This window comes from Tardibacter chloracetimidivorans, assembly GCF_001890385.1.
Lineage (GTDB): Bacteria > Pseudomonadota > Alphaproteobacteria > Sphingomonadales > Sphingomonadaceae > Tardibacter > Tardibacter chloracetimidivorans.
Genome location: NZ_CP018221.1, coordinates 222,332 through 278,214, shown reverse-complemented (window position 1 = coordinate 278,214; position 55,883 = coordinate 222,332). Strand labels below are relative to the sequence as shown.

Sequence of the window (55,883 nt, the reverse complement as noted above, 5' to 3'; positions counted from 1 at the left end):
GCTCTGTGATTGGCTCTCCGGCCAGGGAACAAGCGCCGTCGCCACGCGCGAACCGGGCGGCACGCCGGGAGCGGAAGCCATTCGCGGCCTGCTTTTGGGGGGAAGCGAAGACCGCTGGAGCGTCACCACCGAGGCGCTGCTGGTCGCCGCCGCCCGTTCCGACCATGTGGAGCGCCTGATCCGTCCCGCGCTTGCGGCGGGCAAATGGGTGATCTGCGACCGCTTTCTCGACTCCACGCTTGCCTATCAGGGTGGGGAAGGCGGGCTTTCCGACGACGTTCTCCTCAATCTGCACGATATCGCCTCGGGCGGGCTGCGGCCCGACCTGACGCTGGTCCTGACGCTGGACGCGGAGGAATCCGCACGGCGCGCGGCTGCGCGGGACGGCGGCCGGCCTGACCGGTTCGGCGCACGCGATGCGGCCTTCCACCGCAGGATCGACGCGGCCTTTCAGGCTCGGCTGAAGGCGGAACCCGTCCGGTGCCGGCAAGTCGACGCGTCAGGATCGGCGGAGGAGGTGACCGGGCGCATCCGCGCGCTGGTAGCCCCGCTGCTGCAATGAGCCTGATCGGCCACCAGGAGCAGGCAGAGCCCTTTCTGGAAGCATGGCGGAGCGGCCGCATGCCCCACGCCTGGCTTCTCGCCGGGCCTCAAGGGCTAGGAAAACGCCGCTTCGCCGATGCGGCCGCGCGCCATGTGCTTGCCAGCGCGGCCGGCCCCGCCGTGGACGAAAGCCGGCTGGATGTGCCGGACAGCCACCCGACCGCCCATCTGATCGAGGCGGGCAGCCATATGGACATGCGCGTGCTGGAGCGGGAGGTGAGGGAGCGCACCGGCGACCGCGCCGCCGGAATCTCGATCGATCAGGTGCGCGCATTGCAGCCGCTGCTGCAATCCACCCCGGCGCTTTCGCCCTGGCGGGCGATCATAGTCGATTCGATAGACGATCTCGCGCGGGCCGCCGCCAATGCGCTGCTCAAGAGCCTGGAGGAACCGCCGCCCGCGACGATCTTCCTGCTTGTCAGCCATGCGCCGGGCCGGTTGCTGCCGACAATCCGCTCACGCTGCCGGATGATGCGTTTTCAGCCGCTGCCCGACGATCAGATCCGGCAGGTGATCGCCATGGAGCGGCCGGATATTTCCGAAACCGAACTGGCGGCCCTGCTTCGGATCGCGGAGGGGGTGCCGGGAAAGGCGCTGCGCTATGCCGGGCTCGACATTGCCGGACTGGCTGGAGCAATTGCCACGATCGAGGGAAAGGGGCAGGCCGCCGCGGCGGCGCAAACGGCATTGTCCCGTTCGCTGTCGTTGAAGGCCGCGCAACCGCGCTATGAAGCCTTTCTGGAGCTGGTGCCCGCACATATCGCGCAAAGGGCGCGGACATTGACCGGACAGCCGCTTGCGCGCGCCCTGTCGCTGTGGGAGAAGGCGCGCGACCTGGCCGCGAGCGCGGTTCCGCTCTCGCTAGACCCCCAGAGTGTCGTCTTCGAGCTGGCCGGGCTGCTCGCGGCTCTCGACAAATCATCGGAACCAGAAGCCGCCCGTTATGGCTGATCCCTTTTTCATCACCACCGCAATCAGCTATCCCAATGGCAGGCCGCATATCGGCCATGCCTATGAAGCGATAGCGACCGACGCGATCGCCCGATTCCATCGGCAGCAGGGCCGCGACGTGTTCTTCATGACGGGCACCGACGAGCATGGCATGAAAATGGCGCAAGCGGCCCGGTCGCGCGGCGTGGAGCCGCGTGCGCTTGCAGATGAAATGTCGTCCTATTTCAAGGAAATGGATGACGCTCTCAACATATCATATGACCGGTTCATTCGCACCACCGAGCCTGCCCATCATGCTGCCAGCCAGGCGCTGTGGGAGGCGATGAAGGCGAATGGGGATATCTATCTCGGCCGCTATGAGGGGTGGTATTCGGTCCGCGACGAGGCTTTTTACGACGAGAAGGAACTGACAGAGGGAGAGGGGGGTGCAAAGCTCTCCCCCCAAGGCACGCCGGTGGAATGGACCGTGGAGGAAAGCTGGTTCTTCCGCCTTTCCGCCTATGCCGACCGGCTACTGGCGCATTATGAGGCGCACCCGGAGTTCATCCAACCCGACGGCCGTCGCAATGAAGTGATGAGCTTCGTCAGAGGAGGACTGTCGGACCTGTCGATCTCGCGCACGAGCTTTGACTGGGGCGTCGCCGTTCCCGGCAGCCCAGGCCATGTCATGTACGTCTGGGTCGATGCGCTGACGAACTATCTGACGGGCGTCGGCTATCCGGACACGAATTCAGAGAGTTACCGGAAATTCTGGCCTGCCGATCTCCACATCATCGGCAAGGACATCGTGCGCTTCCATGCCGTTTACTGGCCCGCCTTTCTAATGTCGGCGGGGCTGCCGCTGCCCGGGAAGGTGTTCGGCCACGGCTTTCTCCTCAACAGGGGAGAAAAAATGTCGAAATCGGTCGGCAATGTCGCGGACCCGCTTGAACTGGCGGCAGCGTTCGGCGTCGATCAGTTGCGCTATTTCCTGCTTAGGGAAGTCTCCTTCGGACAGGATGGGAGCTATAGCGACGAAGCCATTGTAACACGGACCAATGCCGAACTGGCGAACAGCTTCGGTAACCTTGCCCAGCGTGTCCTTTCTCTGCTCGTCAAGAACTGCGGTGGCGAACTGCCCTATGGCGGAGAGCAGACCGAGGATGATCGGGCGCTGCTGGCCCGTGTCTCGGATGCCTGCCGCGTGGAAGTGCCGCGCGAGTTCGAGGCGCTGGCATTCTCGCACGGCATCGAGGCGTGGCTTCGCGCCGTGTTCGCCTGCAATCAATATGTCGATGCGCAGGCGCCCTGGGCGTTGAAAAAGACCGATCCCGAGCGGATGAGGGTAGTGCTCGCCACGCTCTTTACCTGCATCCGTGACCTTGCGATCACGATCTCGCCGGTGATCCCCGCGTCGGCGGCCAGACTGCTCGACCAGCTTGGCGTGCCCGATGCGGAACGGAACACAAACGCGCTTTCCGACATAGGGTGGTATGAGCGCCTGGCGAAATCGGGATTCACATTATCGCCGCCCCAACCGGTTTTCCCGCGGCTGGAACTGCCCGAAAGCGCAGGCTGATGCTGGTCGATAGCCATTGCCATCTGAACTATAAGGGGCTGGTGGAAGATCAGCAGGGAGTGCTGGACCGCGCACGTGAGGCGGGCGTGACGGCGATGCTCAACATTTCCACGCGCGAGCGGGAATGGGGCGAGGTGATCGCCGTCGCCGATCGCGAACCCGATGTGTGGGCGAGCGTCGGCATCCACCCGCACGAGGCCGACGCCCACGCCGATATGGACACGGCGCGGTTGGTCGATGCGGCCGATCATCCGCGCGTCGTTGCGATCGGCGAGACCGGCCTCGATTATTACTATGACCACAGCGACCGCGTGCGTCAGCAGATGAGCTTTCGGGCGCATATCGCCGCAGCGCGCGAGACCGGGCTTCCGCTGATCGTCCACACGCGCGATGCGGAGGAGGATACCGCCCTCATCCTCGCCGAAGAAATGAGGAAGGGCGCGTTCACCGGCGTGATCCATTGCTTCACCGCCAGCCAGGATTTCGCCCACAAGGCTTTGGAACTCAGTCTTTTTATCTCCATATCTGGGATCGTGACGTTCAAGAACGCGCGCGACCTTCAGGATACGGCGTCGCGCCTGCCCGGCGAGCGGCTTCTGATAGAAACCGATGCGCCCTTCCTCGCCCCGGTTCCCAAGCGCGGCAAGCCCTGTGAACCGGCATTTGTCACGCATACCGCCCGCTTTCTCGCCGAATTGCGCGGGGAAGGGGTGGAGGCGCTTTGCCAGAGCACGGCAGAGAACTTCTACCGGCTGTTCGGGAAGGCGCAGCCTCCGGAGCCGATAGGCTGATGAAGGTGCGGCTGCTTGGCTGCGGCACGTCGTCGGGTGTGCCACGGATCGGCAACGACTGGGGCGTATGTGACCCGCTGAACCCCAGGAACCGCCGGACCAGGGCGTCGATAATGGCGGAGGCCGACGGATACCGGATCCTCGTCGACACCGGTCCGGACTTGCGGGAGCAGCTGCTTGCAGCCGACATCGGGCGGATCGACGCAGTCATCTACACCCATGACCATGCCGATCATTGTCACGGCATCGACGACTTGCGGCAGCTTTTTCATGTGCGCGGACGTCCGGTAGACGTCTATGCGCGCCAACCGACCCTGGCGTCGCTGGCACAAAGGTTCGCCTATGCCTTTGAAGGCAAGGACGGCTATCCGCCTTCGGTCAAGGGACACCTGCTGCCCGACGAACTCGCGCTGGGGCCGTTCAGGGTCAGGGTGGTGGATCAGCCGCACGGTCCCATCACCTCGGCCGGTATCCGGTTCGACTGCCAATCGCGCTCGGCATGTTATTCAACTGATTTCAATGAATTGACGGACGAGTCTGCGTCACTGTTCAAAGAGTGTGGCGTGTGGATCGTCGATGCGTTGCGGCGCAAACCGCATCCGACGCATCCGCATCTCGCCCAGACGCTTGAATGGGTGGGCAAGGTCAGGCCGGTTCGCGCCGTGCTGACGCATATGGACCAGTCGATGGACTATGAGACGCTGGCGGGCGAACTGCCGCCGAATGTCGTGCCGGGATACGACGGCATGGTCGTGGTGTTGAAATGAACAGCGATCAGGCGTTCGGGCTGGTCTATGGCGTGTTGCTGCTGGTGTTGGTCGGCAGTGCACTGGTGGTGCGCCGCATGAATTATGGCCCGATGATCCGCATGGCGATCACCTGGGCTTTGATATTCGCCGCAGCCATCTTTGTAGCCGCCACATTGGGGCTTTCCCACTGAGGGGGCCTTGCTACGCGCTTTGTCGGTTATCATTTAACATAATATATATTATCAGACTAAAGGGTTTACCAACAGAGATGCCCCCTTTCTGGCCGAACGCTTGCCAATCAGGGGCTCCTGGCCCAATGGCGTCCGCATGAGCAAGCCACCAAGCGCGATCATTCGCGCCCGCCATTCAGAGCCGCAGCGCATCGCAAAGCTGCTTGCGCGCGCCGGCATTGCCTCGCGCCGCGAGGTCGAACGGATGATCGCAGACCGCCGGATCGCGATCGACGGCAAGCCGGTGGAAACACCGGCCACGCTTCTCAATTCGCTGAAAGGCGTAACGGTCGACGACAAGCCGGTGAAGCCGCCTGCGCCCGCGCGACTGTTCATCTTCCACAAGCCGCCGGGCGTATTGACCGCCGCCAATGATCCCAAGGGCCGGCCGACGATATACAACCGCCTGCCGGACGGACTGCCGCGCCTCATGCCCGTCGGCCGGCTCGACATGAACACCGAAGGCCTGCTGCTGCTGACCACCGACGGCGAGCTGAAACGCGCGCTGGAGCTTCCGTCATCAGGGGTCGAGCGCGTCTATCGCGCCCGTGTCTTTGGCGAGGTGAGCCAGGCGCAGCTTGAGGAACTGATCCACGGTATCGAGATCGAAGGCATCCGCTATGGCTCGATCGACGCGAACATGGAGCGCCGGACCGGGCGAAACGCCTGGGTCGAGATGAAGCTGACCGAAGGCAAGAACCGCGAGGTCCGCCGGGTGCTGGAGTTCTTGGGGCTGGAGGTTTCCCGCCTCATCAGGGTTGCCTATGGCCCGTTCGAACTGGCCGACCTGCCCCAGGGCAAGATCTGGGAAGTCCCGCGCGAAGAGGTCATCCGCTTGCGCGCGACATTGAAGGCATGAGGCAGGCGTGAGGATCATCAGCGGCAAGTGGCGCGGACGGCCGCTGGCTCCACTCTCGGGTGATGCAACCCGCCCTACCGCCGACCGGGTGCGCGAGGCGCTGTTCTCCATGCTCGCAAGCAGGCTCGGGAGCTTCGAGGAGCTTCGCGTGGCGGACCTGTTCGCGGGCACCGGCGCGCTTGGGCTGGAAGCGCTCTCGCGCGGCGCGGCGCATTGCACCTTCGTTGAAAGCGATCCGCTGGCCCTGAAGGCGCTGCGATCGAACATAGAGAAACTGGCCGCCGCTGCCGCCGCCCAGATCCTCGCCCAGCCTGTCGAGGCCATGATGACGGCGCGGGAGTCGTGCCACCTTCTCCTGCTGGACCCGCCCTATCGCAGCGGGCTGGGGCAGAAGGCCCTCACCCGCCTGGTCGCCAAGGGCTGGATCGCCGACGGCGCATGGGTGTCGCTTGAAACCGCGCGCGACGAAAACGTCGATGTGGCGGGCTTCGCCGTCGATGCGGTGCGCGACCATGGCAAGGCAAGGCTCCACCTGCTGCGCTACACTGCCGAAGCCAGGGCTTGAGTCTCCTCTCCCCGTTCCCTAACTGTTCACAGGTGAATCAGCCCCTTCCCCTCTCCTCGCAAAGCGATCCCTATCTGAAGGGCCTCAACGCGCCGCAGCGGCAGGCGGTGCTCACCACCGAAGGCCCGGTGCTGATGCTGGCGGGCGCGGGCACGGGCAAGACGGCCGCCCTCACCGCCCGGCTGGCGCATCTCATCGCGTCGCGCCGCGCATGGCCGTCTGAAGTCCTTGCGGTCACCTTCACCAACAAGGCGGCGCGCGAAATGCGGCACCGGGTGGAACGGATGATCGGCGACGCCGTGGAAGGCATGCCGTGGCTCGGCACGTTCCACTCCGTCGCGGCGCGAATGCTCCGCAGCCATGCCGAGTTGGTCGGGCTGAAGCCCAATTTCTCGATCCTCGACACCGACGACCAGCTTCGTCTCCTGAAGCAGATCATCAACGCCGCCAATATCGACGAGAAGCGCTGGCCCGCGCGGTTGCTGGCGGGTCTGATCGACAAGTGGAAGAACCGCGGCTGGACGCCCGCCGATCTTTCGCTCGATGAAAGCCATGCCTATGCCGATGGCCGTGGGCAGGAAATGTACAGGGCCTATCAGGACCGGCTCAAGACGCTGAACGCAGCCGACTTCGGCGATCTCCTGCTCCACATGCTCGTCATTTTCCGCACACATCGGGAGGTGCTGGAGGGGTATCAGGCGCGCTTCAAATATCTGATGGTGGACGAATATCAGGACACCAACACCAGCCAATATCTTTGGCTGAGGCTGCTTGCGCAAACGCGCAAGAACATCTGCGTCGTGGGCGACGACGACCAGTCCATCTATTCATGGCGTGGCGCAGAAGTGGCCAACATCCTGCGGTTTGAAAAGGATTTTCCGGGCGCAACCGTAATCCGGCTGGAGCAGAACTACCGCTCGACGCCGCACATTCTCGGTGCGGCCAGCGGCATGATTGCGAACAATGGCGGCCGGCTCGGCAAGACCCTGTGGACCGAGCGAGAGGCCGGCGAAAAAGTCCGCGTCATGGGCGTGTGGGACGGTCCGGAAGAGGCCCGCTTCGTCGGCGAACGGATCGAGGCGCATATCGCCGGCGGCGGCCGGGCGGAGGATTGCGCGATCCTGGTCCGCGCCCAGTTCCAGACCCGCGAGTTCGAGGACCGCTTCATTTCCATCGGCCTGCCCTACCGGATCGTGGGCGGTTTCCGCTTCTATGAGCGGGCCGAAATCCGCGATGCGCTGGCCTATCTGCGGGTCGTCGCCCAGCCGGACGATGATCTCGCGTTCGAGCGCATCATCAACACGCCGAAGCGTGGGCTTGGCGACAAGGCGGTGCAAAAGGTCCATGCGCTTGCCCGCGCCACCGGCACGGGGCTGCTGACGGCCGCCGCACGGATCGTCGACAGCGACGAACTGACGCCGCAGGCGCGGCGTTCGCTTGGCAATCTGGTCGCGGATCTCGCGCGCTGGAGGTCGAACGCGGACACCCTTCCCCACCCCGACCTCGCCCGGCTGCTGCTGGAGGAGTCGGGATATGTCGCCATGCTTCAGGCCGATCGTTCGGCGGAAGCCACGGGGCGTCTGGAAAATCTGAACGAATTCGCCCGCGCGATGGAAGAGTTCGAGAATCTTTCCGCCTTTCTCGATCATGTGGCGCTGGTGATGGACAATGACGCCGACGACAGCGCGTCGAAGGTGACGATCCTCACCATCCATGCGGCCAAAGGGCTTGAGTTCGACACCGTGTTCCTCGCGGGATGGGAGGAAGGCGTCTTTCCCTCGCAGCGCTCGCTCGACGAAGGCGGGAACGCCAGCCTGGAGGAGGAGCGCCGCCTCGCCTATGTCGCGATCACGCGGGCGCGGCGTCAGGCGTGGATCATGCACGCAGCAAACCGCCGGATATACGGCCAATGGACATCGTCTATTCCCTCGCGCTTCATTGCGGAGCTTCCGGCGGAGCATGTCGAGGTCGAAACCAGCATGTCGGGCGGCGCTTCGCTATGGCGCTCGCAGTTTTCCGAGCAGCCGGACCCCTTCGCCCATGCAGGTCGCGGCGCGGGGCGCGGGCCGGGTTGGCAACGGGCGAGCGGCGGCGGCTTCAACCGCGCATCCGGAACCCGGATCATCGAGGCAAAGGCGAGCGCCGTCAGCCTTGGATCGAAGGGGCGCGACGATGTCGCGGTGGGCGACCGCGTTTTCCACGCCAAATTCGGTTACGGCCATATCGCACTGATAGAAGGCAATAAACTGGAGATCGATTTCGACCATAGCGGCCGCAAGCGGGTGCTCGACAGCTTCATCGAAAAGGCCTGACGGTCATTCGGCCGCCGGCCGGTCCCAGTCCTTGCCCGCACTGCCCGGCCAATGATCCGCCTCCACTCCCGATGCGCGATGCAGCCGGGATGCAAGACTGTTCACCTCTACCCTGTCGGTTGAAATGCGCAGGTCGCGCCAGGGAACCGCAAACAGCTTCTCGCCCACCCCGCCTACCCCGCCCACGCTGACGGTGGCATAGGCCATCCGGCCGCTGTCGCAGGCGATCATCGCATCCACCACCGAACCGATACGCTCCCCTTCCCTGTCGACCGCGTCCAGCCCGGCGAGGGCTGCGGCCGAGACCATCGGCGTTTCCGCTTCCTCTGACGCCGCTTCGGCCCCCTCCTCGTAGCGCGCCGTCCGCCCCAGCCAGCGCCATATGCCCAGAAGATTGATGGCCAGCAGGATCAGGTTCTGGATCAGCAGATTATCCTGAGCGGTCATCCAGCCATAGGCGGACCATGCGATCGACCCGATCGCGAACACGATAAAGCCATAGCCGGTCAACCGCGCCCCGCCGTTGAGCGCGACCATCACGGCCGCTATCGACGTCGTCACCGGAGCGATCCACTGGACGGCCTGTTCCATCGCTTTCTCCCTGCTGGTCTTCTCCTTCAGGACAGAACGCTGTACCTGCACGGGAGTTACATGGGACATGATCGCGAGGACGCCGGCCAATGATCGATCGCTACACTGCGGCCACGCGCAGCGGCGTCGCCCGCAAGATGCTCGGCTGACCCTCCTCCGCCGTGCGGCAATATGATGTGATCGTGCTCGGCGCGGGCGCCGCCGGGCTGATGTGCGCGCTGACCGCCGGCCAGCGTGGCCGGAATGTCCTTCTACTCGACCATGCCGACCGGGTGGGGGCGAAGATCCTGATTTCGGGCGGCGGCAGATGCAATTTCACCAATCTCAACTCGTCGCCGGACTGCTTCCTGTCGAGCAATCCGCACTTCGCGAAGTCGGCGCTCAGCCGCTACACCCAGCATGATTTTCTGAAGATGGTCGAGCGCCACGGGATCGCCTGGCATGAAAAGACGCTCGGACAGCTATTCTGCGACAATTCGGCGCGCGACATCCTGCGCATGCTGCTGGACGAGTGCGCGGCAGGCGGTGTCGACGTCCGCCCCAGTCATCATATCTCGGGCGTCGACCATGACGACGGCTTTGTCGTCCACACCCATGGCGGCGATTTTTCCGCCCCCGCGCTCGTGGTTGCGACAGGCGGCCCCTCCATCCCCAAAATGGGCGCGACCGGCCTTGCCTATGATATCGCGCGCCGGTTCGGCCTGCGTGTCGTCGAGCCGCGCCCGGCCCTCGTCCCGCTTACCTTCGGTCCGGATATGGCGCCGTTCACCGCACTGGCGGGCGTAGCGACGGAGGTGGTCGCTTCCACGGGCAAGCAGCGGTTCCGCGAGGCCGCCCTCTTCACGCATCGGGGCATCTCCGGCCCGGCGATCCTCCAGATTTCATCCTATTGGCGGCCGGGCGAGGCCATTTCGCTGGATTTCGCGCCCGACATCGACGTTCTTCACCGGCTGAAGTCGGCCAAGCATATCCGCCCGAAGGCGGAGGCGCGAAGTGTGCTCGCCGAATTTCTGCCGAACCGGCTGGCGCAGGCCCTTGCGGCGGCGGCTGAACTTTCAGGCCAGCTTGCCAACATGCCCGACCGGCAGCTTGCGGCGGCGGCCGAGCGGATCAAGCAATGGCGCTTCACGCCCACCGGAACGGAAGGCTATGCAAAGGCGGAAGTGACCGCAGGCGGCATCGATACCGCGGGGCTTTCCTCCCGGACGATGGAAGCGCGCATGGTCAAAGGCCTCTATTTTATAGGCGAGGCGGTGGATGTCACCGGCTGGCTCGGCGGCTATAACTTCCAATGGGCTTGGTCCAGCGGGTGGAGCGCGGGCGACGCAATCAGCCAAGCGACCTTGTGATTGGGGAACCAAGCCTATAGGCGGCATGTCATACCGTCACTCCCCCTTCCCGAAAGCTTATCGATCATGTCCTTTGCCAGTCTCCCCGTTGCGATCGCCCAGGCGCTTGCCGATCGCGGTTATGCGGAGCCGACACCCGTTCAGGCGGAGGTGCTGAAAGCCGAAGCGGACGACCGCGACCTGCTGGTTTCCGCGCAGACGGGCTCTGGCAAGACCGTCGCCTATGGCCTTGCGCTGGCCCGCACATTGCTTGGCGAGGCGGAGCGGCTGCCGCCCGCCCGGGAGCCGCTGGCGCTGATCATCGCGCCCACGCGCGAACTTGCGCTCCAGGTGCAGCGCGAACTTGACTGGCTGTATGCAAAGGCCGGCGCGCGGGTCGTCTCCTGCGTCGGCGGCATGGACATGCGGCGCGAACAGCGCACCCTTGGCCAGGGCGCGCATATCGTCGTCGGGACACCGGGCCGTCTGCGCGACCATCTCGAGCGTGGAAGCCTTGTGCCCACCCATTTGCGCGCCGTCGTCCTGGACGAGGCCGACGAGATGCTGGACCTTGGGTTTCGGGACGATCTGGAAGAGATTCTCGACGCCACCCCGGCGGAGCGGCGCACGCTGCTGTTCTCGGCCACCCTCCCGAAGCCGATCGTCACGCTTGCCAAAAGGTTCCAGAAGGATGCGCTGCGGATCGCCACCATCGGCAGCGACCAGCCGCATGGCGATATCGAATACCGCGCAATCCGCATCGCGCCCGGCGACCTAGAGCATGCCATCGTCAACGTTCTGCGCTTTTTCGAGGCGGGCGGCGCGATGATATTCTGCGCCACCCGCGAGGGCGTTCGGCGGCTGCACGCCAGCCTGGTCGAGCGCGGCTTCGCGGCCGTCGCGCTGTCGGGTGAATTGAGCCAGAGCGAGCGCAACCATGCCCTTCAGGCGCTTCGCGACCGGCGCGCGCGGGTCTGCGTTGCGACCGATGTCGCCGCGCGCGGCATCGACCTGCCCGACCTCGGTCTCGTCATCCACGCCGAACTGCCCCACGACGCCGAAACGCTCCAGCACCGTTCCGGCCGGACAGGCCGCGCCGGCAGAAAGGGCATCTGCATCCTGCTGGTCCCCTACCCCAAGCGCCGCCGCGCCGAAGGAATGCTTCGCGCCGCCCGGGTGAACGCCCAGTGGGTTGCGCCGCCTTCGATCGATGAGATCCGCGCCCGCGACCAGGAGCGGCTGCTTGAATCGGTATCGCAGACAGGAGATGCCGCGGAAGAGGATCTGGTGGTGGCCCGCCAGCTTCTGGAGCAGCGGAGCGCCGAGGAAATCGCCGCAGCGCTCATCCGCGTCCACCGCCAGCGGCTGCCCGCTCCCGAAGAGTTGTTCGACAGCGGACCGGATACGGGCGGCGGCCAGGCGGGACGCAACGTCCGCGACAGCGGGCCGCGCGCAGGATTTGAGGACACGGTCTGGTTCCGGATGAACATCGGGCGCAACAACAACGCCGACCCGCGCTGGCTCCTGCCGCTGCTCTGCCGCCGAGGCCATATCACCAAGCATGAGGTGGGCGCGATTCGCATCTTCGACCGCGAAACCCGGTTTGAGATTCCCAGCGCGATCGCGGGCAAGTTCGTGGCGGCGCTGAAGCGCACGGGCGAGTCCGACGATGGCGTGGCGATCGAGCCCTTGCCGCAGGGCGCGGGACTGCCGCCCCGGCAGCATCGCCCCAAGCCAGGCCCCGACCGCTTCCGTCCGACCGGCAGACCCGGCGGCAAGCCCGGCGGACGACCTGCCGCCCGGCGGTGATGCGCGCATGGCCGTGACGGTGCCCGAAATACTGGTCGATGCAGATGCCTGCCCGGTGAAGGACGAGGTCTATCGCGTCGCCGGGCGATACGAGCTGAACGTCCGCATCGTCGCCAACAGCTTCATGATGGTGCCGCAATCGCCGCTGATCGAGCGGGTGATCGTCGGCAGCGGATTCGATGCGGCCGACGACTGGATCGCCGAACATGCGTCGCCCTGCGCCATTGTGGTCACGTCGGACATATTGCTCGCCGAGCGCTGCGTGAAATCCGGCGCAACGGTTCTCGCGCCCAATGGACGGCCGTTCGACATGGCCTCCATCGGGCAGGCGGTGGCGCAACGTGCCTTGATGGCCGACCTTCGCGCGATGGGCGAAGTCAGCGGCGGACCACGGCCCTTTTCAAAGGCGGCCCGCTCGTGCTTTCTCTCCGCGCTTGACCAGGCGGTGCATCAGATCAGACGACGCCCCCCCGCCTGAACGCCTTCAAAGCTCGGTCGGCGGTACGACAGGCGCGTCCTGTACGACTTCCAGCGGCGCATCCTCAGCCCCCGCGGCCACGACAGGCGAAGACGGCCGGGCAGCCTGTTCCGCCTTCATCGCCGATGCCGCGGCCTGCATGGCGACCGCGGCTGCGGCCAGCGCGTCGGCTGCCGACTGCGGCGTCGGCGCAGCAGCTACTTCCTGCTTCACCGGCGCGGCTGCCGGAGCGGCAGGCACCGCTGGAGTGGCCGGCATCGCAGGCGCAGCCATGTTGACCGGACAGCTTTCTCCAACGCCCAAGGGCGTTTCGGAAAAGCTGCGCGCCAGCGTCGACAGTTCCTCATCGGTCGATCCGGCGGCGAGAGTCATCAGCGTGCCCGCCATGTCACAGAAATTGACCGACTGGGCGCGCGCCGAGTGACTATTGGCCAGACCGGTGGTGAAGCGATCATAGGCGCTCTGGCCGCCATCGATCCCGCTTTCGCGCATGAACCGTGCTTTCAGCACATTATTGTGTCCGGTCAGCAGCGGCCGCTTCTTGTTGACGAATGCATTATACTGGCTCTCCAGGGTTCCACCGGCGCTGCCGCATTTGAGCGCGCTCATCATCAGCATCGTTTGCAGGTCGCGCACGCGCGCCGCTTCGATTTCATAGCTGTGCCAGCAGGTTGGTTGAGCTTGTGCTTCCAGTGCGGTTGCAAGCATAAGCATACCGGTAGCGGCGCCTGCCGCCCAAGGTGTTCTCGACATGTGAACCTCGCCTAAACGCAAAGCCCCCTGCACCGCACGAGGTTAACATTTTTTTGGCCGAAGATCAGAATTTTTTCTTGACTGTTGCTCTTCAACAACATTGTTCATCAAATTGAAATCGCGAGATATTTTTAGCGCGATCCGGCTGGGGCAAAACGACTCGGGCCCATCGGGATAGCCGCTGATCTTCCGCCGGGTAATCGGATCGGATTTTCGGCGGTCAGGGGCGGTCGATGCGCCCGGCGTCGATGACCGGAGCCGCATCAATCCCATCGGCGTTCAAAAGGCCGGTGAGCCGCTCCAGCATGGCCACGATCATTGCCTGTTCCCAATCGGGAAGGTTGTCGAACCTGCTCTGGAACCGGTCCTGCATCATGTCCGGCGCTGAAGAAAGCGCGGCCCTGCCCTCCGCCGTGATCGAAACCCAGACCTGGCGACGATCCCGCTCGCGGCGGCTGCGCGCGACGAAGCCACGCTGTTCCAGCCGGTCGACGAGATTGGTCACTGTCGCCTGGCTGAACTGAACGGCTGATGCAATCGCGCCTGCGGTGGTCTCCCCATGACGGGAAACCTCCTGCAGGACGACAAGCTGCGACGGCGTAAGTCCGGTCGCGGAGGCAAGCTGCCGTTCGGTCATTTCAGCGGCGCGGAGCAGCCTTCTGATTGCGCGCAGCGCGGACTCGGTGCGGGGTTCGAACATCCTTCCGCGCTAGCGCGAAGCCGAGCGCGTAACAACCGCAATTTACTTCGGTATTTAAAGGAAAATCCGACCAAGTTCGCCCGGCTAGACGCCTCAATTTTCCCGATACGCCTTGAAAATTGGCCGATTTCCTCTTATATGGCTGTCCGGCGGCTGACATGCCGCAGTCCAATATGTTTAAAACACCAAAGTATAAACGGGGAATAACCTTGAAGGACAATGGCAACACGGACGCAAGTGTCGTCCGCCGGTCGGCTTTCGCTATCGCCGACCGGCTGCCGGATTTCTCATTCCGGAATCCTGTGGCGGAAGACGCGCAGGCGATTCATGATCTGATCGCCGCCTGCCCTCCGCTGGATACCAACTCTCTCTACTGCAACCTTCTGCAGTGCACGCATTTCGCCGAAACCTGCGTGCTTGCCGAGCGCGATGGCGAGATCAGCGGCTGGATATCGGGCTATCGCCTTGTCCACGACCCGGAAGCCATGTTCGTGTGGCAGGTCGCCGTTCATGAGCGCGCCCGCGGCCAGGGGCTTGGCGTCGCCATGCTCAACGCGCTGTTCCAGTTTCCCGCCGTGTTCGACGCCGTCCGGCTGGTGACGACCGTCACCCCTTCCAATCGCGGCTCGCGAAAGATGTTCGCGAACTTTGCCCGGCAGCAGGGGTTGGACCTCGAAATTCGTCCCTGTTTCGACCGCGAAAGGCACCTTGGCGGTGCGCATGAAAGCGAGGAGCTGATTTCCATCGGCCCGCTCGACACCGCCAGCCTCACATTCTGATCACCATCCGCAAGGAGAGACCATGACACTTTCGCCGGCCCCGACCGCGGGCACCTCCGACATTTCGGTCTATGACAGGCTTGAATCCCGCGTGCGCAGCTATTCCCGCGCCATGCCGCGCCAGTTCGTGCGCGCCGAAGGGCCGTGGATGCATGACGCGGAGGGCGGACGCTATCTCGACTTCCTCTCAGGCTGCTCCACGCTGAATTACGGTCACAATCACCCGGTCCTGAAACAGGCCCTGATGGACTATATCGCCGGAGACGGCGTGACCCACAGCCTCGACCTTCATACCGAAGCCAAGGCGGCTTTCCTTGAAGAGTTGGACAAGACGATCCTTGCGCCGCGCGGGCTGCGCTACAAGGCGATGTTCACCGGGCCGACCGGCACCAACGCCGTCGAGGCGGCGCTGAAGCTTGCGCGCAAGGTGACCGGTCGCCAGCATGTGATTGCCTTTACCAACGGATTTCACGGAATGACGCTGGGGGCGCTCGCCTGCACGGGCAATGCCGGCAAGCGCGGTGGCGCGGGCGTGCCGCTCAGCCATGTCAGCCATGAACCGTTCGACGGCTATTACGGCCCGGACGTGAACACCGCCGACCTGCTGGAGCAGCGGCTCAACGACCCATCCAGCGGGATCGACGCGCCCGCCGCCATCGTCGTCGAAACCGTCCAGGGCGAAGGCGGGCTGAACGTGGCCTCGCCGGAATGGCTGCGGGAGATCGCCCGCATCGCCAAGGAACAGGGCGCGCTTCTCATCATCGACGACATTCAGGCGGGTTGCGGGCGCACCGGCGGCTTCTTCAGCTTCGAGGAAGCGGGCATCAAGCCCGACATCGTGACGCTGGCCAAATCGCTGTCTGGCATGGGCCTGCCCTTTGCGCTGACGCTGTTCCGTCCCGATCTCGACAAGTGGGAGCCGGGTGAACACAACGGCACCTTCCGCGGCAACTGCCACGCCTTCGTTACCGCGACGGCCGCCATCCGGCATTTCTGGAAAACGGACGATTTCGCCAATGACGTGAAGCGCCGGGCGGAGCTGCTCGGTCGGCGGCTGAAGGCGATCGCGGCGACCGATCCCGATCGCATGTCGGTCAAGGGCCGGGGCATGATGCAGGGCATCGATGTGGGCTCGGGCGAGCTTGCCTCGGTGATCACCAGCGCGGCCTTCGAAAAGGGCCTCATCATCGAAACCAGCGGGCCGCATGACGAGGTTGTGAAGGTCCTCGCCCCGCTGACCATCGACGACGATGTGTTTTCCGCCGGTCTCGACATTGTGGAAGGCGCTGTTCGCGACGCCATGACGCCAGTCTTCGGCATGGCGGCCGAGTAAGAAGGAGGGTCGCGATGCTCATCAGGAAGCTCGAAGAGATTCGCGGTACGGACCGCAGCGTCAGTGACAAGGGATGGGAAAGCAGCCGCATGCTTCTGGCTGAGGACGGCATGGGTTTTTCCTTCCACATCACCACGCTTCAGGCCGGTGGCGAATGGACGTTCCATTATCAACATCACGTCGAATCCGTGTTCGTCATCAGCGGTCGGGGGAGCGTGGAGGATCTGGCGACGGGGGAACGGCACGAGCTTGCCCCCGGCACGCTCTATGCGCTGAACGCGCATGACCGGCACACGCTGCGCGCCGAGACCGAACTGGTCACGGCCTGCGTCTTCAACCCGCCGGTGACCGGCAATGAAGTCCACGACGAGACAGGCGCATATCGCCCCGCCGCCGCAGCTGCCTGAGCGCGGCGCAAGGTGCAAACTCCGGAAGAAGGAATGAAATGACCGATCTTTACCCGTCCCGGCGCGAGGCCGCCCCTCGCATCCTCCCCCGGCTGGACCCAGTGGTGCACAGCAGTTGGGACGAACGCGCGCCGATCACGCGCGCTCAGGCCGAACAGTTCGACCGTGACGGATATCTGGTGCTCGACAATGTTTTCAGCGCCGAGGAGGTCGCCGCGCTCCAGACCTCGGCGGCAAAGCTGCTTGCCGATCCGGCCGCGCTTGAGGACGAGACGGTGATCACCGAGCCGGGCGGCCGGGAAGTGCGGTCGATCTTCAAGATCCACCAGCAGAGCGGGACGATGGCGCGCCTCGCCGCCGACGACAGGCTGGCCGGGGTCGCGCGCTTCCTGCTGGGAGACGACGTGTACGTCCACCAGTCGCGGCTGAACTACAAGCCCGGGTTCGTCGGGAAGGAGTTCTACTGGCATTCGGATTTCGAAACCTGGCACGTGGAAGACGGCATGCCGCAGATGCGCGCCCTTTCCATGTCGATCCTGCTCGCCCCCAACACCGTTCTGAACGGACCGCTGATGATCATTCCCGGCTCGCATCGGAAATATCTCACCTGCGTCGGGGAAACGCCTGAAGACCATTATCGCTCTTCCCTGAAGAAGCAGGAATATGGCGTTCCGGACGAGGACAGCCTTGCAGAGCTTGCCGCCGAGCACGGGATCGTTGCACCGACCGGCAACGCCGGAACGGTCATCATCTTCGATTGCAACGCAATGCACGGCTCCAACGGCAACATCACGCCGTTCCCGAGGGCCAATGCCTTCATCGTCTATAACGCCGTCTCCAACCGTCTGGTCTCTCCCTATGGACCGGAAGCGCCCAGGCCGGAGTTCATTGCGGCGCGCAAGCACGTCTCCGTGCTCCAGCGTCCCGAGGTCACGCTGCTGGAGGCGGCGTCCTGACAGCGCGGACGGCGGCCGAGTTCTACAGATCAGACCGATGATGTCAGCGAAACGACGCAAGCACAGGACAGCCATGCCAGCCGGTCACGACCGGAAATGACGGGGACGATCCGCCCCGTCGCGACCCTGCTGCTCGCCATTTTCATGCTGATGGCGGGCAGCGGCTTCCTTTCAACGCTGATAAGCCTGCGGCTGGAAGCGTCGGGCGCGCCGCCGCTGCTGATCGGCCTGGTCGCGACTGCTTATTTCGTCGGGCTGACGTTCGGATCAATGCTTGCGTTCGCGATCGTTGCCCGCGCCGGGCATATCCGCGCCTTCGCCGCCTTCGTCTCACTGTTTTCAGCGACCTCGCTCTCCTACACGCTCCATCTGGATCCACTGTTCTGGTCGATGCTTCGCCTTGCCGAAGGGTTTTGCATGGCCGGGGTGTTCGTGTGCCTCGAAAGCTGGCTCAACGAGCGCGCCGAACCGGCCACGCGCGGCAGCGTGCTGGCATTCTACATGATTGCGCTCTACGCCGGTCAGGCCGTCGGGCAGTTCCTTTTGAACCTGGGCGACACATGGCCCGCCCTGCCGTTCATCGCCGCATCGATACTGCTCTCGCTCGCGGTCATTCCGGTGGCGCTGACCCGCATCCCCGCCCCTTCCCGTCCCGAAGGCGGGATCATGCGCCTGACCCAGTTGTACCGCACCTCGCCGCTGGGCTTTGTGGGCGCCGCGGTGACGGGCGTGATGATGGGGGCCTTCTATGGCCTGGGCGCGGTGTTCGCGCGCGGTGTCGGCCTCAACACGGCGGGTACGGCGTTGTTCATGAGCGCGACGATCCTCGGCGGCGTGGCGTTGCAATGGCCGCTCGGCCGCCTGTCGGACCTGGTGGACCGGCGCAGGGTCATCGTCGGCACCTTCCTCGCGACGCTGATCGTGTGCATCGGCCTGTTCGAATTCGCCGAGGGGCGCTATCAGATGATGCTCGCGGGCGCGCTGTTCGGCGGCACCTGCTTTGCCCTGTATCCGCTCTGCGTTGCGCACACCAACGACCATCTCCGCTCCACCCAGCGGGTCGGCGCGTCGGGCGGGCTGATCCTCATCTACTCGCTGGGCGCTGCGGCCGGACCTCTGGCGGCAGCCGGGATGATGGAGGGGCTTGGTCCGCGCGGGCTTTTCCTCTTCATCGCCGGTTGCGCGTCCATCGTGCTCATCTTTGCGGGCTTTCGCATCTGGGCGGCCCCTCCCGTGCCGGATGCGTTGCAGCGGCGCTATCAGGTACTTCCCCGCACCACCCCCGCCGCAGCCTCGCTTGATCCTCTTGCACCAGAAAATTGACGGACATCGCGCAAGATATGAATTTCACCAGAGAGTTTGAGTTTCTGACCACCCTGCCCCCCTGGGCGCAGGCGCTTTCAGGTCTTGCGTTGCTTGTCGCAGCGGCCACGCTTGCGAATGCCGTCGTCAAGCAGGTCATCCTCCGGCTGCTGGAGCGCGGACTCGACACCGCCGCGCTGGCGGTGACCAGCGGCCAGCTTGATCCCATCGTCCGGCGGCTCTCCAACATCGTGCCTGCGATCGTCATCTCGCGCGGCATTCAACTGGTGCCGCACCTCCCCGCCGGAGTAATCGACGTCACACAGAATGTGGTGAGCGCGTTCATCGTGCTCACCATCGTGCTTGCGATCAGCGCCGGGCTCAACCTCGTCAACAACCTCTATCAGCGCAGGCCCGATGCGGCGAGCAGGCCGATCAAGGGCTATATCCAGGTCGCCAAGATCATCCTCTTCGGCGGCAGCGCGATACTGATAATCGCCGTGCTCATGGAGCAGTCGCCGCTGCTGCTACTGTCGGGGCTTGGCGCGATGGCCGCCGTCCTGATGCTGGTTTTCAAGGACACGATCCTGTCGCTGGTGGCGTCGGTTCAGCTTACCTCCAACGACATGCTTCGCGTCGGCGACTGGATCGAGATGCCTGATCTGAACGCGGATGGCGACGTCATCGACATCGCGCTGCACACGGTGAAGGTGCAGAACTGGGACAAGACGATCACCACCATCCCCACCTATCGGCTGATGTCCGAATCCTACAAGAACTGGCGGGGAATGGCCGAATCGGGCGCGCGGCGCGTGATGCGGTCGCTCTATATGGATCAGAACAGCGTCGCCTTCCTGACCGAGGAGGATAAATCGGCGCTCCGGCGCTTCGCCGTGCTGAGCCCCTATCTCGACGCCAAAAAGGCCGACATCGAAAGATGGAACGCGGGGCTGAAGGAGCGCGGCGAAGACCCGGTCAACCAGCGTGAACTCACCAACCTGGGCACGTTTCGCGCCTATGTTCAGGCCTATCTGAAGCATCATCCCGGCGTCCGGCAGGACATGACGCTGATGGTCCGCCAGCTCCAGCCCACCGCGGGCGGGCTGCCGATCGAAATCTACTGCTTCACCGGCACCACCGCCTGGGCGGAATATGAGGCCATTCAGGCCGACATATTCGACCATCTGCTGGCGATCATGCCGCATTTCGGCCTGCGCCTGTTCCAGAAGCTGGGCGGCATGGACCTGCGGCAGTTCCCGCTTCTCCAGAAACAGAATGCACTATGACGAAAAGGATGCGCCATGCCTGACCATTCCCCGGCTGCTCCCATCCCCGGCGAAACGCCGCCTTCGCCCGCCGTCCTGAAAAAGGCGATCGCAGCGTCGGCGATCGGCAATGCCACCGAATGGTTCGACTATGGCATCTATGCCTATGGCGTGGCTTATATATCGACCGCGCTTTTTCCCGGCTCCACCAGCGAGGCGACATTGTTCGCGCTGGCGACCTTCGCGATCTCGTTTCTGGTGAGGCCACTCGGCGGATTGTTCTGGGGACCGCTGGGCGACCGCTATGGCCGCAAGACCGTGCTGGCGCTCACCATATTGATGATGGCTGGCGCGACGCTATGCATCGGGCTGGTGCCGTCATATGAAAGCATCGGCGGATGGGCGCCAATTCTGCTCATAGTTTTGCGACTGGTGCAGGGATTTTCCACCGGCGGCGAATATGGCGGGGCCGCAACCTTCATGGCCGAATACGCGCCCGACGACAAAAGAGGCTTCTACGGCAGCTTTCTGGAAGTGGGGACGCTCGCGGGCTTTTCGCTCGGCGCATTGCTGATGCTGGGTTTCGCGCTGCTGCTCGGCGATGAAGCCATGCACGAATGGGGCTGGCGCCTGCCCTTCCTGGTGGCCGCGCCGCTCGGGCTTGCGGGGCTCTATCTAAGGTCGCACATTGAGGACACACCCGTTTTCCGCGAAGTCGAGGCGGCGGGAGATCGCGAACCCGGACATCTTTTCGAGCTGTCGGACCTGTTCCGCCATTATTGGCGGCCACTGCTGGTGCTCGGAGCGCTGGTCATCGCGCTTAACGTCGTGAACTATACGCTCCTCAGCTACATGCCCACCTATCTCCAGGTCCGTCTGGGGCTATCCACCGAAGAAGCGCTTTACGTGCCGATCATCGGCATGCTGTTCATGATGCTGTTCGTCCCCGCAGCCGGTGCGCTGTCGGACAAGCTGGGGCGCAAGCCGATGTGGTGGGCTTCGCTTGGCGGGCTATTCCTGCTGGTCGTACCGCTCTACCAGCTGATGGCGACCGGCTTGTGGGGTGCGATTGTGGGATTTGCGGTGCTGGGCCTGCTCTATGTGCCGCAACTTGCGACCATTTCCGCCACATTCCCGGCGATGTTCCCCACCCCGGTCCGCTTTGCCGGTCTGGCGATCGCCTATAATGTCTCCACATCGCTGTTCGGAGGCACTGCGCCTGCGTTCAATTCATGGATGGTCGGCCTTACCGGCGACGTGCTGGTGCCAGCCTATTTGATGATGGCATCCTGCCTTATCGGCATGGCCGCCCTGCCGTTTGTCATCGAGACAGCGGGCCAGTCGCTACGCGGGACCGAGATACCCGGAACGTCAGCGTCGCAGCGGCAGCTTGGACATGATGTGGAGGCGGGCCGCCCCGTCTGAACGGGACCCCGCCTCCCAACATCGTCAGCTTCCGGCCGCAGTCTTTTCGATTTCGGCGGCGGAGATGCCCACCACCAGGCCGCTCGTGCCGCTGCCGAGCGCGTTTACGGGAAGCACCACCTTCTTGCCGCTGGATGTGACGACAGTGGCCTTCTCGCCTTCAACCACATCGATGGTGCCGACGAGAACGCCCTGCGGGTCGCGGATCTGCGTGCCCTTGACGAGCTGGGCCGAAAGCGCGGCCGTCGCGCCCGCGATCTGCGCCTGCAATTGCGCGGCGGTCATTCCAATCGACAGCCCCTTGGGGCCTTTGGTGAAGGCGGTGCGCGGCAGGGTGGCCTTTCCGGCCGTCGTCGCCACCACTACATTATCGCCCATCACTTGCTCAATGGTGCCGACCGGCGCACCCTGCAAGCCAGACACCGGCGTCCCCGCTACGAGCAACTTGTCGACCGCGCTCGCCGCGCCGCCCGCCGCCTGATTGACCTGCTCACGGGTCATCCCCAGAATTGGGCCTTTCGGACCGACCGCGAACGAGCTGAGCGGCAACCGGACTTCGACGGCATCCGTCGCCAGAACCGCGAATTCGCCTGAAATTTCCTTGATCGTTCCGACCGTGCCGCCCTTTGGGTCAAGCACGGTTGCACCCGCCGTGACCTTGCCTGCCTCCTGAGAAGCGGCTGGCGTCTGGGCCAATGCGACATCCGTCGCGCCGAGCGCGGCCAACATAAGCGGAACGTACAAAAATTTATTCATCTGAATTCCTCTGGTTCGTATTTATTCCAGATCCACCGCAACGGGGCGTTCAAGGACGCGACCGGGTGGAAAGCCGGCGCATGGGCCGACGATGCAAGCGTATTTTTTAACCAGAAACGGTTCGGAAAAACAAGGAAGACCCGTTGGAGCGCGTTATCGCATCACGCGGCGCGCCGGATAGACGGCAAAAGCGATGACGCTATCCCTTCAGGCAAAGGCATAGGCTCTTTCCGTTGAAAGCTCTGGCGCTTGCCGCTTGTCGATCTGCAAGGCGATATGGTCTGCCGTCCTCAGCGCCAGCGCGGCGATGGTGAGCGTCGGGTTCGCCCAGCCGGATGTCGGGAACAACGAACTGCCCGCGATATAAAGGTTGGCGATACCGTGAACTCGCCCATGCTGGTCGGTAACCCCCCGCTTCGGATCATCCGCCATTCGCGTAGTGCCCATGTGATGATAGCCGCCGAGCGCGTGCGAGCTTATCAGCGGATCGGTCTGCCAGCGCCGGCCTGAGTCGGACAGCCAGGATGCAGGCTCGACCTTGCCGATCCCCAGCCGCTCGATTTCGCGCCCCAGAGTGTCGACGAGCCTTTCGACCGAATGGACGTCGAGTTCGTTCATGCGCCAGTCCAGCTTCACCCGTGGCACGCCAAGCGCATCGCTTTCGCCTGAAAGCAGCACGCGGCTGTCCGGATTTGGCGCCTGTTCGGCCCTGACGAGCAGCGCGAGGTCCACCTGCTTCATCCGGTGAAGAAGCCATGGCCGCAATGGGTCGATCGTGGACTGGGCTAAGGCGGCCGCGCGCTTGGTATACATCCACATGGCGCGACCGCGCTTCGTCGGCGCCATGTCGTGCTTCACGCGATTATAGGCGCGCATACCCCAGAATAGCACATCGCCGGCGGGCTGACGCGGAACGACCGTCAGCGACGTGTTGAGTATGCCCGCTTCCAATTGCCGCCGCTCGCTTGGCGCGATCAAGGCAGCGGCGCTTTGTCCGCGAACCCTGTGTTTGCGGCCAAACGCCTTCAGCAGATTCCACGCCCGGCTGGCGACGATACGCCCGCCACGGGCGTGAGGATGTTCCATGAAAAAGCGGCCGACCAGATCACGCGCGTTGCCGAGGCCCTGAGCCATGACGGAACGCGAGGCGAGCAGCAGGCGCGGGTTTTCGATACCCCCGGCGGCAAGCACGACGATATCGGCGTGAACATCAAGCGTCCGGCCCGTCAGGCTCTGCACGCGAAGCGACCGGACGTGGCGCGCCTCCCTGTCCGTCCGGATATCGGACACGGTCGCATGGGTCATCAGGGTGCAGCGCGGATGATCCTGCAGATCCTTGCATGCGGGAAAGGTAAAGCGGTTGAACCGCTCGTCGAACGACCAGAGCTTCAATGACAATTCGCGCTCGTCGAAATCGGGCAGCCGCACTCCGGCCGAAGCCATGTCGGCGGTTCGGGGCGGCTCCGGCGGAAGGCCGAACAGGCCGCGCGCCTCCCGATAATAGGGCTTCATCTGCTGATGGCTGACCGGCCAGCCCGACCAGGGGACCCATTGGCGCTTTTCGAAATCGATCGGGTCCAGTTCCGCGATCCGTCCGCCCCAGATCGCACTCGTGCCGCCAAAGAAGCGCAGGCGCGCGTGATCCAGCGGGTAATATTCCTCCCCCACATTCTCGCCGGCGTTCAGGTCGGCGGTTCCGGCCTCGTAATCGAGCCCCCCGGATTCAAGCAGGGTCACGGTCAACCCGGCGGCAAGCAGCCGCCGCGCCATGGTGATCCCGGCGGCTCCGGCACCGACGATGCAGACCCCCGTGCGATGCTCGGAGAGATCGGTGCGCTCAAGGTCGATATACATTAGATAAAATCTCAGATATAAAGGTCAATCAATTGGATTGTCGGCGAAATCTTCCGCCAGCCTGTCAAGCTCCACGGGCGTGATGCTTCCCGCCAGCGCATATCCGATATTGCCCTTGCGCCAATAGGCGACGCTCGCTCCGCTGAGTTCGATCGCATCGGGAAGCGAGGGCGCGCTGGATCGGGTCGGCACCGCAAAGAACGTAAGCGGCACGCCCAGTCCGGTTTGGAGCGAGATTTCCAGCCCGGTGCCGTCGTCGGAAGGCACCAGCCTTGTGTCCATGATACGCCAGTCGTCGGAAGGCCGGGGGAAAACGATCCGCGTGGCCTCGCGAATGGCGGTCGCATCGATCACTGTCGTCTTGACCTGTGACGTCATGGTATCACGCAGCCGCGCCGTATTATGGGTTTGGATCGCCTCATTGGCGAAAGGCGGAACCGCCGCCTGGCTCGTCGACACCAGCGCCTCGCCGATCTCGTCCTGCGCCAGCCACAGGCATAGGGTGGCAAGCGCCGCAAAGGACAGCCGGGGCATTAAGCGCCTGATGCGCTGCGCGGCGAGACGCCGGTCGAGTTGCACGGCCCTTTCGACGATATCGGCCCTTGGCGCTGGCCTGTCGCCCAGGGCCAGCCGCATGGCGTCGCTGCTTTTCAGATCGGCCATCAGCGCCGCCGCCGCATCCGGATGACGGGCCAGATAATCCTCCACCTCGATGCGTCGCGCGATGTCGAGCTGACCATCGACATAGGCGCAAAGATCGACCTCCGAGACCGGATTATTCGGCTGGGCCATTGCCACCTCTTACAAGTCTGAGCGGGCGTTCGTCCGACGCGGGCTGCCGCAAGGCGGCGCGCGCCCTGCTGAGCCGGGACATGACGGTGCCGACCGGCACGTCGAGGATGATCGCCGCGGCCTCGTAGGAGAGACCTTCGACGACCACCAGATGAAGCACGGCCCGCTGATCCACCGAAAGCGTGGCATATGCCCTGGTGAGTTCGCCAAGCTGCACCGCATGTTCCTGGCTTGGCGGCACATGCGCGACGGAGTGGAGCTTCAGATGCTCGATCCCGCCGCTTTCCGTGCGGCGCTTGCGCCAGTCGCTCACAAAGCAGTTGTGGAGGATCGCCAGCAACCAGCTCCGCAGATCGCCCTCGGGGCGAAACCGGTGGAGCGCGTCATAGGCCTTGACCAGCGCTTCGTGCACCAGATCGTCAGCCCGATCGTCGCCCACCAGCGCGCGCGCATAGCGTCGCAGCGTCGGCAACTGCTGGACCGACCGTTGTCCGAACCACTTCAGCATACCCATGACGAGTATACGGGTGAGCGGCCCCGTTATTCCATGATGCTGAAATTATTTTCGCCAGAGGCCTATTTGATGGCCACCAGCCAGGCCAGAAAGGTGAAGATGGCATAGCACCAGCTGATCCGGTCTCTGAGCGCGAACGTGATCGGGTCATCCATAAGCAGGCCTCTGTTGGCCTTGAGCCAGATGCGGAGTGTCCAGGCGAACACGGCGACGGGCACCACATAGAGCAGTTCCACAGCATCGTAGAGGCCGGACGCCAGGGCCTGGAACTGGAAATAGAGCAGCATGATGAGAAAGGCGATCAGCGCGCTTCCAACGCCGAACGCGCGGGTCAGGCCGATATCTTCCGCCTCATAGCCGCGCCCCATGGGCGTGCTGCCCGAAGAACGCAGGAAGGTGGTGAGTTCCGAATGGCGCTTGGCCATCGCCAGCGACATGAACAGCGTGAACGCAAAGCCTGAAAGCCATAGCGAGATCTGATTGTCGATCAGCACCATCCCCGCCACCAGCCGGGCGACGAACAACACACCGATGGTGAAGACATCGAACATGGGTTCGCGCTTCAGCCTGAAGGAATAGGCTGCGGTGATAGCCACATAGGCAAGGGTGGTGAAGCCGAACTCCTGATCGACCAGAAAAGCGCCGGTCAGGCCGGTCAGCAGCAGAAACGCCGAAGCTGCAACCGCCGCGCGCACCGAAATGGCCCCGGAGGCAAGCGGTCGCAGACGCTTTGCCGGATGCGCTCGGTCGGCGCGCAGATCGTTCAGATCGTTGATGAGATAAGTGCCCGACGCGACGATGCCGAAGATCAGGAAGCCCAGCGCCACGTCGACGCACTGCCGCATGGTGAACTCATGCGCGAGCAGCAGGGGCACGACCAGCAGGACGTTCTTCACCCATTGATGCAGGCGCAGCGCGGCCGCCCATAGCGCCCATTGGGACCGGCGGCCTGCCGGATCGTCGGCGCGTTCCATGTTCTCGACGGGCGCAGCGTCAGGCTCGACCAAAGGCGAAGACACGGCCTTCATGCGCCGATGACCAGCCGGGACCTGCGGCCCAATATCATCCGCGCAAGCAATATGACGGCCCATGACAGCAGCAGCCCGCCTGCAAAGGTCGCCCCGATCCCCGCGATGAGGCCCAGGACAGGCTGCCCGTCAGGGACAAACGGAGCGACGAACCGAACGACCGGCCTTACCAGCGGCCCGTGCAGGAAATAGAGGCCGAAGGACGCGGTGGCGGTCGCCCCCAGCACTGCGTCGCTCACAGCACGGGGTTTGGCGCTCCACAGGCGCAGCGCGACGAGGATCAGCACGCCCAGGCTTAGCCTCTGGATATAAAACAGGCTTTCCCGGATGGAAACCGGACCCCGGCCGTCAAGATCGGCCAGATAGAGGATGCTGAGCGCGGCCGTCGATACGCCTGCGACCAGCGCGATCCAGCTGGCTGAGCGTTCCATCAGGTCCAGCCGCGCGTCCAGGTCTCGCCCAAGCCACAGGCCGAATACATACGCTCCCATGAAATAGATCGTGATCGCGGGGGTCAGTTCCGTTCCGGTTCGGGATACCGCCAGCGGCAGGACGATGAGCAGCGCCATAAGCCACCGCCAGCGCGGCATGCTGACGATGTGGAACAGCAGCGGGCTGACGGCATAGAGGATGAGAATGACGGGGATGTACCAGAGCGTGTTCCACGCATCCCCCATTGCGGCGTTATAGGCGATCAGCCTCGCCAGCTCGATCGTGTTCCCCGCCTCTCCCGACGATGATCGCAGCCATAGCAAGGTCGTGAAAATTGCCGTGATCGCCAGATAGGGGACACCGGTATTCACCAGCCGGGCCTTCATGAACGGCGCATAGGGTCTGGTGCAGAAGATGCGAGCATAGATGATGCCGGAGATCATCGAAAAATAGATGGTGGCGTTGCGCAGCAGCACGTCGACGGCCGCAAAGACGGGGTTGCTTTCCGGAAGCGGGCTTTCGAACCCGCGCAGCAGAAAGGCGTGGCCCGCGTGGAGCAGAACGATCTGCAGTATGGCGAGTGCACGGAAATGATGGAGATACTTAACATGAGCCGCCGCACCGGCAGCGGCATGCGTCCGCGAAGCGCCCTGCGCGATCGAGACGCTGGTCATGGGTTCCGATCCTTGCGGGATGCTGTCCCGGATACGCGCGTCATGGTCGCCCCGCTTGCCCGCCCGCATGGCGGCAGTAAACGGCAGGATATAGCCCGCATGCGAAAGCTACACCCGTGCATCGGGGTTAGAGCCCGCACAGGACAGCTACTCCTAAAGTAGGAATGGCGAGTGGGTTGAACCGCTGCCCGATAAGTCATTTCGGAACACCAACCGCGCTCAAAAGTTAACAGCCAAGAGCCGGGGACGACATTATGGGAGAGGATAATGACGAATTCCCGTACCCTCGCAATGATAGGCTCATTCTGCGTCGGACTTGCGCCACTGGCCGTTTCCCCGGCCTTCGCCCAAACGCCGCCGGAAGAGATCGTCGTGACCGGCAAATACGGAAAAGTGCCGGACAGCGTCCAATCACTCTCGCAGCGGGTGAGCTATGCCGACCTTGATCTGAGCAAGGACAAGCACCGCGACATATTGAGGCAGCGGGTAAAGCTTACGGCGCGTTTTCTCTGCGACAAACTGGGCGAGCCGGAGATCGCGACGCCTCCGGTGCCTTCATGTCGCGACGCTGCGACGAGAGACGCGATGGCCCGCGTGGGCTCCCTGGAGGAGAATGCCGCCCCGCGTGGCACCACCTGGGTTGCCGGACCCGCATGGCAGGCGCCATATCCGACGGATTGGACCACCAAATATCCCGAGTGAGTAAGCTTCCCTAACCTTCAGGAGCAGGGGTCGGACGCGTGGAGCTGGGGGCGATCGACAAGCTGGTTATCGCCGCCCGCCATCATCCTCGGCTTCCCGCAAGTCAGTAAATGGTCGGGGAGAGAGGATTCGAACCTCCGGCCCCTGCCTCCCGAAGACAGCTTCCGGCTATCCTGAGCATACCAACCAAGCGGAGAGCCGTCACTTTTTGCCACTCCTGATCATCTCTATACGACGTCAGCCATGTTCCGCCAAGACAGCTCATTCGCCCAGTGCGTCACGATTGCGTCACAACACTTACATTGCCTTGAGCCAGTTAAGCAGGTCACTCCCGTTTGTCAACGGCGGAGCAAAAGTCGGCCATTCGGCGGCGTAAAACCAGGCCATCGTGTTACATGCCGGGGGGAGTGGCGTGAGGGCGTAGCCCGAGGGCCACTCCCCCCGGCATTGGTGTAATTTTCAGGGTCTGGTTTTGGCCTTGCGGGCCCGGCTGTGCGCGAGGCGATAGCTTTCGCCGTTCATCTCGAGGATGCTGACGTGATGGGTCAGGCGATCGAGGAGCGCGCCTGTGAGACGCTCAGATCCGAAGGTTTCGGTCCATTCGTCGAAGGGCAGGTTGCTGGTGATGAAGGTGGAGCCGCGTTCGTAACGCTGGGAGATCAGCTCGAACAACAGTTCGGCGCCGGTCTTGGAGAGCGGCACAAAGCCCAGTTCGTCGATGATGAGCAGCTTGTATCCGGCCATCTGCTTCTGGAAGCGCAGAAGACGGCGCTCGTCGCGGGCCTCCATCATTTCGCTGACCAGCGCTGCCGCGGTGGTGAAGCCCACCGACAGTCCTTTCTGGCATGCTGCCAGTCCGAGCCCCAACGCTACGTGCGTCTTTCCGGTGCCTGATGGCCCCAGAGCGATGGCGTTCTCACGCCGCTCGATCCACTCGCAGCGCGCCATCTCGAGCACCTGCATCTTGTTGAGCCTGGGGATGGCGGCGAAGTCGAAGCTGTCGAGGCTTTTGACGGCGGGGAAGCGCGCGGCCTTGATGCGCCGCTCGACCATGCGACGCTCCCTGTCGATCATTTCCATCTCGACGAGGCGGGCGAGGAAGCGGATATGATCGACGCCTTCAGCGGCACATTGCCGCGCGAGCTTGTGATGCTCACGCAGGCACGTAGGCAGCTTGAGCGCCTTGAGATGGTGAGCGAGAAGGATCTCCGGGGCCTGATCGCTCATGCGGCCTCCTGCCGGTCGGAGAGCAGGCTCAGATAGGCTCTGGCAAAGGTCTTCTCGACCGTGGTGCGTGGCAGGAAGGGATAGACGTCCAGGTCCAGCCTGGGCGGTACGCGTTCGATCCGGCACAGGACGAGGTGCTTGACGGCATCGAAGCCGATGGCGCCAAGATCGATGGCCTGTTCGACCGCCGCCTGGAGATCGGCGAGGGTGAACGTTTCCAGCAGGCGCAGTACCTGCACATATTCGCGCTTGCCATGTTTGTGCATGCGCCCTTCCATCAACCGCTGCAGTGTCGTGAACGCTTCGGGCAGGTCCCAGCCCTGCAAAGGCGCAGCCTGGTCGAATGCGTTGATCTTCTGCTCGATCAGCGGGAGATAATGGAGCGGGTCGAAGACAACCTCCTCGCGGGCATAGCAACGAGGATGACGGGCGATGACTTCGCTGCGGCAGCCGATCACCACCTCATCGACATAGGCCCTGATCCAGACCTCCTGATGGCCCCAGGCCACCGGAACCGAATAATCGTTGGTCCTGTAGCGCACCAGGGATTGCGAGGAGACCCGCCCGCCTTTCTGATCGCAGGCCTCGAAGGGTGTAGCGGGCAGAGGCTGCATGGCCGCGAGATCGCGTTCCAAGCGCTCACCGATCGTCTCGCTCTGCCCGCGCACCTTGTCCTGCTGGCGCTTGCGGCATTGCTCCTCCAGCCACAGGTTGAACGCCTCCCAGGTCGGGAACTTCGGGATCGGCACCATGAAGTTGCGCCGGCAATAGCCTACCAGCCCCTCCACATTGCCTTTCTCGTTCCCCTTGCCCGGGCGAGCATAGCGGTCGCGGATCACGTAATGTGACAGGAAAGCGCTGAACAGCGTGGCACGCTGCCGCGTGCCGTCGGGCAGGATCTTCGCCACAAGGCAGCGATCGTTGTCATAGACGATCGAGCGCGGTACCGCGCCGAAAAACGCGAAGGCATGCACGTGTCCGTCCACCCAGGCCTCCGCCACCGCCGCCGGATAGGCCCGCACATAGCAGGCATCACTGTGCGGCAGATCGAGCGCGAAGAAGTAGGCCTTCTGCTCCACCCCGCCGATCTCCACCAGCGCTTCCCCGAAATCGGCCTGCGCATCTCCCGCAGGGTGCGCCAGCGGCACGAACATCTCCCGGCTGCGCTGTTCGCGCTCCCGGATGTAATCCTTGATGATCGTATAGCCGCCGGTGAAACCATGCTCGGTGCGCAAACGGTCGAATACCCGCTTCGCCGTATGGCGTTGCTTGCGCGGGACACTGCGGTCACCCTCAAGCCATCCATCAATGATCGCCACAAACCCGTCCAGCTTCGGGCGCTGCGGTACGGACTGGCGCCGGTAACCCGGCGGCGATGAAAACGACAGCATCTTGCGTACCGTATCGCGCGACACATTGAAACGCTTCGCCGCCGCCCGTTGGCTCATGCCATCCGCGCAAGCCAGACGGACCTGAAGATAAAGTTCCACGCTGTAGATCCCCACACCTCCCTGACTCGGCAGAAAGGCTTCAAGGTGGACGACTTTTACGCCGCCCGCAGCAGGACTATCCCGCCGCTACCGTGGTCGAATATTGCTCCGCCGTTCTCAATTCTTCGGTCGGGCCAACGCAGCGCGATCTCGCGCAGCATCATTGCCCACGCCAAATCCCTTCAGAAGCTGGCAGAGCTTGAGGCTGAGAATGTCTGGAGGCCGATAGAGGAATACCAGTCGGATCATCCCGGCCCGTATCAACCTCACATCTTCTGCGCTCACGACGAAAAGCGGTGGATTCGCATGGGGCGATACGATGTGACCCTGAAACGCTGGTATTACAGCGGCACGAACGAGCGCTCGCAATGGGCGCAGGTTGAGGGTGATGCCCCCACCCACTTCCGCCCACTCCCATCCCCACCGAAAGGACCGGACGCATGACCACAGAAGTGAAGGTGACGGAGGCTGATATTGCCTTCGCCGAGATGTTCCGGCGCGGGACAGGCGGGGGCTACGACCGCGACGTAAGCCGGATGGCACATGAAGCTGCCAAGCATCGCCTCGCCCACCACCAAGCAGACGAGGCGACGGTGGAGAGGGCCGTCATGGTGTGTCCGCAATGTGAAGGTGAAGGTGGCTACCCTGATGGGGCCGATGAGGATGCTTGTCACACCGAATGCACCCGCTGCGGCGGGAATGGATGGATTGTTGATACAGCAGCCATCACAGCCATGTGGGAGGATGGGTAGATGAGTTGTCCGAAATGCGACATGGACGGCATCCAACACTTTGGCGAGTGCACCACGTATTCCTACCCTGCGCCTTCTCTTGCTGAGCGCGGCGAGCCACCCATGACCACCCACTCAGATAAAGCGGATGATCTGGTTGAGGAATTAGGAGCAGTGTCCTTGAAGGATGATATCAAGCAGAAATGGGCTAAGACAATTGCTTCTCAGATAACGGAGAAGTCGTGGAATGAACTCCCACAATATGCAGATTATAACAATAATCCATTGGGGAAACTGGACTTTGAATTGGCCGCTGGCGCGATTTTCGCGCACACTATGGAGTTGCGTTATAAAGCAGCCGCCACCATCAAGGAACTAAAGGCAGAGGTGGAGAGCCGAACAGCAGCCTTCAACGAACTCCACAGGCAGATGGGAAACGCGCAGGCACTGGCCGCCACCTACAAAGACCAGCTCGATATGTTCCTGTCGCAAAAGCTCGCAGCAGAAGCACGCGCCGCCAAGGCCGAAGAGGCGCTGCGAGTATGTCGCGATCAGCTTAGCTTCTATGATAGTGATACGTCGAGACTCTAGGCGAGCGGAAGGCGTGATGCCAAAAGCGGTGGTATATTACTTTGCATCCGCGTTGGCGGTCGTGAGCATATTTGCCGGATTTCTCGCACTTTTTGAGATAATGTGTGTCAGATGACCGATCCAGCGGCGGACGTTGCGGTTTCAGGAATTAATTAATCGTTCGAAACGTAACGCCTAAGGACACCCCGCCGTCGCCGCGTCCATCTGCTCCCCGTAGTTCTGCCACCTGAGGCCCTGCGCTGCCACCTGAGAGGCTTTTGCGCGCGGGGCGAGGCTTTGCCACTCCGCATCCGAAAACGCGGCTGACAGGCGCTGTGGCCGCTCTGGGCGATCCGCCGTGCACTTGGCGACGACCGGCACCTTGGCGACGCTGACCTTTTCCTTCACGACGGGACCGCCGCAGCTACAGGCCAGCAGCGAAAACGCTATCGAGAGCTTCTTCAACATGGCGCAGTTCCTCTTGTGCCTGTAGGCGGTTGGTGGCGCGGTTCGATGCAAGTTCAGTCGCAAGCCGATCGCGCTGCCGGACAAGCGATGCGATCTCGCGCTGCCGGGCTTCGGCAACCTTGCGCATCCGGGCAGTTTCGGCCTCCATCGCTTCGACGGCTGCGGTCTGCGCATCGGACGTGCGTTTCCACTGGTCCCGCGCATCGCCGACAGCGCGCACCTGCTTTCCGGCGTCGACCCATTTCAGCCGGGGATTGTCCGCGACTTCCCGGATCACGAGCAGCACTTGCGCCGTCTCTTGCTGGAGCTTGTGAAGTTCGTCCTTCACGTCGGCCAGCGTGCCCCGCGTGATGAGCAGGGCAATGCCCAGGCCGATGATCGGAAAGGCGAACCAGAAGCGCGCGGCGAGGCCGGCGAGCGCACCGATCACAGCAGCAGGCCCTTCAGCCGTTCGACATAGGCCAGCCGCTCGGGAAAGCCGTTCAGACCGCCGTTGATCGCTCGGGTGATCTTCTCGCAATTATCGGCGTCGGCGAGCGCATTCAGCCCTTTGCGCTTCCAATAGCTGCCGGCGATCAAGACCGAATTGCCCGGATCGGCGGCAAGATAGGGGTGCGCGATCAGGTCGAGCCCGAGCGTCTTGCCATAATCCTCATAGTTGCCGCGCCCCGTCAGTTGGAAGATGCCGCGACCCTTGAACCGCTGCCCATCGCCCGGCTTGACGTTGCCGAGGTCGCGGCGGCCCTCGTATCGCATCTGCGCGAGCGTCGGCCCCCATATCTCTTCAAGCCATCGAAAGCCGCCGGTTTCATGCGCTGCCTGTGCCATGAAATGCGCGATCCGCAGCGGTGTGGAGATGTCGAACCCGAGCAGATAGGCGTTCGCTCCGAAGCCCAGGTCCTTGGCTCTCCGCGCGTCCTTGCAACCGCAGAAGGTGAAAAGCGCGGCCCACGTCACCGGCCCCCATATTCCGTCCGGAGCGACGCCAAGCCGCCTCTGGATGTCAGCGGTCTTCATCGCGGCAGCTTTCGGAGATGTGGCGCACGCAGTCCCGGCCGTGCTTGGACGCGACGCCAAATGCGCCCACCGACAGGGCAACCGACGCCAGCACTATGATGATGAGAAACTCAGCCATTTCCGCCTCCGATGTTCAGACGGCGGCTCACCAGCGTTCGCACTGCGTCGAGGAAGAAGGCAAAGCCCAGCGCGCCCAGCACCATCGACAGGGCGACCACGCCCTCGACCGGCCAGTGCCGCAGCCGTCCGGCAAGAACGGCGATGGCGGCGAAGGCCGGCAGGGCGGCCAGTTCCGAGATGACCAGCCAGCGCCGCTTGCGCTCCCATGATTTCAGTGCGAGCGGGTCTTCCGGCGGCTCGCTGGATATGCCGAACAGCAGATAGCCCAGCTTCGCGCCGCAGATGATGAGCCCGCCGAAAAGAGCATACATAAAGTCCGATACGTTCACGCCGATTCCCCCTCATTCCACCGCGGCGCGAACGGCCGTGATCACCTGCCCCTGCCGGTCCACCTCCGCCTTCAGCACGGCGATCGTCGCATCCAGCGCCGAGGTGTCGGGCAGCGCCGCGCCATTGCCGCCGACGCCGACCCCGACATAGGCGGCGGGCTTGCGGCACGGGATCGTCACCCGGCCGCTCTCGACAAGGCCCGTCACATTGTTGCGCGCGTGGCTGCAGGCAATGGTGTCGCGGATCTCGGCCCCGTCGACATTATCGAGCGTCAGCATCGAGAAATGGACGGCGTTGATCGGCGTCGTCAGCACCACGTCGCTGATCTTCACATCATCGGCGTTCATGATTGTGAGGCCGCGATAGAAATAGCCCAGCATGCGCACGCCGCTGATCGTCCAGTTGCGCCCGCGCGCGGTCGGATTGTTGACCAGGAACACGCCTTGCGTCGCTCGCCACCCATCGATCGCGACATTGCGGATGGTGAGGTTGTTCACCGGCCCGCCGCTCGACGCGATCTGGATGCAGTCGGGGTGCGCGCCGGCATAGGTCGCCACCCGCGCCCCGCAGGTGAAATTCTCGATCAGCACATTGTTTGCGCCGCCGAACTGGATTCCATCGGTCGACAAGTCGCGGACCGTGACGTTGCGCACCGTCACGCCCACCGGCTGCTCCAGCCAGCCAAGGCCCTGGTCCAGATTGTGCAGCACGCCATCCTCGACGGTGATCTGGCCATTGGCCCCGGCCCGGCCATCGAACATCAGGCCCACGCCCTTGCGCGGCTGCGCCAGGTCATAGGCGCTGGCCGAAATCTCGAAATTGCGGATGGTGGCATGGCCGCCATAAAGCTGCACCGCGCGCTGATAGGCAGGCGTCGCGGCCGTGGCGGGCATCGTCACCCGCAAGCCGTCGAAGGTCGGCCCCTGCGGCTTGTCGAGAGTGATCTGGTCGAACACGCCGCCCTTGATCGTCACGGCCTTCAGCCCGCCCCAGCGCACCGCGCCCATCGGCGCGTCGCCCAGCTCCACCACATCGCCGTCAGCAAGCTTCGGCAGCAGCGCCCTCACCTCGGCGGCAGTGGACGCCTGATAGCTGGCGGCATGGGCAGACGCCGGCAGCAGCGCCACCGCCAGCCAGACGGCGGCGACCGGAAACGCCAGGTCCAGCCGATCGTCTTTCTTCCAGCGCGGGCCGAACGGGTTCAGGTCCGACAGCACGGCGCGCCAGCCTTCCGGGCGGCCGTCGAGCTGCTTGGATTTCTCGCCCGCCTCCTTTGCCCAGAATATGGCGGTGGCGATCACAGCGCCGACGACGGGCGATCCGAAGATGAGGCCGAACACAAGCATCATGATGAGCGCGAGCGCCGCGTGTTTGAGCCAGTTCTTGAGCGATCCGTTCATAATTCCTCCTAGCCAACCTTCACGGCCACCCAGGCGCGCCCATCGTTGAGAATTTTCCAGACCTTGCCGACGGCTGCCGCATATTCGGCCATGCTCATATCGGCGAGCGTCTTGGCCTCGGTGCCGATCGACCCATCAGGGTTGCGGATGGCGATCAGATATTCGCCCACGGCCGCGCCGATGTGATTGGCCGGCACCTGGCCTGAAAAGGCGATGCGGTCATATTTCACCCGCTCCGCCTCAAGCGCCGCTTCCCATGCCGCCAGTTCAATCTCGAATTGCGCTTGCTCGGCAGGATCGACCGCCTCGCCGCCTTCGCCATCATCTACAGGCGTCGGCGCGACCGGCTTGGCACCGATCAGTTCCTCGCTGCCCCAGGTGTCGCCGCCGACATAGGCGGGATCGGTTGATTTGATCACGAAGCTGTGCGCCAGATCGAACTGGTCGACCAACTCGCCATCAGCATTGATGCCGCAGACCTGCCCGGCGGGAATGGTGCCGCAGTCCGGAGCCTTTTTTAAGTATTCGGCATAGTCCGCGCCCGATGCGTTGATAGTGCCACCGGCATTGATTGATCTTGATGTGGTAGAGTTTCTGCCTATGGCGAGAGCGGTGGCGGCCGACGATTGACCGCCGGATGTATGAGAGAAGAAGAACGCGCCGCTGACGCCATTATCTACGTCGAGAATCCCCTCACCCTGAGAGACATTTTTGTGAAACCGATGATTAGAGCTAGTCGCGGTTCCTGCAATGACATTGCCGCTACTGTCCACAACCACCTGATTGTGTCGGGCGATGCCGAGCGTCGTGAGAAAGGCCGCTGCGTCCGCGTCGTCCAGCAACGTGCGGACGAATGATGTCAGGTCGGCAAGCGCCGCCGTGCCCGAGCCGGTGAAATAGGGCAGCTTGTCTGCTGCGGACACCAACCCGGCGATTGCGGCGAGTTCATCGTCCGCGCTCGATACGCCAAGCGCCGCCGCGACTGCCTGCACTTCGACGATGAAATCGTTGAGTTCCGACACGAGCGTCGGGAACGCGGCGATGAAGGCGTCGGCCCGCGTGATGAAGGTTTCCGGCTCGTCCGTCCGGGCGGGCGGCGTCGGCATGGTGGAAATCGTCGGCAGCGTCATGTGAGGCCCTCAATCTGGATGGAGAGATAGGATTGGTCGCGGTGGGCGACCTCAAGAGCGAAGTCGCGGTAGAAGCCGAACGCCCATGTCGACGCGTAATCGTCGGTGCCGACGTAGACGATCGGCGTGGCGCGATATTCGGCAAGCATCGAATGAACGGCGTCGACCTTCGCCGCCTCGACAACCACCTTGAACTCGGCGCGCTTGGAGAATGCCCGCTCGACGATGGTGTAGTTGCCGAACTCGTCAGCGGTCTTGCGGCTGTAGTCGAGGATGCTGGTCTTTGCGCCGTACATCGTGCCGCCGACCGCGCGCGACTGGCCTATAACGCAAGTGCCCACCGTCGCGGTGCCGTCGGGCTGCGTCACGATCACCGTTATCGTCGGGTTGCCGATGATCGGCAGGTCGGTAACAACGAGGTCGGTCTTGCGCTGGATCGCCTCGAAGAAATAATCATACCAGTTGGCGATGCCGCTGTCGAAGACGAGGCCATAGGTCTCATCATAGATCACGCCATCCGCTACCGTTTCGGACTTGATCTGTACCGACACACCCGACAGGCCGAGCAGCGCGACACTATCGGCGCGACCGGTAATATCGACCGCGACTTCGATGCTTTCCGGATTGCTCGTCGTGCTGCCGTTCAACGTGTCGAACATGCGCCAGCGATTGGAATAGCCGAGGTCCAGCCATTTGGTCGTGTCGGTGAGCGCGTTTCCGACATTGCTCCCGACGAGGCTCTCGAACTCATGGTGCGTCGTCGGATCGAGAACGACATCGCCGTCCGCATAGCTCGTGCCTGCGTTATAGGACGTGTAAGTCGTGCCGATCAGCACCCACCACAGGGGCGAGGATGCAGGGGTGTTGCCGGTGTTGCCGTTCTGAAGCGACTGATAGACGCTCACCACCGTGCCCGAGGTGACGCCCACCACATCGTCGAGCGCATAGGTCGTGCCGCCATTGTAGGCGGTCGGCGCGGTCTCGTAGACGCTGCTCGTCAGGTCGGCGGCTTCGATGGTGGCTGGCCGGATGATCTTCACGGCGCGGCCTCCGTATAGACCGGCGTGTCGCTGTCATTGCCGATGCGCAGGTAATCGCCGCCGTCGGCGCGGTCGAGCACGCGCTTGATGCCGCCGCTGTTCGACACCTCCTGAAGCATCAGCGCCTTGAGTTCGGAGCGCATCGCCTTCACTTCGGCGAGAAGATCGGCGTTCGTCTGCCCGGCACTGACGAGCGATGGCGCGGCGATTGCTCCGACGCCGCCGACCGTTGCGGAGGTGATGCCGGACACGCCCTGGCTGACCGCAATCGCCTTGTCGACGTACTCGCGCACCATGGCGATGTCGCGCGCATATTGCGCCGCCGATGAAGCCCGGTCCTTGGCAAGCGACAGGAAGTCCCGCCCGATGCCGGAGAGCGAGCCGAGCGCCGTCTCGTCGCCCGCCGCCGCAAGCCCGCCGGTGGTCATCAGCTTCACCATCGCCTGCCGATAGGTGAGCGTGCCGGACGAGGCCCCGGAAAGCTCGTCACGGAAGGCGATCAGGTCGTCCGTGAACGCACGGAAGCGCGACCGAACCTCCTCAAGGGCGGCTGCGGCCTTTTCCTGTGCCTCCGCTGCAACCTCCGCCGCGTGGACCCGGCGCATCAGGTCTTTCAGTTCGTCCTTCGTCTGCGAAAGCTCGATCTGGCGCGCGAGGGCTGCGGCCGCAGTCGCATTGCCCTGCGCCTCAAGCAACCGAACCTCCAGCGCCCGGCGCTCGTTCAGCTTGTCGAGCGCTTCCGCTGCGGCCTGGTCGAGAATGTCCTTGCGCTGGAGGGCGAGCAGTTGCTCAAGCTGCGCATATTCAGCCGTCGTCGCGCCGGCCTCCTTGAAGATCGTCCGCAGGCCGTCGAACCTCTTTGTCAGGTCGTCCAGCGCCGCACCGGTCGGATCGAGCCGCGCCTTCAGGTCGGAGAACACGCCCTCGAACTGGAGCGCCTTCTGCAACTGCACCTGAATGTCGGAGCCGGCGCGAAGCAGCGCGTTGGTGGAATTGCGGATGCCCTGGATCGCGCCGCGCTCGATCGCCAGCTTCATCGCATAGGCAACCGCGCCCTCGGCATCCTCGTCGAACTCGACCGCGCCCTTTTTGATCTTCAGGCTGGTGCCGCCGGCATTGACGCGCCAGTCGCCATGACGCTGCCCGAGCGAGATGCGGCCGAAGTCGCCGACGGTGCCGCCGAACTGCTCGGCGATGCCCGCCAGCCCTTCCGTGAAGCTGTCGCCCGCGGTGACTGCGTTCGCCTTCGCCTTGCCGCTGTTTCCGGCAACGTCATAGCCGCCCGCCGTCAGGTCGACCCGGCCCCATTTCGTCTTTTTGAACGCGCCGCCGATCGCGCCGCCGATGATGCCGCCCGCGATCGAGCCGAGCGGACCTGCAATGGCCCCGCCCAGCTTGCCCATCATGGGACCGAGCAGCTCCTTGCCCAGCGTCTGCCCCAGCGCCCCGCCAATGGACGAGCCGAGGGCGCTATTCTGGCCGCCGTTGGCGATCATGCCGGAAGCGAGGCCGATGCCCGCGCCGCCGAGAAGGTCTTTCATCGTCTTGGCGAACTGCCCGTTCTCGCCGCCGAAAATGTCGTCCAGCTTGTCGGTCAGCGGCTTGAACGTATCCTTGCCGCCCGCCTTGCCGATGAGGGCGAACAAGCCCCCCAGCGGGCCGCGAGCACCCGAGAAATCGCCCCCGGCGAATCCTTCAAGCACGGCCCCGATGTCGGCGAGCGTCCGTCCGGCATCGCCAAGCTGATCGAGCGCGTTTACGATCCCGCGCACGCCGTCGAGCAGTTCTTCCTTGGCGTTCTTGGCGGCGTTCTTGAGGCCGAAACCCATCTCGGCCGCAGCTTCCTTGCTCAGCGAATCTATATCGTTCGCAACGGAGTCGATGAGGGCCTTGCGCTTCCAAACTTCGGCGTCCGCATCCGATAGGAGCTTATTGCCAACCGCGCGACTGATCTTATCCAGCTCCTCGCGATACCGGCGCGCAGAAGCGGTCAAAGGATCGTACTTGTCCTGAAGCGCTTCGAACTCAGACTGAGCCTGACGGATTTCCCGCAGAACCCCGGCCATCGCCTGCTCGAACTCGCGGTGGCGATCCGCCGCTTCCTTCGCCGCCTTAGCCGCCTTCTCCGTGCGATCGGCGAGGATTTCGGCCGCCTGCGCCGAGATGCGGGTCTTGGCCGCCGCGATGACATTCTTGCCGAGGCTGTCGGTGAAGCTGTCCATGGCCCCGCGCGCCTCACGGGTGCGCGCAGCAACCGCCGCCATATTGTCCGCGATGGTCCTTGCCGCCATGCCCTGATTGGGATTGGCGATATTGTCGATCCGGAACTCGCCCAGTTGCCCGAAGATATCCTGACCGATGAGGGCGTTCGCGCGGCTCGCAAGCGTGTTGATGCCCGCTATGGCCTTCTCGATCATCCAGTTCATGCCGTCGATGGCCTTGTTCGCTGCCTGCGCGAACAAATCGCCCATGATCGCCGGGAAGCGGTTCCAGACGTTCTTTACCGCCTCAAAGCTGCCGACAGCCAAGCCGTAGACGCTGGACCAGAGCGTCTTGTTGAAGTCGAGCCATGTGGTGAACGCATCGACCGCCCATTCCTTGATGGATGAGAAGACGGTCGAAAGCCCAAGGCCGTCGTCGATGGTTTTCCACAGGCCCTTGAACACGTCGCCCGCCGTGACGGTGACATTCTCAAGTTCCTTCATTTCCTTCGCGGTGAGGCCGAGGCTGTTGGCATAGTCCGTGAGCACGCCGCTGTCGTCGATCGACGATTGGAACAGCTTGAACGCGCCATAGGCGGTCCCTGCGGCTGCGGCGAGCGCGAGCAAAACAGGATTGGTCAGCACGGCGGCCGCAGCAGCACCGGCCATGCCGAGCAGCGCGCGCGTCAATCCGCCGACGCCGAGGCTGGCCTGCTGCATGATCCCGCCGATCTGCGCGCCCTGTTGGAGGAAGACGGTCAAGGGACGTTGCCCGGTGAGCAGCCCTTGCGCGACATCCTGAAACTGAAATGCGAGGTTCTGAACGTGATGCGCCGCAAGTCCGGTGTTCTTACCCATGTCGAGCGACGCAGAGCCGAAGCGCCTGATCTGTTCGGCCTGTCGCTGGGCACTGGCCGCGAAATCAGCGGCGGCCTGCGATCCGGTCCTGATCTGCCGTCCCGCCTGCGCCGTGCTGTCGCCCAGCCGGTCGACCGCGCCTTCCGCGCGCGTGCCCGCAGCCGTCAGCTTGTCCAGCGACGCAGCGCCGGAAGCAACTTCCGTGCTGTCGATTCTCAGGGCAAGGGATGCAAGGTCAGTCATCGGCCACCGGCGACGGGAGAGGAACGAGGCCGATCAGCGCAACCGATCAGGCAATGTCCCGGCTCAGCCGGAGGCGAAAGAGGCGCAACCTCAATCGCCCAAGACGTTATGCGAAAGACGCGGCGGGGTCAATCACGCTTCACCCGCGCGCCCCAGTCGGCGAGAAAGGCATGATCCGCCCGCCGGATCGCCTCAAGCTCCCACGGATCGAACCGGCGGCGGGTGACGCGCATATAGGCGTCGATGTCCAGATAGGTGATCCGCATCGGGCCCATGCCGGTCGAGCCGCGCGAGGCCGACAGTTCGGCAAAATCCTCCCACAGCGCCTCAAGGCCGTCGGGAAGCGCGGGAGCGTCGGCGAGACGCCTGGGCACCTCGCCGGTCTTGCGCCATGCCGCGTTCAGATGATCCAGTAGCGTGCGGCCGTCATCCTGTGGCGCGGCCAGTTCGAAATGGCTGATCGCGAACCGCTCGAAATCGGCGATCAGCCCTTCAAAAAAGCCTGGGTGTCGCCGACCGCCTCGTCAACCTGTTCGCGGATGAAGGGAAAGCGCTTGTCGAGATAGAGCTTGCGCGCGGCCTCCGCGCTGAAGGCAAGCTCGGCCCCATCGAGAACCATCCCGCGCCAACCGGCGGTGCAGGCGACAAGCAGGTCGACCGCATCGGATTCGATCTGTTCGACCGTCGGAGGCTCCTCGTCCTTGCCGCGGCGACGCTGTGCCGCCATCCGCTTCAGGCTCTCGTTCGCCTTGCGCCGGGTGTAATCCTGAAACGCCGACGAGTGCTTGCCGTAGACGGACACGAATATGCCGAGCCGTTCGCTCGTGATCGGATGCGTCAGTTCGATCTCGGTCGCAGCGTCACTGAGCGCGATGCTGGACAGGTCGAAGCCTGCTTTCTTGGTGGTCATGGTCTTCCTTCCCTCGTTTCCCCCTGGCGGGAAGGGTGCCAGGGGGAAGTGTTCAGCCGCGTCAGGCGACGAGGCTATCCTGAATGGTGAGGATCGTCTGGTCGTTGGCGAGTGCGGCCCCGCCAGCGCCGTTGATCTCGGCGGTGAAGTTGAAGGTCTGGATGATCTGCTTCTTGCCGTCGTCCTTGTCGTCGGTCAGCACCTTGACCCGCGACATCGAGAAGGTGACGAACTCCGCATCGGCGTCGTCGTTCTCCGCCAGGATCAGCACCAGCGAAGTCGCGTTTTCGCTGTCGAGATAATCGCTGATCGTGTCGTCCTGGAACACGGCCGTGAACGAGCCGCTGACCTTGATGTCGCCCTTGGTCATGTCGCTGATCGCGTTCGACCCGACGACCGCCTCGCCGAAGTTCATCTGCCCGTCGATGCTGATGTTTGCGGACGTGATGGCAAGCTGACGCGTGCCGGCGAACAACGCGATGCCATTGACGGCGGTGAGGATCTCCGAGGTGGTTTCGGCGGTCGGCGTGGTGAGCACCTGCGACCCCGACTTGGTCCGCGCAAGACCCATGAGCGAAAGCTGCATGGTCGCGTTGCCGGTGGCGGGCAGGCCCACGTCGATCCGGCCCACCTGCACATCGGTATAGAGGTGCGAGCGGGACAGGTCGCTGTGCCATTCCTCGACGGTGAAATAGTCGTTGGTGTGGCTGCTCGTCGGCGCGAGCGTCTTCTTTCCTGGTACGCTGACCGTGCAGGACGCAATCGGACCTTCGGCGGTGAGCGAGCTTTCGTTCATCACCAGCACGGTCAGGACCGTCGCCGTCACGCCGGTGACGACCAGGTTCTTGCCGACGTTGGCCGGGTCGAGTGAGCCACCCGCAAGCCGGACAACATCGCCGATCTTGATCCCGCCGGTCAGGAAGTCGCCCGAGGCGCGCGTGATCGTCCAGCTTGAACCGGAACCCGCCGCGATGGTGAGCGAAAGGCTGGTGATCGACGAGGTGGCTGCGAACGCCCGGCGGAGAACCGCCGCCATGAACTCCGCATAGGTCGCGCCGGAAAGCAGGCCGTTGATGGTGCCGCTCACCCGGCCGATACCATGCTTGTCGCCGGTATACTGCTGGTGGGAGGTGATCTCGTTGGACGAATAGGTGTCCTTCTGGAGATTGAAGGTTGCCGTCTCGCGGCGGAGCAACTGCCCGCCGGAACCGGATGCAGCCGTGCCCTTGCCCGACTGCTTCTTGTAGGTGAGTTGCTTGTAAAGACCCTGTGCGTCGGTCATGGCTCAGCTCCTTATGATGGCGTAGAATCGCACCTTAACCGGCACGACATAGCGATCGTCCTCGATGCGGCCCGAGGCGATTTCCGGCGTCCGTTCGACAACCACGGTGACGCCCCCGGACGTGAAGGAGCGGCCGCGATAGAATGTGGCTCGTATCAGTTCGGCGCGCGTGGCGGCTGCCGATGGGCCTGCGTCGAGCGGATAGGCAAGCGACACCTGAAGATAGCCGCGCTCGGTGTGCGACGGCCCCCATTCGATGTTTTCCGGTTCTGCGGTGAGCAGGTAGACGCGCTGATATGGCGTCCCGGATACGGGCGCATAGGGCGTGTTTTCCCATGCTGACGCCATGGCGGGCGTCATTGCCGCAAGAGCCGATTCCAGAGCAGCGCGGACATGGACAATGCTCATTCCGGCAGCGCCTCCACCGCGTCGTCGACGATCTTCTGGAATTGCATCGCGGTCAGACCGACAAGGCCGGTTGGCGCTTGCCTCGACCGGCCATCTTCGATCCGGAGCGCATAGGGCGCGTTGTTCACGAGATAGTAGACCTTGCCCGCCGACTGCTCCGGTATCCCGGCAATGATCGCGCCTTGCGTGCGCCCGCCCGTCGGGTCGACGCCCGCCACTTCCCCTTGTGGCATGACGTCGACCCCGAGCCGCCAGTTCGCCCGGAAATGCCCCCCGACATATCCTTTGGGCGGCGGCGACTTCCAGAACGTCGCATCCCCGACAGGCGAGCGGCGATCGAGTTCGGCGGCGACACGCACAACGATCCCGCCGACCGCATCATCGGCTTTCGCCTTGGCCTTTTCGGCAAACTTCTGGAGGTCAAGGGCGAAGGTCATTCCGTCCCCCGGATCGTGCAGGTGTAGAGCAGGTCCGTGCCGTCGGGTGCGAGCGGCGCAATGTCGATGATCGTATAGGTCTTGCTGCCGATCAGAACGGTGTCGTCCACGTTCGGAGCAGTCAGGGCCTCGCCGTCAGCCGCAAGCGTGGCGAGCAGCAATTGCATGTCGCCCATCTGGATATTGGTGCCCGCCATCTTCCGCAGGCCGGTCGAGAACGGCAGGACGACTCCGTAACCATCTTCAGTCGCGGTGGTAATCGCGGAGGTTCCGGTCGCCGGATCATATGCGCCGGCAGTGCGATAGGTGACGGTGACAGCCGCGCCCTTGTCCTGGATCGACGCGGCCGCCCGCTGCCTCATTGCGGTATAGACGGTCATGCGCGCACCAGCCTCATCATCGCGGACGATCCCTTGAGGTATGGGGCGAGCATCATGTCGATCGCGCGATACTGCGTCGCCTGATGGGCATGGGCGCTGTATTCGGTTTCGATCGGGCCGACCTTCTCCCGGATCACGGCGCGCTCGATGTCGGGCGCAAGGTCTCCGGCCGCCGCCTTCAAGGCAAGGTCGATGCAGGCGTTGCGGATGTCCGCAGGCACTATGTCGCTGTCGACCGGATAGCCGTCGACGCAAACCTCATATCGCGGCCAGTCGAGCGCCTGCGTGCTGTTGATGCGAGTTCCACGCCAGCGGTTGCGATAGGCGCGGATCATGTGAACGGTCGCGCGCCGGAGCGCTTCCTCCTTCTCCGCCGTGGAGAGCGTGGCCCAATTGGTCAGGCCCAGCGCGGAAAGGCGCGTGTCGGCATCGGCCACCGACGCATAGCTTTCGGCCGTGGCCGATCCGGTGCCAGTTTCGACATCAAGGCTCATGCCGCGCTCCTCAATGGGTAGGACTGCTGAACTCCGGCCAGCGGGAAACCCTGCGCCCGGCCTGCCAGCGGATAGGTGTCGTGATCGCCGCCGCTGATGGCTGGCGAGGCGGCCGAATGAAGGTGGATCACATTGTCGACGGTGACGGGGCTGTGCGCGGTGACCGCAGGCGCACCGGCAGCATGGTCATGTGCTGCATCGTCAACGGAAGCGCTGATGCCCACATCTATCGACGGCTGCGCGGCTGAATGGTCATGCGCCGCACTGTCCACCGCGACCGGCGAGTGCGCGACAATCGAAGGGGTGTCTGCAACATGGCCGTGGCTTGCATCGGCGGCCGCGATGCCCGTGTGCGCGGTGACGCCTGGGCTGGCCGCCGCATGTCCGTGCGATGCACTGTCGACCGCCAGAGACCCGCCGACGATGATGGAGGGCTGGTCCGCCGAATGTGCATGGCCCGCCTCGTCGACGGAAACGGGCGTGTGGGCGGCAATCGCGGGCGCGGTTGATGCGTGGCCATGCGCCGCGTCATCGGCGCTGACAGGGCTGTTCCCGGCGACCGCAGGAGCATCCGCGCTGTGGGAATGCGCCGCATCGTTGACCGCAACCGGGCTGTGGGCCGTGATTGCCGGGCTGGTCGAGGCGTGATCGTGGTTCGCCCCGTCTGCGCTTACAGGACTGTGCGCCGCGATGGAGGGCGTTTCGGCAGCGTGACCGTGGGTGGCTGAATTTACCGCCGTCGATTGGTGTGCCGAAATCGTCGGCGAGGTTGCCGAGTGGCCGTGCGATGTGCTGTCGGGGCTGACGGAATAAGCCAGGACAGCCGCCACCGCATCGATCGTCGGTGCGATCTGCCGCCCGTTCGTGATGCCGTCGCCGTCGACATGATCGTCATAGATCATGTTCTGATCGGCCGTCGTCCCACTGGGGTCAGGATGACCCAGCGCATATACGTCCACGACGACATTGCCGGGATCGCTCGCCAGCTTCAGTGTGATCGTATCGGTGCCGACCGTGATCGGCGTCGATCCGTCCAGCGACAGCGCACCGCTAAGCCCGCCTTCCGGATACACCACAAAGCGCGGCGCGGGCGATCCGACCGCCACCAGCGCGCTTGCACCGCTGGGCAATGCCACCGACAGCACGATATCCGTGCTGCCTGGCGCACGCCGTGCGCCCGTGATCGCCGGTCCCTCGTTGCTACCCGACAGGCCCAGGCCCGGCAGTGCCGCACGGTGGAAATGATGTGCCAGCGTGATATTGCCTGGCTGCCCCTGATGCACGGCATCTTCAAGCGTCACGTCATGCGGCTCGACATATTGACCGCCGTTGACGGTCGCCCAGTTCCTGCCCGCGCGGCGTATCTCATGGATTTGCGCGATCGTTCCCGCCGCACCCGATGTCCGGGTGGCCATCGCGCAGACGATGGTGTCGAATGCGGAGCCAAGCACCGCATTATGTGCGGCGGCATCCGCCACGATCGCATCCAGATTGCTTTCGAACGTGGCCTGGCTGACGCCATCCCCGGCGTCATTGCCACCCTGGTGGATCATCCACGTCTCAAAGCCGCCGACAGCATCCCACACGCCGCGCAGCTGGTTGTTCAGCGTGGTGTCCGGCAGCCAGTCTCCCGTCGCGGTCGATCCTTGCGAATGGCCGGTCATGGCGCAGTTGACGCCGGACGCGGCCACCTGTCGCCGCAGGAATTCCGAGGCGAAGGTGCTGCCCCAATTGCCGCCGTCCGCCGGTGCCTCCCATGCGGGCGACGTGACGCTGATGCCGGTTTCGCCGCACCGCGCATAGATCGAGCAATAGGGGCTGATCGTCACGCCAAGGCTGGCGTTCGTGCCCGTATATGCAGGCATCTTGCCGAACTGGCGCGCGGCCTGGCTCTGCCCTTGCAGCGAGATAATCCGCCCGACCATGATCCGGGTCGTGCCAAGCACGATCTGGCCGGTGTCGTCATCCGGCATCAGGTCGAGATAATACCACCCCGTGCCCGCCGGAACATCCGGGCAGCTGATCGTTGCCGCACCCACCGAAAGCGCGCCGCTATGGGCAACGGTCCAATCCTGCACCACCGGATTGCCGCCCGTCTCCGCGTCGCGCAGCCGGTATTTGACGCTGGACGTGATCGGGGCATTGACGGTGACAGGCACCGGCACGGTGCCAGCGCCCTTGCCATTCGCCCCGCCGGTCTTCGTCGACCGCTGGAAGATCCGCAGATCGGGCAGCTGCGGCATGATGAGCGTGGCCGATGCGTAATCGGTGACCGTCAGATTATCCCAGTGATAACCCGTCGAATCGGTGGGCGCTCCGCCCGAATTGCGGAAGCCGACCTTTCCGGCATCGGTAATGGTGTTGGCCGTTGTCGAACATGTCAGAACATCATCGACGTACAGCCGCTTGGTGCCGTTCCGGACCTCCACCCTCAGGTGATAGGTAGTGCCTGCCACCAGCGTAAACGCCGAGGAATTGTTGTTCGTGAACGAACCGCTGACCGTGTGGCCTATCGTCCAGCCAGTGCCGTTCAGCCACCCGAAAACGACGTAGGTATTGCTGCTCTGGATGCGGGCGGCGATGAAGGTGCTTTGCGATATCGTGGTGTGAACGTGGAAATCGGCTTCGACATCGTATTCTGCACCGGCGGGCGTCCATTCCGACTGGACAACGACGGTGGTGGCGTTTGCCCTGATGCGGTTGCTGCGAACAACGAAATTGCCGGTCAGCGCCGTCCACGCTTCACCGCTGTCTGCGGCATGCGCCGTCAGCAGCGTGCCATCGGCCGCCGTGAAGGTGTCGTTTAGCGCAGCCACCGTCAGCCCCGATCAGCTCGGGTCGGCGATCTCTACATCCCACGCGCCGAGGTCGACCGTGCCGCCAGAGGTGACAGCGGTGGACGAGCAGGTCGTGACGTAGAGCAGCGTCGTCCCGTCATCGAGAGCGATGTGCGTGCCGGTGCCGGTCGCGTCTACGGTCACGCCGGACTGCGCGGCCACCGTCACCTTGCGGCCCGAGGTGTCGCCATCGGCCTTTGTGAAATCACCGCTGTCGATCGTCACATCCGCCAGTGCGACCGCCGCGATACCCGCGAAGTTCGCAGGCTGGCCGGAGCACAGCGACGCGCGCGTGGCGGTGGCGATCTTGTCGAGCGCAGCGTCGAGGACGGTGTTGTCTACTGCTTTTGCCATTTAGGCCTCCACCCAGCCACCGACGCGATAGTTCTCCACCTCGGTGGGATGAACATCGGCCGTGTGCGGTTCGGGATAGGTTGCGTCGCGGGACATGTTTCGCTCCTTCGGGTGTAAAGTGGCGGGGCTTTCGCCCCGCCCGTTCATCAGCCGAGAAGCAGGGCAATGTGTTCAGACTTCACGGCCTTCACACCCCAAGCCAGCGCAACTTCGTACTGGACCTGTCGATACTGCTTATACATCGACACTTCGAAGCTCAGGCCCGAACGAGGGTCCGATACGATCTCGCGATCCGAAGCCGAGTCCCCTTCAACCGGAAGCGCAGGGGCGCGGGTGGCGAGGGCGATAGCCGAGCGGGTGAACGCCATGTTGCGGGCGGCCGCCGCAATTACGGTGATGACCTTTTCACCCGAAATTGCTTTCCGCAGACCGGGAGCCGCAAGCGTGATGGTGTCGCCCGTTGCGGGGTTAGCGCCCGCCTGCGAGACCGAGGCGACGACGTATTTGTTCGTATCGTCGGCAATGGTGATGACATCGCCAGCGACGCAAGCGCCCGTACCGGTGGCGTTCTTGAGTGACAGGACCGTTGCGCCGACTGCGTAGCTACCGGTCGCGACAGTGCCGCCCGACATCGTGCCGGCGGTGCTGGTTTTGACAGCTGCCGATTCACGGAGCATCAGGCCCGCCTTGTTCACGATGATGCCCTGGTTCTGCATGATCGTGTCGCCAGCGATATCGTAGCGCGACTGGAGACCAAGCAGCTTTGCGCCGGCGGTCGTATCGATCACAAGTTGCGCGTCGGATGCGTTGCCGTTGTCCTTAAGGATTTTCAGCACGTTGGAAGCGTCGCTGAAATCGCCAGCGGTGCCGAATGGCGTCTGTGCGGCGGTGCCGTATGCGCGGGAAGCTGCGATGTGCAGCGCGGCCAGATCGCCCTCAACCTCATTGCAGAGCGTGCGCATAGCCTGCGCAAACTGATCGACCATGATGCGGCTGCGCGTCGGCCCATTGTTGTTCAGGCCGAGCGACTGCTCACCATTCCAGCGGACGGGCACCCGACGGGCTTTCTGAATCGTCATATCGACGTTGCCGATGGTCTGCTCGCCATCGTCGGGCGGCGTCACAGCGGGCGTGATGTCGGAAGCCGTCGAAGCTGGCGCGACGGGTGAGCGCACAGTCTGCCCTACGGCAGCGCGCTCAAAGGTCAGGTCAGATGACACGGCGGGAATGAAGCCGACCAGTTCGCGCGACACGACATCAAGCGCGTTGTAAAGGTCAGGAATCAGGTCGGTAATGGTGTTGACGGCCATGATGGGCGCTCCGATTGCGTGTGATCCTGGGAAAACCGCAGTCGGCGCAACCAACTATTGCGGGCCCGGCGCAACCGGAGGTGGAGCAGGCGCAACCCGCTCACACCCCGATGGATTTCATAACCGTGCTGTAATGTCAAGCCGCCGCGTCGACGACCTTGCCCCCGTCCTTGGCGAAAGCAGCCCGCGCGCCATGGTCCATCCCGTCCCATTGCTGGCGCGTGACGGTCTTTCCGCCGCCGCCCTGACCGCCACCACCAGCGCCGCCGCCGCTATTGCCCGGAGCCGCGACAAACTTCTTGCCGGTGTCGGACGCAGCCCATTCCTTGATGAAATCGCCAAGCGGCTTGTCGCCATACATTGCGAGGCGGCTGTCACCATCGACCTTGATCGATGCGCCGCCGCTGAACTTCGCGGTCAGGCTGTCGATGAAGTCCTCGTCCTTCACGCCATTGGCGAGCAGTGCCGTCTTGAGGCCGTCCTGAATGAGCAGGCGCTGCGTGAAGCCATTCTCGGTCTCCAGCGCCTTCACGGCCTTGTCGCGCTCTGTGGTCAGCGCCTTGACCTGCTTCTGCACCTCGGCGAGGTCGGATAGCGCCTTGTCGCGCGCATCCTCGGCCGCCTGCAGGTCTTCCGGCTTGATGTCCTGCTGCTGGCGGAGCTTCTTCTGCAGGTCCTTCTTTTCGGTGAGCAATTCGGCGTTCTTCGCCTCAAGCCCTTCGGTTGCCTCGGCGACGGCCGCAGCGACCGCCTCCTTGATTGCTGCCTTCACCTTCGGATCGTTCATATTGAGTTCGTCTGCCATAGTTTCCTCCGTTTAAGCCGATTGCAGTTCGTCCAGTGTCAGTTCTCGCCCGGTCCCGCTAACCAGGTCGCTCAGAGTGATTTTCCCCGCCCGGAACATCTCCGCGCGCCGCCGCCCAAGCGCCTTGTCGACGAATGCGGACGGTTGGCGGGACAGGAACTCGTCGAAGGTGATGCTGCCCGCGACAGGCCCGGACGACGACGCGCGCTGGCCGGTGTCGGTCGGTTCGTCGATGTCGAGGCCCATGTCGCGGAAGGTCTTCGGGATCGGCGATGCCACGCAGCGACAGGACCAGTGCGCGGGTGGAAGCTGGAATGCGATTGTCGCCCCCTTGAGCTTCTTGCCCTCCAGATCCCATTGTTGCCCGTCCAGCGCGGCGCAGGTGCGGCACGTGTTGCTATCGAGCGTCGCCAGCCATCGGACACCCTTCACGAGCCGGTGATTGCGCCGGAAGGTGGCAAGACGCGCCTCGTTGGCCGCGCTCATCACGGAGGAATGCACCAGCGTTCGGGCGTTGCGACGGGCGATTTCCATGATGCCCGGCTCGCCGCGCTTGCCGACGATGCGCTGCACGATCCGCTCCTGCGCCTCGCCGTTGACGACGCCCTGCCGGACCTGTGCGGCGAACTTCCATGCGGTGTCCTCGGCCTGGCGCGCCCACCATGCCGACGATGGAGCGCCGTCGATCAGCACGTCCTTCGTCAGCGACGCCAGCGTTTCCGCTGTCGGTTTTGCCGCGGCGACCGGGAAATATCCGTCCAGCGCCTCGACCGTCTTCTCCGCGATCACCAAGGCGAGCGCCTGCGTGTCGACTGCCTGCGCGGCCACCCCATAGGCAGGACCGATCGCTGCTTCCGCCTGCCGGATCAGGTCGGCGATCTGGCGCTTGCTGGCGGCGGAAAGCGCGCGACTGTCGAGCAGGGCGCGCAGTTCGTCCTCCAGTTCGCGCAGGATGCTTTCGACCTCGCGCGCGCCGAGCGCAGACACGTTCTGCAGCATCAGCGCGTGACGAAGAATGGCGTCCTGAAGTTCGATGTCGCTCACGCAGCCACCGCAGGCGCAGGACGTGCGGGCATCGCAGGCCCGTCCGAACCGATGCGCTCCTGCTCCTCGTCGAATGTCAGGTCGGCCGCAACCACATCGCCGCGCTGGAGCAGATCGAACATGGACTGCTTCGACAACTGCCCGGCCTGCACCGCGCCCACAAGCGCCGTCAGCGTCTGCGCGTCGAGCATCATCGGGTTGAAATCGCGGTTGATCTGATAGGTGATCTTGCCGCTGTGGCCTGCCCATTGCGCGAACACGCCGAGCGCCCATTCCAGCCCATCCGAAACCGAAGTGACGATGCGGGCGAGGATGCTGTTCTCGCCCGCCCGCTTGATCTGCGTCGCGCCGAGCGTCTCGATCTGCTTGGTTTCATCGGCGATCATGCGCGCGCCGAGGAGTGCCATCTCCTGTTTCTTTTCCCGGCTCGCCTCGCGCAGTTCGGTGAGACCCTGCCCGGTGAACTCCAGATAGCTCGCCTTGGCCTGCGGGTCCGAGAACACCCATGCCGAAGTCGATCCGATGTAGAGGCTCTGCGGGTTCTCGGGGTCGGGATGATAGCCAGCGACAACCGGCGTCGGCAGGCCGGTGAAGTGCAGCCCGTGCCGGTAATCGCTGTTGATCTGGTAGAGCGCGAGGTTCGCGTCGATCAGGTCGATCAGCGGCGGCTCGTCGATATTGTCGCCCTTGCCGTTCGGGCCGACGATCACGAAGGGAATGAAGTCGAGCGTCTTGCCGTTCATCAACGGGAAGATGTCGCTGCCGATCTGGATATCCTTCTCGTCCTCGCGCTTGAACATCCGCTGGCGATAGGTGGTCTGGCCCTGAGCATTGGACACCAGGTCGAGCACGCGATAGCGATCCTCCAGCTTTTCCTTGAACTCATCCTCGGCGACCGCCTCACTCTCCTTCAGCACCACCATTGCGAGCATCCATGCGTTGTTGATGCGCTGGAACTTCCAGTTGATGATGCTCTCGGTCGCGTAGATGTGGATCGCCGGGCGCAGGCCGAGGCGCTGGGCGGCGTCGACCGTCAACGCGCTCACGCCTTCCGGCATCGGCGGATGATCGACCAGCAGCCCGATGCGGCCAACCTCAAGCACGTCCTCGACCACGGTGGACGCAAGCGCATCGAGCGAGACGCCCGCCATGTTCACGTCGAGAAGATAGGCCTCGATCCCGGCCGGCACCTCGACTGTCGGCGGCTTACGGAAGGCCATGCCGTTTAGCCCGTCGATCGTTCGCCATGACCCGTTGAAGAAATCCGAGCGCTTGCGGCGCGCGTCGTAGTCCTTCTGCTCCTCGTCCTTCAGCTTGGGCAGATACGCTTCTCCGGCAGCGTGAACCGCGTCCTGCCCGGCGACTGTATCGCGGCAACGCTTCCACTTCGGCGAGTATTTGTCGTAATCACGATGAGTTGAGTTGACGGCCATGTTAAATCCCCCCGATGGAAATGCGGCGCATGTCGCGGCCGATGACTGGATAGCGGTAGAAAAGAAAATATCCTGCGGCGTCGTTCATGTGGTCCAACCCGCTGCTTTTGTCCGGCTCGCCGTTCTTGTCGTAAGCCTGCTTTTCCAGTGACTCGACCAGCGACGGGCATTTGTCGACATTCACCTTGAGGCGACGCTTGCCTGCGCTGTGGATCATCTGGTTGACTGCAAGCACGCGATCCTTGACCGCCGGATTGCTCGACGCGACCATGACGTTGAACCGGGCGGCGCGCAGCAGGGCGATGTCGCTCTCGCTCGCATTGTTCGACCGGCGGCTGTTCCCGCTCGCGTCCGGATAGACGTAGATCACATGCCCGGCATAGCGGGACTTGATCGTCGCGATCAGCGCCGGCGTGTCGAGGATGCCGGTCAGTTCGTCGACTGCGTGCGGATCGCCGTCGCGCAGCACGAATACCGCGCTTGCCATGTTTCCGACGTTGAAATCCTGCCCGATGTGCAGCGGCTCGCTGACCTGGATCGTCTCGCGGCTCGCGTTCAGTTCCCGGTCGAACTCGGGATAGACGCTGCCCGCCGTTAGGTTGACGAACTCGCCTTCGAGGTAGGCCGCGAGCAGGTTGGTGGGATAGCTGTCGCGAAGGCTCTGAATGTATCCGTCGGGCAGGTTGGCGGCGTTCGACATCGTGGTCGCCTTGATCAGCCGATAACTCGCCGCCGGGTTCTTCTTCCAGCGCTCGTAGACGAACCGGAAGCCTTCGGGTGTGGTTGCGACGCCGACGGTGTTGAGCGATCCGTCCGGCTTCTTCTGGCGGTTCCGCGCAATGGCCTTGTTCCACACCTCGCGCGCCTTGTCGGTCGCCAGCGTGTCCAGCTCGTCGAGTATGCTGTCGGCAACCTCATAGGCGACGATCCGCGCCGGATTGTCCATCGTGCGAAGGATGATCGAGCCATTGTCCTCGATGTCGATCAGGCTGTCGTTCTTGTTGATCTTGAACGGCACGGCGATCTCCGTCAGCACCTCCTCGAAGCGCGGCATCGCCATGCGGGCGACAAGATCGTAGGTCGGCAGGTAATAGGCGACGGACTGCCCTGGGTGGCCGAACTTGAGCCTGAGCGTCCGCCAGATGGCAGCATGCGATTTGCCCGCGCCGAAGCCCGCCACCAGCGCCGGGAACTGCTCCGGCGCGGTCACGAACTCATGTTGCGGGCGGGTGAGCATCATCATTCCGGCTGCACCCCGAAGTTGAGCACGACGGTGCGCTTTTCGGTGACCTTCTGGTCGATCTTGTCGGTGATGAGGCCGAGCAGCTTGGCCTTGCCGAGAGTTGCCGACACCGCGGCGGCTGATTGCGGTTTGGGCGCGCCGAGAGCGGCAAGGCGGGCTTCGTCGAGTTCGGCGATGAGGTCGTCGACGGTGATGCCAAGGCGCTCGACCTGTGCGGCCCGAAGCTCATCGACCCTTCCCGCGATCTTACTGTCTGCCAGCAACTCCGAAGCCCTGACGTTGATCGTCGAAGGTTTGCTCTTCGACGCGTCATAGGCCCGCCGATATGCCTCACTGGCGTTGCCGGTCTCGACGTATGCGAGGCAGAACGCTTCCTGCTTCGGCGTGAGGGCCATCACTCACCCCCTCCGATGTGCCAGTTGCCGCAGACCCGGCAGTGGTAGGCGCGGCATCCCGGCTTGAACTTGTCGCGGCGCATGATGCTGGCGATGTGCTTTTCCGCATCGCGGCGGGACAGGTGCGGAGTCTTTCCCGAGCACTCCCAAAAGGCGACGGGGGAACGGGTACGCTTTACGAGATCAAGCTGCGGTCCACCCAGTGCCACTCGAATTGCCGGTGCGTTTCGCACCAAACCAGAACGAGCTGCTCGTCCCCGCTGATTTCGTCCAATTCGTCTATTTCCGAATAGTCCAGTCGATGTTCCATGCTTGGACTTCCTCCCTCCCTTGCTTGGACCACAGGACCAGACCGGACCAGACATTTCTGATATGTCCTCATGCGCGCACGCGTAAGGCTTATAGGAAAAACTGCGGTCCACTGTGGTCCTGTGGTCCAGATCAATCATTGTAGAAATCTCCAGATTTCGGGCTAAGTAGTTCAATTCCTTTGAATCCTCGGTGCTTTCCAAGGCTCGGCGGAAGGCGATGCTGGACCAGACCAAGGCGTCCGAGATTTTCGAGGAGACTATTTTTCGCCCCAGGCCTTTCACCCGCTGCGATGGCGTATCTGGACCAGTCGTTGAACAGATTTGCGCTGCTGGTGAACAGACTGTGATTGCCTTTTTCGACCCGGCAGTTGTCCTCCAACCACTGGCTGATCAGGTCTTGCTTCTCGAAATAAGTATCGGTCGCCACCACAACTTCGGCGGGTCTGGCGAGGCCCTCGGCCTGCCATTCCGTGCACCCCTTGAGCGCCCATCCGAGGATGCGCGGGGCTTCCTCGCGCAGTTTTTCCTCGAGCATGTGATCGGGTGCATCCGGCTTGTGGATGAAAGGCAGCATGTTGAAGCGCCGCCGCATGGCGGCATCGACGTTGTTCAGCTTCGGTTGATGGTTTCCCGCAAACAGAAGCTTGAAATGGGGCTGGTAGGTAAAGAAATTCTCGCGCATGAAGCGCGCCGTGATGGGATCGCCACCGGTCAAGGCTTTGATCCTCGCCTCGGCCCACGCGCGGCCCTCTTCGGTCTCTGACGCAGTAACCAGCCGCGCGCCCTTGAGCATGGCCAGTTCGGTTGGGTGGCTGCTGAACTTGCTGGACGTAAACGTGTCCATGGGTGCATTTTGAGCGTAGTCTCCAAGTATGTGAACCAAGGTATTGAGGAAGACGGATTTCCCGTTCCCGCCCGG

The 55,883-nt window shown here is 63.6% G+C and carries 60 protein-coding genes (2 of these 60 running past the window's edge); 23 read left to right on the top strand and 37 right to left on the bottom strand.

From position 1 onward, the window contains the following. From tmk to BSL82_RS01470, 9 genes are all read left to right on the top strand, one after another. A protein-coding gene (tmk, locus tag BSL82_RS01505; protein WP_072595714.1) for a dTMP kinase crosses the window boundary here: on the top strand, positions 1-562 show its 3' portion. The gene continues 65 nt to the left of window position 1, outside the view; the window shows 562 of its 627 coding nt (coding positions 66-627); its start codon lies beyond the left edge, outside the window; its stop codon occupies positions 560-562. Next, positions 559-1,554, top strand: coding sequence for a DNA polymerase III subunit delta' (locus BSL82_RS01500; protein WP_072595713.1), 996 nt, complete (start codon positions 559-561; stop codon positions 1,552-1,554). Before tmk ends, BSL82_RS01500 begins: the two co-directional genes overlap by 4 nt. Continuing rightward, positions 1,547-3,112 (top strand): methionine--tRNA ligase, encoded by a 1,566-nt coding sequence (gene metG, locus BSL82_RS01495; protein ID WP_072595712.1) that lies wholly within the window; start codon positions 1,547-1,549, stop codon positions 3,110-3,112. Before BSL82_RS01500 ends, metG begins: the two co-directional genes overlap by 8 nt. Beyond that, on the top strand, positions 3,112-3,903 hold the full coding sequence (locus BSL82_RS01490) for a TatD family hydrolase (protein ID WP_072595711.1): 792 nt from the start codon (positions 3,112-3,114) through the stop codon (positions 3,901-3,903). The genes metG and BSL82_RS01490 overlap by 1 nt, the downstream gene beginning before the upstream one ends. Then, positions 3,903-4,670, top strand: coding sequence for an MBL fold metallo-hydrolase (locus tag BSL82_RS01485; protein ID WP_072595710.1), 768 nt, complete (start codon positions 3,903-3,905; stop codon positions 4,668-4,670). The genes BSL82_RS01490 and BSL82_RS01485 overlap by 1 nt, the downstream gene beginning before the upstream one ends. After that, entirely contained in the window at positions 4,667-4,843 is a 177-nt protein-coding gene (locus BSL82_RS20220) for a hypothetical protein (protein WP_158010603.1), read from the top strand. The genes BSL82_RS01485 and BSL82_RS20220 overlap by 4 nt, the downstream gene beginning before the upstream one ends. A 136-nt stretch (positions 4,844-4,979) precedes the next feature. Continuing rightward, entirely contained in the window at positions 4,980-5,741 is a 762-nt protein-coding gene (locus BSL82_RS01480) for a pseudouridine synthase (RefSeq protein ID WP_072595709.1), read from the top strand. 7 nt (positions 5,742-5,748) lie between these two features. After that, on the top strand, positions 5,749-6,306 hold the full coding sequence (gene rsmD / locus BSL82_RS01475; protein ID WP_072595708.1) for a 16S rRNA (guanine(966)-N(2))-methyltransferase RsmD: 558 nt from the start codon (positions 5,749-5,751) through the stop codon (positions 6,304-6,306). A 32-nt stretch (positions 6,307-6,338) separates the two neighbouring features. After that, complete coding sequence (locus BSL82_RS01470) at positions 6,339-8,618, top strand: ATP-dependent helicase (protein WP_072595707.1); 2,280 nt, start codon at positions 6,339-6,341, stop codon at positions 8,616-8,618. A 3-nt stretch (positions 8,619-8,621) separates the two neighbouring features. Here the strand turns inward: BSL82_RS01470 and BSL82_RS01465 are convergent, their stop codons facing one another. Then, positions 8,622-9,209: a PRC-barrel domain-containing protein gene (locus tag BSL82_RS01465; RefSeq protein WP_072595706.1), complete on the bottom strand. Its 588-nt coding sequence runs from the start codon at positions 9,207-9,209 to the stop codon at positions 8,622-8,624. Positions 9,210-9,370: 161 nt separating this feature from the next. Between BSL82_RS01465 and BSL82_RS01460 the strand changes: the two genes are divergently transcribed. The 3 genes from BSL82_RS01460 to BSL82_RS01450 all read left to right on the top strand — a co-directional run bounded on the left by BSL82_RS01460 (position 9,371) and on the right by BSL82_RS01450 (position 12,824). After that, entirely contained in the window at positions 9,371-10,558 is a 1,188-nt protein-coding gene (locus BSL82_RS01460) for a BaiN/RdsA family NAD(P)/FAD-dependent oxidoreductase (protein ID WP_193408591.1), read from the top strand. A gap of 66 nt (positions 10,559-10,624) precedes the next feature. Then, the gene (locus BSL82_RS01455) at positions 10,625-12,346 is read left to right on the top strand and encodes a DEAD/DEAH box helicase (protein WP_072595705.1); all 1,722 of its coding nucleotides are present in this window, start codon (positions 10,625-10,627) and stop codon (positions 12,344-12,346) included. A gap of 7 nt (positions 12,347-12,353) precedes the next feature. Next, positions 12,354-12,824, top strand: a complete 471-nt coding sequence (locus BSL82_RS01450; RefSeq protein ID WP_072595704.1) for a YaiI/YqxD family protein — start codon at positions 12,354-12,356, stop codon at positions 12,822-12,824. A 6-nt stretch (positions 12,825-12,830) separates the two neighbouring features. Here BSL82_RS01450 and BSL82_RS01445 read toward each other — a convergent pair whose 3' ends face one another. Together BSL82_RS01445 and BSL82_RS01440 are read right to left on the bottom strand one after the other, a co-directional pair. Beyond that, the gene (locus BSL82_RS01445; RefSeq protein WP_158010601.1) at positions 12,831-13,577 is read right to left on the bottom strand and encodes a hypothetical protein; all 747 of its coding nucleotides are present in this window, start codon (positions 13,575-13,577) and stop codon (positions 12,831-12,833) included. 220 nt (positions 13,578-13,797) lie between these two features. Next, positions 13,798-14,277: a MarR family winged helix-turn-helix transcriptional regulator gene (locus BSL82_RS01440; RefSeq protein WP_072595702.1), complete on the bottom strand. Its 480-nt coding sequence runs from the start codon at positions 14,275-14,277 to the stop codon at positions 13,798-13,800. Between the two features lie 209 nt (positions 14,278-14,486). On the opposite strand from BSL82_RS01440, the gene ectA reads away from it, so the two are divergent. The 7 genes from ectA (at position 14,487) to BSL82_RS01405 (ending at position 21,744) form a co-directional block, all read left to right on the top strand. Further along, the gene (ectA, locus tag BSL82_RS01435) at positions 14,487-15,056 is read left to right on the top strand and encodes a diaminobutyrate acetyltransferase (RefSeq protein ID WP_226998552.1); all 570 of its coding nucleotides are present in this window, start codon (positions 14,487-14,489) and stop codon (positions 15,054-15,056) included. 22 nt (positions 15,057-15,078) lie between these two features. Continuing rightward, positions 15,079-16,389, top strand: coding sequence for a diaminobutyrate--2-oxoglutarate transaminase (ectB, locus tag BSL82_RS01430; protein ID WP_072595701.1), 1,311 nt, complete (start codon positions 15,079-15,081; stop codon positions 16,387-16,389). 14 nt (positions 16,390-16,403) lie between these two features. Further along, positions 16,404-16,796 (top strand): ectoine synthase, encoded by a 393-nt coding sequence (locus BSL82_RS01425; protein WP_072595700.1) that lies wholly within the window; start codon positions 16,404-16,406, stop codon positions 16,794-16,796. Positions 16,797-16,834: 38 nt separating this feature from the next. Continuing rightward, positions 16,835-17,752: an ectoine hydroxylase gene (thpD, locus tag BSL82_RS01420; RefSeq protein WP_072595699.1), complete on the top strand. Its 918-nt coding sequence runs from the start codon at positions 16,835-16,837 to the stop codon at positions 17,750-17,752. Between the two features lie 96 nt (positions 17,753-17,848). Further along, positions 17,849-19,075, top strand: a complete 1,227-nt coding sequence (locus tag BSL82_RS01415) for an MFS transporter (RefSeq protein WP_072595698.1) — start codon at positions 17,849-17,851, stop codon at positions 19,073-19,075. A gap of 17 nt (positions 19,076-19,092) precedes the next feature. Continuing rightward, positions 19,093-20,340 carry a mechanosensitive ion channel family protein gene (locus tag BSL82_RS01410; RefSeq protein WP_072595697.1) on the top strand — a complete coding sequence of 416 codons (1,248 nt, stop codon included), beginning with the start codon at positions 19,093-19,095 and terminating at the stop codon, positions 20,338-20,340. 15 nt (positions 20,341-20,355) lie between these two features. Then, the gene (locus BSL82_RS01405; RefSeq protein WP_072595696.1) at positions 20,356-21,744 is read left to right on the top strand and encodes an MFS transporter; all 1,389 of its coding nucleotides are present in this window, start codon (positions 20,356-20,358) and stop codon (positions 21,742-21,744) included. 24 nt (positions 21,745-21,768) lie between these two features. On the opposite strand, the gene BSL82_RS01400 is transcribed toward BSL82_RS01405, so the two are convergent. From BSL82_RS01400 to BSL82_RS01375, 6 genes are all read right to left on the bottom strand, one after another. Further along, positions 21,769-22,500, bottom strand: coding sequence for a hypothetical protein (locus BSL82_RS01400; RefSeq protein WP_158010600.1), 732 nt, complete (start codon positions 22,498-22,500; stop codon positions 21,769-21,771). A gap of 207 nt (positions 22,501-22,707) precedes the next feature. Beyond that, positions 22,708-24,354 carry an FAD-dependent oxidoreductase gene (locus BSL82_RS01395; protein ID WP_072595694.1) on the bottom strand — a complete coding sequence of 549 codons (1,647 nt, stop codon included), beginning with the start codon at positions 24,352-24,354 and terminating at the stop codon, positions 22,708-22,710. 24 nt (positions 24,355-24,378) lie between these two features. Further along, entirely contained in the window at positions 24,379-25,146 is a 768-nt protein-coding gene (locus BSL82_RS01390; RefSeq protein WP_072595693.1) for an anti-sigma factor family protein, read from the bottom strand. Next, complete coding sequence (locus BSL82_RS01385; RefSeq protein ID WP_226998550.1) at positions 25,130-25,660, bottom strand: sigma-70 family RNA polymerase sigma factor; 531 nt, start codon at positions 25,658-25,660, stop codon at positions 25,130-25,132. The genes BSL82_RS01390 and BSL82_RS01385 overlap by 17 nt, the downstream gene beginning before the upstream one ends. Before the next feature lie 62 nt (positions 25,661-25,722). Continuing rightward, a complete protein-coding gene (locus BSL82_RS01380) occupies positions 25,723-26,688 on the bottom strand; it encodes a UbiA family prenyltransferase (RefSeq protein ID WP_072595691.1) in 966 nt (321 codons plus the stop codon). After that, the gene (locus BSL82_RS01375) at positions 26,685-27,863 is read right to left on the bottom strand and encodes an acyltransferase family protein (protein WP_072595690.1); all 1,179 of its coding nucleotides are present in this window, start codon (positions 27,861-27,863) and stop codon (positions 26,685-26,687) included. The genes BSL82_RS01380 and BSL82_RS01375 overlap by 4 nt, the downstream gene beginning before the upstream one ends. Positions 27,864-28,061: 198 nt before the next feature. On the opposite strand from BSL82_RS01375, the gene BSL82_RS01370 reads away from it, so the two are divergent. Then, positions 28,062-28,496 carry a UrcA family protein gene (locus BSL82_RS01370; protein WP_072595689.1) on the top strand — a complete coding sequence of 145 codons (435 nt, stop codon included), beginning with the start codon at positions 28,062-28,064 and terminating at the stop codon, positions 28,494-28,496. 459 nt (positions 28,497-28,955) lie between these two features. On the opposite strand, the gene istB is transcribed toward BSL82_RS01370, so the two are convergent. Both istB and istA read right to left on the bottom strand, forming a co-directional pair. Then, positions 28,956-29,723: an IS21-like element ISSsp5 family helper ATPase IstB gene (gene istB, locus BSL82_RS01360; protein WP_007686288.1), complete on the bottom strand. Its 768-nt coding sequence runs from the start codon at positions 29,721-29,723 to the stop codon at positions 28,956-28,958. Continuing rightward, the gene (gene istA, locus BSL82_RS01355) at positions 29,720-31,213 is read right to left on the bottom strand and encodes an IS21 family transposase (RefSeq protein ID WP_083579292.1); all 1,494 of its coding nucleotides are present in this window, start codon (positions 31,211-31,213) and stop codon (positions 29,720-29,722) included. The genes istB and istA overlap by 4 nt, the downstream gene beginning before the upstream one ends. On the opposite strand from istA, the gene BSL82_RS20215 reads away from it, so the two are divergent. The 3 genes from BSL82_RS20215 to BSL82_RS01345 are packed head-to-tail and all read left to right on the top strand — an operon-like array spanning position 31,163 to position 32,535. Then, on the top strand, positions 31,163-31,657 hold the full coding sequence (locus tag BSL82_RS20215) for a hypothetical protein (protein ID WP_226998546.1): 495 nt from the start codon (positions 31,163-31,165) through the stop codon (positions 31,655-31,657). The two genes, istA and BSL82_RS20215, sit on opposite strands and share 51 nt — an antisense overlap. Continuing rightward, a complete protein-coding gene (locus BSL82_RS01350) occupies positions 31,654-31,965 on the top strand; it encodes a hypothetical protein (RefSeq protein ID WP_072595686.1) in 312 nt (103 codons plus the stop codon). Before BSL82_RS20215 ends, BSL82_RS01350 begins: the two co-directional genes overlap by 4 nt. 21 nt (positions 31,966-31,986) lie before the next feature. Continuing rightward, positions 31,987-32,535, top strand: coding sequence for a hypothetical protein (locus BSL82_RS01345; protein ID WP_158010598.1), 549 nt, complete (start codon positions 31,987-31,989; stop codon positions 32,533-32,535). Positions 32,536-32,709: 174 nt separating this feature from the next. Here the strand turns inward: BSL82_RS01345 and BSL82_RS01340 are convergent, their stop codons facing one another. The 26 genes from BSL82_RS01340 to BSL82_RS01220 form a co-directional block, all read right to left on the bottom strand. Continuing rightward, positions 32,710-32,982, bottom strand: a complete 273-nt coding sequence (locus BSL82_RS01340; RefSeq protein WP_158010597.1) for a hypothetical protein — start codon at positions 32,980-32,982, stop codon at positions 32,710-32,712. Then, a complete protein-coding gene (locus BSL82_RS01335; protein ID WP_072595683.1) occupies positions 32,939-33,412 on the bottom strand; it encodes a hypothetical protein in 474 nt (157 codons plus the stop codon). The genes BSL82_RS01340 and BSL82_RS01335 overlap by 44 nt, the downstream gene beginning before the upstream one ends. Further along, positions 33,409-33,999: a glycoside hydrolase family 19 protein gene (locus BSL82_RS01330; protein WP_072595682.1), complete on the bottom strand. Its 591-nt coding sequence runs from the start codon at positions 33,997-33,999 to the stop codon at positions 33,409-33,411. Before BSL82_RS01330 ends, BSL82_RS01335 begins: the two co-directional genes overlap by 4 nt. Beyond that, on the bottom strand, positions 33,986-34,117 hold the full coding sequence (locus BSL82_RS21515; protein WP_257786810.1) for a hypothetical protein: 132 nt from the start codon (positions 34,115-34,117) through the stop codon (positions 33,986-33,988). Before BSL82_RS21515 ends, BSL82_RS01330 begins: the two co-directional genes overlap by 14 nt. Then, positions 34,110-34,448: a hypothetical protein gene (locus tag BSL82_RS01325; RefSeq protein WP_158010596.1), complete on the bottom strand. Its 339-nt coding sequence runs from the start codon at positions 34,446-34,448 to the stop codon at positions 34,110-34,112. The genes BSL82_RS21515 and BSL82_RS01325 overlap by 8 nt, the downstream gene beginning before the upstream one ends. Before the next feature lie 12 nt (positions 34,449-34,460). Then, the gene (locus BSL82_RS01320; RefSeq protein ID WP_072595680.1) at positions 34,461-35,849 is read right to left on the bottom strand and encodes a right-handed parallel beta-helix repeat-containing protein; all 1,389 of its coding nucleotides are present in this window, start codon (positions 35,847-35,849) and stop codon (positions 34,461-34,463) included. An 8-nt stretch (positions 35,850-35,857) separates the two neighbouring features. Further along, entirely contained in the window at positions 35,858-36,979 is a 1,122-nt protein-coding gene (locus tag BSL82_RS01315) for a hypothetical protein (RefSeq protein WP_072595679.1), read from the bottom strand. Then, entirely contained in the window at positions 36,976-38,019 is a 1,044-nt protein-coding gene (locus tag BSL82_RS01310) for a hypothetical protein (RefSeq protein ID WP_072595678.1), read from the bottom strand. Before BSL82_RS01310 ends, BSL82_RS01315 begins: the two co-directional genes overlap by 4 nt. After that, entirely contained in the window at positions 38,016-41,321 is a 3,306-nt protein-coding gene (locus BSL82_RS01305; RefSeq protein WP_072595677.1) for a phage tail length tape measure family protein, read from the bottom strand. Before BSL82_RS01305 ends, BSL82_RS01310 begins: the two co-directional genes overlap by 4 nt. Before the next feature lie 128 nt (positions 41,322-41,449). Then, on the bottom strand, positions 41,450-41,725 hold the full coding sequence (locus tag BSL82_RS01300; RefSeq protein WP_418361284.1) for a phage tail assembly chaperone: 276 nt from the start codon (positions 41,723-41,725) through the stop codon (positions 41,450-41,452). Positions 41,726-41,805: 80 nt separating this feature from the next. Continuing rightward, positions 41,806-42,231 (bottom strand): hypothetical protein, encoded by a 426-nt coding sequence (locus BSL82_RS01295; RefSeq protein ID WP_072595675.1) that lies wholly within the window; start codon positions 42,229-42,231, stop codon positions 41,806-41,808. 61 nt (positions 42,232-42,292) lie between these two features. Then, the gene (locus BSL82_RS01290; RefSeq protein ID WP_072595674.1) at positions 42,293-43,513 is read right to left on the bottom strand and encodes a phage tail tube protein; all 1,221 of its coding nucleotides are present in this window, start codon (positions 43,511-43,513) and stop codon (positions 42,293-42,295) included. A 3-nt stretch (positions 43,514-43,516) separates the two neighbouring features. Next, positions 43,517-43,921, bottom strand: a complete 405-nt coding sequence (locus BSL82_RS01285) for a phage tail terminator-like protein (RefSeq protein ID WP_072595673.1) — start codon at positions 43,919-43,921, stop codon at positions 43,517-43,519. After that, positions 43,918-44,358 (bottom strand): hypothetical protein, encoded by a 441-nt coding sequence (locus BSL82_RS01280; RefSeq protein ID WP_072595672.1) that lies wholly within the window; start codon positions 44,356-44,358, stop codon positions 43,918-43,920. The genes BSL82_RS01285 and BSL82_RS01280 overlap by 4 nt, the downstream gene beginning before the upstream one ends. Further along, positions 44,355-44,738: a hypothetical protein gene (locus BSL82_RS01275; protein WP_072595671.1), complete on the bottom strand. Its 384-nt coding sequence runs from the start codon at positions 44,736-44,738 to the stop codon at positions 44,355-44,357. Before BSL82_RS01275 ends, BSL82_RS01280 begins: the two co-directional genes overlap by 4 nt. Beyond that, positions 44,735-45,232: a DnaT-like ssDNA-binding protein gene (locus BSL82_RS01270; RefSeq protein WP_072595670.1), complete on the bottom strand. Its 498-nt coding sequence runs from the start codon at positions 45,230-45,232 to the stop codon at positions 44,735-44,737. The genes BSL82_RS01275 and BSL82_RS01270 overlap by 4 nt, the downstream gene beginning before the upstream one ends. Then, the gene (locus BSL82_RS01265; protein WP_072595669.1) at positions 45,229-48,048 is read right to left on the bottom strand and encodes a ribosomal eL19 family protein; all 2,820 of its coding nucleotides are present in this window, start codon (positions 48,046-48,048) and stop codon (positions 45,229-45,231) included. Before BSL82_RS01265 ends, BSL82_RS01270 begins: the two co-directional genes overlap by 4 nt. A 12-nt stretch (positions 48,049-48,060) precedes the next feature. After that, entirely contained in the window at positions 48,061-48,423 is a 363-nt protein-coding gene (locus BSL82_RS01260) for a hypothetical protein (RefSeq protein ID WP_072595668.1), read from the bottom strand. A 146-nt stretch (positions 48,424-48,569) separates the two neighbouring features. Then, positions 48,570-49,733 carry a major capsid protein gene (locus tag BSL82_RS01255; RefSeq protein WP_072595667.1) on the bottom strand — a complete coding sequence of 388 codons (1,164 nt, stop codon included), beginning with the start codon at positions 49,731-49,733 and terminating at the stop codon, positions 48,570-48,572. Between the two features lie 136 nt (positions 49,734-49,869). After that, complete coding sequence (locus tag BSL82_RS01250; RefSeq protein WP_072595666.1) at positions 49,870-50,538, bottom strand: hypothetical protein; 669 nt, start codon at positions 50,536-50,538, stop codon at positions 49,870-49,872. A 12-nt stretch (positions 50,539-50,550) separates the two neighbouring features. Continuing rightward, positions 50,551-51,582, bottom strand: a complete 1,032-nt coding sequence (locus tag BSL82_RS01245; protein ID WP_072595665.1) for a phage minor head protein — start codon at positions 51,580-51,582, stop codon at positions 50,551-50,553. Continuing rightward, positions 51,579-53,015, bottom strand: coding sequence for a DUF4055 domain-containing protein (locus tag BSL82_RS01240; protein WP_072595664.1), 1,437 nt, complete (start codon positions 53,013-53,015; stop codon positions 51,579-51,581). The genes BSL82_RS01245 and BSL82_RS01240 overlap by 4 nt, the downstream gene beginning before the upstream one ends. 1 nt (position 53,016) lies before the next feature. Continuing rightward, positions 53,017-54,258 (bottom strand): phage terminase large subunit family protein, encoded by a 1,242-nt coding sequence (locus tag BSL82_RS01235; RefSeq protein WP_072595663.1) that lies wholly within the window; start codon positions 54,256-54,258, stop codon positions 53,017-53,019. Next, positions 54,255-54,653 carry a terminase small subunit gene (locus tag BSL82_RS01230; protein WP_072595662.1) on the bottom strand — a complete coding sequence of 133 codons (399 nt, stop codon included), beginning with the start codon at positions 54,651-54,653 and terminating at the stop codon, positions 54,255-54,257. The genes BSL82_RS01235 and BSL82_RS01230 overlap by 4 nt, the downstream gene beginning before the upstream one ends. 175 nt (positions 54,654-54,828) lie before the next feature. Continuing rightward, positions 54,829-54,963 carry a hypothetical protein gene (locus BSL82_RS21510; protein ID WP_257786809.1) on the bottom strand — a complete coding sequence of 45 codons (135 nt, stop codon included), beginning with the start codon at positions 54,961-54,963 and terminating at the stop codon, positions 54,829-54,831. Between the two features lie 131 nt (positions 54,964-55,094). Next, positions 55,095-55,883: the 3' portion of a phage/plasmid primase, P4 family gene (locus BSL82_RS01220; protein WP_083578972.1), read on the bottom strand. 663 nt of this gene lie beyond the right edge of the window; only the last 789 of its 1,452 coding nucleotides appear in the window; its start codon lies off the right edge, out of view; its stop codon occupies positions 55,095-55,097.

Bases quoted from the DNA above. Each gene is read 5' to 3' on its own strand.
- BSL82_RS01500 (WP_072595713.1), top strand. From the start codon at position 559: ATGAGCCTGATCGGCCACCAGGAGCAGGCAGAGCCCTTTCTGGAAGCA.
- metG (WP_072595712.1), top strand. From the start codon at position 1,547: ATGGCTGATCCCTTTTTCATCACCACCGCAATCAGCTATCCCAATGGC.
- BSL82_RS01490 (WP_072595711.1), top strand. From the start codon at position 3,112: ATGCTGGTCGATAGCCATTGCCATCTGAACTATAAGGGGCTGGTGGAA.
- BSL82_RS01485 (WP_072595710.1), top strand. From the start codon at position 3,903: ATGAAGGTGCGGCTGCTTGGCTGCGGCACGTCGTCGGGTGTGCCACGG.
- BSL82_RS20220 (WP_158010603.1), top strand. From the start codon at position 4,667: ATGAACAGCGATCAGGCGTTCGGGCTGGTCTATGGCGTGTTGCTGCTG.
- BSL82_RS01480 (WP_072595709.1), top strand. From the start codon at position 4,980: ATGAGCAAGCCACCAAGCGCGATCATTCGCGCCCGCCATTCAGAGCCG.
- BSL82_RS01465 (WP_072595706.1), bottom strand. From the start codon at position 9,209: ATGGAACAGGCCGTCCAGTGGATCGCTCCGGTGACGACGTCGATAGCG.
- BSL82_RS01455 (WP_072595705.1), top strand. From the start codon at position 10,625: ATGTCCTTTGCCAGTCTCCCCGTTGCGATCGCCCAGGCGCTTGCCGAT.
- BSL82_RS01450 (WP_072595704.1), top strand. From the start codon at position 12,354: ATGGCCGTGACGGTGCCCGAAATACTGGTCGATGCAGATGCCTGCCCG.
- BSL82_RS01445 (WP_158010601.1), bottom strand. From the start codon at position 13,577: ATGTCGAGAACACCTTGGGCGGCAGGCGCCGCTACCGGTATGCTTATG.
- BSL82_RS01440 (WP_072595702.1), bottom strand. From the start codon at position 14,277: ATGTTCGAACCCCGCACCGAGTCCGCGCTGCGCGCAATCAGAAGGCTG.
- ectB (WP_072595701.1), top strand. From the start codon at position 15,079: ATGACACTTTCGCCGGCCCCGACCGCGGGCACCTCCGACATTTCGGTC.
- BSL82_RS01425 (WP_072595700.1), top strand. From the start codon at position 16,404: ATGCTCATCAGGAAGCTCGAAGAGATTCGCGGTACGGACCGCAGCGTC.
- thpD (WP_072595699.1), top strand. From the start codon at position 16,835: ATGACCGATCTTTACCCGTCCCGGCGCGAGGCCGCCCCTCGCATCCTC.
- BSL82_RS01415 (WP_072595698.1), top strand. From the start codon at position 17,849: ATGACGGGGACGATCCGCCCCGTCGCGACCCTGCTGCTCGCCATTTTC.
- BSL82_RS01410 (WP_072595697.1), top strand. From the start codon at position 19,093: ATGAATTTCACCAGAGAGTTTGAGTTTCTGACCACCCTGCCCCCCTGG.
- BSL82_RS01405 (WP_072595696.1), top strand. From the start codon at position 20,356: ATGCCTGACCATTCCCCGGCTGCTCCCATCCCCGGCGAAACGCCGCCT.
- BSL82_RS01400 (WP_158010600.1), bottom strand. From the start codon at position 22,500: ATGAATAAATTTTTGTACGTTCCGCTTATGTTGGCCGCGCTCGGCGCG.
- BSL82_RS01395 (WP_072595694.1), bottom strand. From the start codon at position 24,354: ATGTATATCGACCTTGAGCGCACCGATCTCTCCGAGCATCGCACGGGG.
- BSL82_RS01390 (WP_072595693.1), bottom strand. From the start codon at position 25,146: ATGGCCCAGCCGAATAATCCGGTCTCGGAGGTCGATCTTTGCGCCTAT.
- BSL82_RS01385 (WP_226998550.1), bottom strand. From the start codon at position 25,660: ATGGGTATGCTGAAGTGGTTCGGACAACGGTCGGTCCAGCAGTTGCCG.
- BSL82_RS01380 (WP_072595691.1), bottom strand. From the start codon at position 26,688: ATGAAGGCCGTGTCTTCGCCTTTGGTCGAGCCTGACGCTGCGCCCGTC.
- BSL82_RS01375 (WP_072595690.1), bottom strand. From the start codon at position 27,863: ATGCGGGCGGGCAAGCGGGGCGACCATGACGCGCGTATCCGGGACAGC.
- BSL82_RS01370 (WP_072595689.1), top strand. From the start codon at position 28,062: ATGACGAATTCCCGTACCCTCGCAATGATAGGCTCATTCTGCGTCGGA.
- istB (WP_007686288.1), bottom strand. From the start codon at position 29,723: ATGAGCGATCAGGCCCCGGAGATCCTTCTCGCTCACCATCTCAAGGCG.
- BSL82_RS01350 (WP_072595686.1), top strand. From the start codon at position 31,654: ATGACCACAGAAGTGAAGGTGACGGAGGCTGATATTGCCTTCGCCGAG.
- BSL82_RS01345 (WP_158010598.1), top strand. From the start codon at position 31,987: ATGGACGGCATCCAACACTTTGGCGAGTGCACCACGTATTCCTACCCT.
- BSL82_RS01340 (WP_158010597.1), bottom strand. From the start codon at position 32,982: ATGTTGAAGAAGCTCTCGATAGCGTTTTCGCTGCTGGCCTGTAGCTGC.
- BSL82_RS01330 (WP_072595682.1), bottom strand. From the start codon at position 33,999: ATGAAGACCGCTGACATCCAGAGGCGGCTTGGCGTCGCTCCGGACGGA.
- BSL82_RS21515 (WP_257786810.1), bottom strand. From the start codon at position 34,117: ATGGCTGAGTTTCTCATCATCATAGTGCTGGCGTCGGTTGCCCTGTCG.
- BSL82_RS01320 (WP_072595680.1), bottom strand. From the start codon at position 35,849: ATGAACGGATCGCTCAAGAACTGGCTCAAACACGCGGCGCTCGCGCTC.
- BSL82_RS01315 (WP_072595679.1), bottom strand. From the start codon at position 36,979: ATGACGCTGCCGACGATTTCCACCATGCCGACGCCGCCCGCCCGGACG.
- BSL82_RS01305 (WP_072595677.1), bottom strand. From the start codon at position 41,321: ATGACTGACCTTGCATCCCTTGCCCTGAGAATCGACAGCACGGAAGTT.
- BSL82_RS01295 (WP_072595675.1), bottom strand. From the start codon at position 42,231: ATGACCACCAAGAAAGCAGGCTTCGACCTGTCCAGCATCGCGCTCAGT.
- BSL82_RS01290 (WP_072595674.1), bottom strand. From the start codon at position 43,513: ATGACCGACGCACAGGGTCTTTACAAGCAACTCACCTACAAGAAGCAG.
- BSL82_RS01285 (WP_072595673.1), bottom strand. From the start codon at position 43,921: ATGAGCATTGTCCATGTCCGCGCTGCTCTGGAATCGGCTCTTGCGGCA.
- BSL82_RS01280 (WP_072595672.1), bottom strand. From the start codon at position 44,358: ATGACCTTCGCCCTTGACCTCCAGAAGTTTGCCGAAAAGGCCAAGGCG.
- BSL82_RS01275 (WP_072595671.1), bottom strand. From the start codon at position 44,738: ATGACCGTCTATACCGCAATGAGGCAGCGGGCGGCCGCGTCGATCCAG.
- BSL82_RS01270 (WP_072595670.1), bottom strand. From the start codon at position 45,232: ATGAGCCTTGATGTCGAAACTGGCACCGGATCGGCCACGGCCGAAAGC.
- BSL82_RS01260 (WP_072595668.1), bottom strand. From the start codon at position 48,423: ATGGCAAAAGCAGTAGACAACACCGTCCTCGACGCTGCGCTCGACAAG.
- BSL82_RS01255 (WP_072595667.1), bottom strand. From the start codon at position 49,733: ATGGCCGTCAACACCATTACCGACCTGATTCCTGACCTTTACAACGCG.
- BSL82_RS01250 (WP_072595666.1), bottom strand. From the start codon at position 50,538: ATGGCAGACGAACTCAATATGAACGATCCGAAGGTGAAGGCAGCAATC.
- BSL82_RS01240 (WP_072595664.1), bottom strand. From the start codon at position 53,015: ATGGCCGTCAACTCAACTCATCGTGATTACGACAAATACTCGCCGAAG.
- BSL82_RS01235 (WP_072595663.1), bottom strand. From the start codon at position 54,258: ATGATGATGCTCACCCGCCCGCAACATGAGTTCGTGACCGCGCCGGAG.
- BSL82_RS01230 (WP_072595662.1), bottom strand. From the start codon at position 54,653: ATGGCCCTCACGCCGAAGCAGGAAGCGTTCTGCCTCGCATACGTCGAG.
- BSL82_RS21510 (WP_257786809.1), bottom strand. From the start codon at position 54,963: ATGGAACATCGACTGGACTATTCGGAAATAGACGAATTGGACGAAATC.